Here is a 57,671-nt window from a genome sequence, read left to right on the forward strand (position 1 = left end):
CCGGGTGGCGGCTGCGCCTGACCCGGCCTACATAACCATTAAATTTCAGAAGGTTAACCATCACCGTAGGCCCGCGCAAGCGCAGCGCCGCCGGGCAAAAGGTATCGCACCGGGCCAAACAAAAAAAAAGCCGGAGGTTTCCCTCCGGCTTTTCTCATTTACATCACGCTATGCCTTAGGCCACATCTTCATACTGCGGCACCGGGTTGCGGAAGCTTTTGGTCACGCAGGCCAGATAGACCAGACCGATACCGGCCCAGATCAGGCCCAGAATCATCGAGCTCTCTTCCAGGTTGACCCACAGCGCGCCAACGGTCAGGGCGCCGCACATCGGCAGGAACAGATACTGGAAGTGGTCTTTCAGCGTCTTGTTGCGTTTCTCACGGATCCAGAACTGCGAAATCACCGACAGGTTAACGAAGGTAAACGCCACCAGCGCACCAAAGTTAATCAGCGCCGTCGCCATCACCAGGTCGAAGTTAATCGCCAGCAGCGCAATAGCGCCGACCAGGATGATGTTCATCGCCGGGGTGCGCCAGGTCGGGTGAACGTAGCCGAAGAAGCTTTTCGGGAACACGCCGTCGCGGCCCATCACGTACATCAGACGCGCCACGCCAGCGTGCGCCGCCATACCGGAAGCCAGCACGGTGATGGTGGAGAAGATCAGCGCGCCAACCTGGAAGGCTTTACCTGCTACGTAGAGCATAATTTCCGGCTGTGACGCATCCGGATCTTTAAAGCGCGAGATGTCCGGGAAGTACAGCTGCAGGAAGTAGGTGGCAAAGATGAAGATCAGGCCGCCAATCAGCGCGGTCAGGAAGATCGCCCGCGGGATGACGCGCTCTGCATCTTTGGTCTCTTCAGACAGGTTGCTGATGCCGTCGAAGCCGGTAAACGAGAAGCACAGGATCGTCGCCCCGGTAATCATCGGGATCACGTGCGCGTCACCGGACCAGAACGGACGGCTGCTGGCCAGCGTACCGGCGCCTTCGCCTTCAAACACGCCATAAATCACCATGCCGAGAATAACGGCAATCAGCACCACCTGCAGCACCACGATCACGGTGTTGAAGTTGGCGACGGATTTAATACTGCGCAGGTTAAAGGCGGTCATAAAGGCGACCAGCGCGATAACAAACACCCACGACGGAATCGAAGGCACCAGCGCTTCAAAATAGATTTTCGCCAGCAGAATGTTGATCATCGGCGCGAACAGGTAGTCGAGCAGCGAGGACCAACCCACCATAAAGCCAACGGTCGGGCTGATGGATTTCTGCGCATAGGTATACGCCGAGCCGGCAGAAGGGTAACGACGTACCAGCTTGCCATAGCTCAGGGCAGTAAACAGAATGGCGATTAACGCAAAGGCGTAGGCCGTCGGCACGTGACCGTCGGTCATACCAGAGACGATACCAAACGTATCGAACAGCGTCATCGGCTGCATATAGGCCAGGCCCATCATTACAACCGGAACTAACGTAAGCGTTTTACGTAATTCCACGCGAGAGGTATTTGGAGTAGCGTTATGCGACATAGTTATCCCCTTTTACGGTGAACGCCAGCGCGTAAGCAAAAAATTGCCCCATTTCTTTCTATTCCTCAGCGACAACGACTGTCGGTTTTTAGTAAATATCTATCCGGTACGAAGCCCGGCCTCTTGGTATTGAATGATGTGTCTTTCGACCAAAAAAATAACCGACACTTTTAAAAAAAGCGTCGGCTAGTCTCTGGTTTTCAGGCCGCATATTTTGCAACAAATTCAACGGCGTTGACAAGATGTTATGAAGTTCATTGCGTAAGCGTATTTTTTAACGTGCTAATATCTATACGATTTCCGTATGATAAATTGTAAAAATAGCACTATTTGCTAATAGCGTTTCCCGCCACCATTTGCTGGCCAAACCGCAGGTGGCGTCATTCCAGGCGATCCAGGCATGCTGGCGGGGCGACAGCCCGCGAACCGCCATGCTGATGAGCTCGCCGCTCTCCAGCAGCCCCTGCACCTGGTAACGCGGCAGACAGCCCCAGCCCAGCCCCATGCGCAGCAGCGCCAGCTGCCCCGCGGCGTCACACACCGTCAGGGTCTCCTGATCGCTGAGCAGCGCCCCGCCCTCGCCGGTGGCCACCGCCCGGTAACGGCGCAGGGTCCGCCAGCTCAGCGGAGCGCGGTGTCGCGCCAGCGGATGCTGCGGGGAAACCACCAGCAGCAGCTCCAGCTCGCCGAGGGGGAGATAGTCATAGCCGCTCAGCGGCGGCGGCTCGCCAAGGGCGCCCAGCAGCAGATCGGCCTGCCCGTCAGTCAGCGGCCGCCAGTCCAGCAGCGAGGGGTTTTGCGTGAAGTGCAGCCGGGTCAGCGGCTGTTGTTGATAAAATGCGGCAATCAGCGGCGAAAGCTGCGCCACGGGAAAAGTGCAGTCCACCGCCAGGCGGAGGGTGTGTTCCCACCCCTGCTGCAGCTTGACCGCCCGGATCTCCAGTTCGCGGGCGATATGCAGCACTTCCCGCCCTTTCTCCAGCAGCATTTGTCCGGTGGGGGTAAAGCGCGCGCGGTGGCCGCTGCGGTCGAGCAGCTGGATATTGAGATCGCTTTCCAGCCGATGAATGGTGTAGCTCAGCGCCGAGGGCGTTTTAAAGAGCTTTGCCGACGCGGCGGCAAAGCTCCCCTCTTTTTCCAGCGCGTCGAGGATCACGAGGACATCCAGCAGTGGTTTCATCGCTACCCCCTTACGGTATGCGAATCACCGCTGGCAGATCACTCCATCGGCATCACCAGCGGATCGGGGTACTGGTACTCAAACCCCAGCTCATTGCAGATACGATTGCCATCCACAATCTTGCCCTGACCGCCGTCCGGGCTGTCGCTGAACACCGGCGGCGGCAGCCCCAGTTCACGGGCCATTTGCGGATAAAAGAGGCCACGCGCCGGATGGCGGGGCGCACATAGATTATAGATGTGCCCGCCCTTCGGGGCCTGCAACAGCAGTTCGATAGCGGCCACCACATCCTGCAAATGCACCAGATTGACCACGTGCTGGCCATCCGGCGCCGACTTGCCGGCAAAAAAACGTCCCGGATGACGGGAAGGCCCCACCAGCCCGGCCAGACGCAGAATATCCACCGAGGTTCCCGGCAGGTTGTGCAGCCAGTCCTCCAGCTCCTTGAGCACCTGCCCGCTGGCGGTTTGCGGCAGACGCGGGGAGTTCTCTTTCACCGTGCCATTGACGTTGCCATACACCGAGGTGGAACTGGTGAAGACGATCCGCGGAATATGGTGCGCCAGCGCGGTATCGACAATCTCCTGCACCGCCTGCAGATAAAACCCTTCTCCCGCCCCGGTACGCCGGGCCGGCAGCGTGATCACCAGCGCATCGACGTTCATCAGCGCGTCGAGGTCCTCGGTATCACAGACCAGCTGCGGCTCCAGGCGCAGCGGATAGCTGTCAATCCCGCACATCCGCGCCGCCTCCACGCCATCCTGCGTGGTTTTACTGCCGGTGACCTGCCAGCCTCGCGCCATCAATGACAGCGCCAGCGGCATCCCCAGCCATCCCAAACCGACTATCGCGACCTTTTTCATCCCAGGCTCCTGACTCTTTCGCTGTGCTGATTACAGGCTACGCCAGCCTGCGGCAACTGACAATTTCTTCGCTCAATGTGAAATGAATTAATGATAGAAAAAAGCCCTTGCTTTCTGCGGCGGAAGTGGTTTAGGTTAAAGGACATCAAATGCATAGTCATTCACAGAGAATTTTTATGAACCGCGTTCAATTTAAACACCACCATCATCACCATCATCCTGACTAGTCTTTCAGGCGATGTGTGCTGGAAGACATTTGGATCTTCCAGTGGTGCATGAACGCGCAGAGAGCCCCCGGAAGATTCACTTCCGGGGGCTTTTTTTTGGACCAAATTCGGACAGATTCAGACAGGTATTCAGAGGAAAAGAACAATGTTAGACAACACCCGTTTACGCATAGCTATTCAGAAATCAGGCCGTTTAAGCGAAGATTCACGCGAATTACTCAGCCGCTGCGGCATTAAAGTCAATTTGCACACCCAGCGTCTGATTGCGCTGGCGGAAAATATGCCAATCGACATTCTGCGCGTGCGTGATGACGATATCCCGGGCCTGGTGATGGACGGTGTTGTCGACCTCGGCATTATCGGCGAAAACGTGCTGGAAGAAGAGCTGCTCAGCCGCCGCGCTCAGGGCGAAGACCCGCGCTACTTCACCCTGCGTCGTCTCGACTTCGGCGGCTGCCGCCTGTCGCTGGCGACCCCGGTGGATGAAGCCTGGAACGGCCCGGCGGCGCTGGACGGCAAACGCATCGCCACCTCTTACCCGCACCTGCTGAAGCGCTACCTCGATCAAAAAGGTATCTCTTTTAAATCCTGTCTGCTGAACGGCTCCGTGGAAGTGGCGCCGCGCGCCGGCCTCGCCGACGCCATCTGCGACCTCGTCTCCACCGGCGCCACCCTGGAAGCCAACGGTCTGCGCGAAGTGGAAGTGATCTACCGCTCCAAAGCCTGCCTGATCCAGCGCGACGGCGAGATGGCCGACGCCAAACAGCAGCTGATTGACCGCCTGCTGACCCGTATTCAGGGCGTGATCCAGGCCCGCGAGTCGAAATACATCATGATGCACGCTCCGACCGAACGCCTGGAAGAAGTGGTTGCCCTGCTGCCGGGCGCCGAGCGTCCGACTATTCTGCCGCTGGCAGGCGACAAGCAGCGCGTGGCGATGCACATGGTCAGCAGCGAAACCCTGTTCTGGGAGACCATGGAAAAACTGAAAGCGCTGGGCGCCAGCTCCATTCTGGTGCTGCCGATTGAGAAGATGATGGAGTAATCGGCCAGCCGGTCACGGGACACACAGGGGAAAACAATCATGAGCTTCAACACAATCATCGACTGGAACGGCTGTAGCGCAGACCAACAGCAACAACTCTTAACGCGCCCGGCGATTTCCGCCTCCGACAGCATCAGTAAAACGGTAGCGGAGATCCTCGATAACGTCAAAGCCAACGGCGACGCGGCGCTGCGCGAATACAGCGCGAAGTTTGATAAAACCACCGTCGCCGCGCTGCAGGTGAGCGAGGCGGAGATCGCCGCCGCCGGCGAACGCCTCAGCGACGAGCTGAAGCAGGCGATGGCGGTGGCGGTGAAAAACATCGAGACCTTCCACAACGCGCAACAGCTGCAGGCGGTGGATGTCGAAACGCTGCCGGGGGTGCGCTGCCAGCAGGTCACCCGCCCTATCGCCTCCGTCGGGCTGTATATTCCGGGCGGCTCGGCGCCGCTGTTCTCCACGGTGCTGATGCTGGCGACGCCGGCGCGCATCGCCGGCTGTCAGCAGGTGGTGCTCTGCTCGCCGCCGCCGATCGCCGATGAGATCCTCTATGCCGCGCAGCTGTGCGGCGTGAAAACCATCTTTAACGTCGGCGGCGCCCAGGCCATCGCCGCCCTGGCTCTCGGGACCGAGTCGGTGCCGAAGGTGGATAAAATCTTTGGCCCGGGTAACGCTTACGTCACGGAAGCCAAACGTCAGGTCAGCCAGCGTCTGGACGGCGCAGCCATCGACATGCCGGCCGGCCCGTCGGAAGTGCTGGTGATCGCCGACAGCGGCGCCACCCCGGACTTTGTCGCCTCCGACCTGCTGTCGCAGGCGGAACACGGCCCGGACTCGCAGGTGATCCTCCTGACCCCGGACGCCGACCTCGGCAGCCGCGTCGCTGAGGCCGTCGAACGCCAGCTGGCCGCCCTGCCGCGCGCGGAAACCGCCCGCGTGGCCCTCTCCGCCAGCCGGATCATCGTGGCCCGCGACCTGGCGCAGTGCGTGGCTATCTCCAACCAGTATGGTCCGGAGCACCTGATCATTCAGACCCGTCAGGCCCGCGAGCTGGTGGACAGCATCACCAGCGCCGGTTCGGTTTTCCTCGGCGACTGGTCACCGGAATCCGCGGGCGATTACGCCTCGGGCACCAACCATGTCCTGCCGACCTATGGGTATACCGCCACCTGTTCGAGCCTCGGCCTGGCCGACTTCCAGAAGCGGATGACCGTGCAGGAGCTGTCGCGCGACGGCTTTGCCGCCCTCGCCTCAACGATTGAGATCCTGGCCGCCGCCGAGCGCCTTGACGCCCACAAAAACGCCGTAACGCTGCGCGTTGCCGCCCTGAAGGAGCAAGCATGAGCATTGAAGATTTAGCCCGCGCCAACGTCCGTGCGCTGACCCCGTATCAATCCGCTCGCCGTCTGGGCGGCAAAGGCGACGTCTGGCTGAACGCCAACGAATTCCCGACCGCCGTGGCTTTCCAGCTTACCGCGCAAACGATGAACCGCTATCCGGAGCCGCAGCCGAAGGCAGTCATCGAGAGCTACGCCCGCTACGCCGACGTCAAACCGGAGCAGGTGCTGGTCAGCCGCGGCGCCGACGAAGGGATTGAGCTGCTGATCCGCGCTTTCTGTGAGCCCGGCAAAGACGCGCTACTCTACTGCCCGCCCACCTACGGCATGTACAGCGTCAGCGCCGAGACCATCGGCGTCGAATGCCGCACCGTGCCGACCCTCGCCGACTGGCAGCTCGACCTGCCGGGTATCGAGGCGCAGCTGGACGGCGTGAGGGTGGTCTTTGTCTGCAGCCCGAACAACCCGACCGGTCAGATCATCGATCCGCAGTCGATACGCGACCTGCTGGAGATGACTCGCGATAAAGCCATCGTGGTCGCTGACGAAGCCTATATTGAATTCTGCCCGCAGGCGACGCTCGCCGGCTGGCTCAGCGACTATCCGCACCTGGTGGTGCTGCGCACGCTGTCCAAAGCCTTCGCCCTCGCCGGCCTGCGCTGCGGTTTCACCCTCGCCAACGCCGAGGTGATTAACGTGCTGCTGAAAGTGATCGCTCCGTATCCGCTCTCTACGCCAGTGGCCGATATCGCTGCCCAGGCGCTGAGCGCGGAAGGCATCGCCGCGATGCGCCAGCGCGTGGCGCAGATCCTCGACGAGCGCCGCTACCTGGTGGAACAGCTGCGCGGCATCGCCTGCGTGGAGCAGGTCTTCGATTCCGAGGCGAACTACGTTCTGGCGCGGATAACCGCCTCCAGCGCAGTGTTTAAATCTTTGTGGGATCAGGGCATTATCTTACGTGACCAGAATAAACAACCTTCATTAAGCGGCTGTTTGCGTATCACTATCGGTACCCGTGCCGAGAGCCAGCGCGTGATTGACGCCTTGACTGCGGAGAATGTATGACCCAGAAGTATCTCTTTATTGACCGTGACGGCACCCTGATTTCCGAACCGCCGGTGGATTTCCAGGTGGACCGTTTCGACAAGCTGGCGTTTGAGCCGCAGGTGATCCCGGCGCTGCTGAAGCTGCAGCAGGAAGGCTATAAGCTGGTGATGATCACCAACCAGGATGGCCTGGGAACCGACAGTCTGCCGCAGGAAGCATTTGATGGCCCGCACAACCTGATGATGCAGATCTTCGCCTCGCAGGGCGTCAATTTCGAAGAGGTGCTGATTTGTCCGCACTTCCCGGGCGACAACTGTGCCTGCCGCAAACCGAAAACGCAGCTGGTGCTGCCGTGGCTGGAAGACGGCGTACTGGATAAAAGCCACAGCTATGTGATTGGCGACCGGGCCACCGACCTTGAGCTGGCGGATAACATGGGAATTACCGGCCTGCGCTATGACCGTGAGACCCTGGACTGGCCGACCATCAGCGAGCAGCTGACCCGCCGCGACCGCTATGCCCACGTCGAGCGCATCACCAAAGAGACCCAGGTGGACGTGAAGGTGTGGCTGGACCGCGAAGGCGGCAGCAAGATCCACACCGGCGTCGGCTTTTTTGACCATATGCTCGACCAAATCGCCACCCATGGCGGCTTCCGCATGGAGATCAACGTCGGCGGCGATCTGTACATCGACGATCACCACACCGTGGAAGATACCGGCCTGGCCCTCGGCGAAGCCCTGAAGCTGGCGCTTGGCGACAAGCGCGGCATCAACCGCTTCGGCTTTGTGCTGCCAATGGACGAGTGTCTCGCCCGCTGCGCGCTGGATATCTCCGGCCGTCCGCACCTGGAGTATAAGGCGGACTTCACCTATCAGCGCGTCGGCGATCTGAGCACCGAGATGGTGGAACACTTCTTCCGCTCGCTCTCTTACACCATGGCGGTGACCCTGCACCTGAAAACCAAGGGCAAGAACGATCACCACCGCGTGGAGAGCCTGTTCAAAGCCTTTGGCCGTACGCTGCGCCAGGCGATCCGCGTCCAGGGCGATGCCCTGCCGTCTTCCAAAGGGGTGCTGTGATGAATGTGGTGATCCTTGATACCGGGTGCGCCAACCTCAATTCGGTGAAATCGGCGATTGGCCGCCACGGCTATGAGCCGGTGGTCAGCCGCGATCCGGAGGTGGTATTGCGTGCCGATAAACTGTTTCTTCCCGGCGTCGGCACCGCCCAGGCGGCGATGGACCAGCTGCGCGACCGCGATCTGATCGACCTGATCAAAGCCTGTACCCAGCCGGTGCTGGGGATTTGCCTGGGCATGCAGCTGCTCGGCAAGCGCAGCGAGGAGAACAACGGCGTCGATCTGCTGGGCATTATCGAAGAAGAGGTGCCGAAGATGACCGACCACGGTCTGCCATTGCCGCACATGGGCTGGAACCGGGTGTATGCCAAAGCAGGCGATCGTCTGTTCCGCGGCATTGAAGAAGGCGCGTATTTCTACTTCGTGCACAGCTACGCCATGCCGGTCAACCCGTACACCATCGCCCAGTGCAATTACGGTGAGGCGTTCACCGCCGCGGTGCAGAAAGATAACTTCTTTGGCGTGCAGTTCCACCCGGAGCGCTCCGGGAGCGCCGGGGCGCAGCTGCTGAAAAACTTCCTGGAGATGTGATGATTATTCCTGCTTTAGATTTAATCGACGGCACCGTCGTTCGTCTCCACCAGGGCGATTACGGCCAGCAGCGCGACTATGGCAGCGATCCGCTGCCGCGCCTGCAGTCCTATGTCGCTCAGGGGGCGGAAGTCCTGCACCTGGTCGACCTGACCGGGGCGAAGGATCCGGCGAAACGCCAGATCCCCTTGCTGAAATCGCTGGTCGCCGGCGTTGACGTCCCGGTACAGGTTGGCGGCGGCGTGCGGACCGAAGCGGATGTCGCGGCCCTGCTTGAGGCCGGCGTCGCCCGCGTGGTGGTCGGCTCCACCGCGGTGAAATCCCCGGAGGAAGTGAAAGGCTGGTTTAAACGCTTTGGCCCTGAGCGTTTGGTGCTGGCGCTCGACGTGCGCATTGACGCCGACGGCAACAAGCAGGTGGCGGTCAGCGGCTGGCAGGAAAACTCCGGCGTGACGCTGGAGGAGCTGGTGGAGAGTTATCTGCCGGTCGGCCTGCAGCACGTGCTGTGCACCGATATTTCCCGCGACGGCACGCTGGCAGGTTCTAACGTCTCGCTGTACGAGGAAGTCTGCGCCCGCTACCCGCAGGTGGCGTTTCAGTCATCCGGCGGCATCGGCGATCTTAATGATATTGCCGCGCTGCGCGGCACTGGAGTGCGCGGCGTGATTGTTGGTCGCGCGCTGCTGGAAGGTAAATTCAACGTAACGGAGGCCATTCAATGCTGGCAAAACGGATAATCCCCTGCCTCGACGTCCGCGACGGCCAGGTAGTGAAAGGCGTGCAGTTCCGTAATCACGAGATCATTGGCGACATCGTCCCGCTGGCCAAGCGCTATGCCGACGAAGGGGCTGACGAACTGGTGTTCTATGATATCACCGCCTCCAGCGACGGCCGGGTGGTCGACAAGAGCTGGGTGTCGCGCGTGGCGGAAGTGATCGACATTCCTTTCTGCGTGGCCGGCGGGATCAAATCGCTGGAAGACGCGGCGCAGATCCTCTCCTTCGGCGCCGATAAGATTTCGATTAACTCCCCTGCTCTCGCCGACCCGACGCTGATCACCCGCCTTGCCGACCGCTTTGGCGTGCAGTGCATTGTGGTGGGGATTGATACCTGGTTTGATGCAGAGACCGGCAAATATCACGTCAACCAGTATACCGGCGACGAGACCCGCACCCGGGTGACACAGTGGGAAACCCTCGACTGGGTGGGGGAAGTGCAGAAGCGCGGCGCGGGCGAGATCGTCCTCAATATGATGAACCAGGACGGGGTGCGCAACGGTTACGACCTGCAGCAGCTGGCGAAGGTTCGCGCAGTGTGCCATGTCCCGCTGATCGCCTCCGGCGGCGCGGGCACCATGGAACACTTCCTCGAAGCCTTCCGCGACGCCAACGTTGACGGCGCGCTGGCGGCCTCGGTATTCCACAAACAGATTATTAATATTGGCGAACTGAAAGCGTACCTGGCGGCACAGGGCGTGGAGATAAGGGTATGTTGACTGAACAGCTGGACTGGGAAAAAACGGACGGCATGATGCCGGCCATCGTGCAGCACGCCGTATCCGGCGAAGTGCTGATGCTGGGCTACATGAACAAGGAGGCGCTGGAGAAAACCGAAGCCACCGGCAAGGTCACCTTTTACTCACGCACCAAACAGCGGCTGTGGACCAAGGGTGAAACCTCGGGCAATGTCCTCAATGTGGTGAGCATCACGCCGGACTGTGACAACGATACGCTGCTGGTGCTGGTGAACCCGATCGGGCCGACCTGCCATAAAGGCACCACCAGCTGCTTCGGCGAAACCGGCCACCAGTGGCTGTTCCTCTATCAGCTGGAGCAGCTGCTGGCCGAGCGTAAGCACGCCGACCCGGAGAGCTCCTACACGGCGAAGCTGTACGCCAGCGGCACCAAGCGTATTGCGCAGAAAGTGGGGGAAGAAGGCGTGGAGACCGCGCTGGCCGCCACGGTGAACGACCGCTTCGAGCTGAAGAATGAGGCGTCGGATTTGATGTACCACCTGCTGGTGCTGCTGCAGGACCAGGGGCTGGATCTCGGGGAAGTGATTGATAATCTGAAGAGTCGTCACTAACGCGTTACCCCCCGCCGCAACGGCGGGGGTAGCAGGCCTCAGGATTTGCTTTCCAGCAGCGTAGTGTAGAGATTGACGTAAGCGTCAATCATATGGTCGGCAGTAAACATCTCTTCAAAACGACGACGCGAGTTTTCGCCATAGCGGCTGGCGGTTTCATCGTTATGCCAGAGCTCATTCATCGCCTCCACCAGCGCCTGACTGTCATTCGGCGGGATCACGCAGCCATTCACTTTGTCCTGGTTAATGAACGAGGTCCCGGTGCCGATCTCGCAGGAGATCAGCGGCCTGGCGAAGCGCGCGCCTTCCAGTAACGTAATGCCAAATGCCTCGGAGCGCAGATGCGAGGGGAAGACCACGCCCCGGCAGAGCTGGAAGAGAATGTATTTATCTTCGTCGTTGAGCATGCCGGTAAACACCACATTGCTCAGCCCGCGCTGCTGCGCTTCACGACGCACTTCCGCCTCCAGCGGCCCGCCCCCGACGATCACCACCGGCAGCCGGCTACGCTCGGCGGCATCCAGCAGAATGTGCAGCCCTTTGTAGTAGCGGAAAGCGCCAACGAAGAGGAAGAAGTTATCGCCGACGGTTTCCCGCCAGTGCGCCACCCGCTGCGGATCGTGCTGCACGTCATGCTGCTCCAGACCAAACGGGATCACCACGGTTTTATCCTGATATTTTTTCAGGGTCTGGCTGGAGGCCACGTAGTTGGGCGACGAGGCGACGATGCAGTCTACGCTGGCGAGGAATCGCTCCTGCAGCGGCTGGTACAACTTCATTAACCGTTTTTGTTTCACAATATCCGAGTGATAGGTCACCACCGTTCTGGCGTCAGGCCGCGCCGAGAGATGCAACATATCCATGAATGGAAACGGAAAATGGTAGTTGATGATGTCGTAATCATCTTTAATCTGCTTAAAACGCTTTAACGCTTTCAACGAAAACGGCGTGGAGGCAATTTCAAAAAGCTGCTTATTATAAATGACCCGATGGTCTTCGTAGGCGACAGGACCTGTCTCTTTGTCCGGGCTAAAAGTAAAAACATCGGCTGCGATTCCCCGGCGGGCGCAGCCCTGACTTAGCTGATAAATGACCTGCTCAATACCGCCGTAGGTATCGGGATAGTAGGTCTTATAGACGTGTAGAACTCTCAACTGACACCCTTAGAGTAATTTATAGGCGTTAATGGTCTGGGTCGTACAGTTCTCCCACGAAAACTGTTTCGCCTGGGCAAGACCGCGCGCGGTGGCGATTTCCCGCCAGCTATCATCCTGCAGGCTCTGCAAAATATGCGCGCTAATCGCGTCTACATCATTAGGATCGGCAACGAGGCCGGCATCGCCAACCACCTCAGGCAAAGAAGTGACATTGGAACATACTACCGGCACACCGCAAGACATCGCTTCAAGAATAGGTAAACCGAATCCCTCATAGAAAGAGGGATAAACAAAGGTTCTGGCCGCCGCGTACAGATAAGGCAGGTCTTCATCCGGGACATAGCCCAGGTAACGGATCCACCCTTCACGCGTACCGCGCTCGACTAACTGCCACAGCACATCGTCTTCCCATCCGCGATAACCGCTGAGGATCAGCGGGTAGCGCATGCGGGTCTCCATCGGCAGCAGCTGATAGGCCTGCAGCAGACCGCGGATATTTTTACGCGGCTCCATGGTGCCGATATATAACGCATACCCCTGCCACGCCAGCTGATATTTCTGCAGGACCGGCAGGCACTCCGCCGGGCTGCGCGGAATATAGTCGCTGCTGCAGGCCAGCTTGGTGGTGACGATCCGATCCGCCGGATAGTTGAACAGGCGGATGATTTCACTGCGCGAGAAGTCGGAGACGGTCAGGATCAGCTTCGCCGAATCCAGGCTCTCGTGCAGGGACTTCTCCATATAGCGAACCCGATCTTTTGGATGATATTCCGGGCAGGTAAAAATGGAGATGTCATGAAACGTGGTCACGGCGCGTTCCAGGCGATGCGGCAGATAGAAATTGGGACCATGGTAAATGTAGTCTTTGTAATCGCGCAATGCCCACGCCTGGCGCCGCGGATGCAGCAGGCGATACGCCTCAATCAGCAGCGGCTGGCGACGCAGAAACGCCGACAGACGACCATGATTGCTGGCTTTGGTATCGCTTTTATTCTCCACCTGGGGGATCTGATCGATAAACGACGCGCCGTGAAACAGCTTCAGCTCTTCGATTTCACGGGCAACCGCCAGCCGCTTAACCAGCTCCAGGGAATACCGACCGATGCCCGTTAATGGGTATTTAATTGGCTCAGTAGCAAAAATAATTTTCATAATAAATGACACATCATCATCTAGCTCCCCTTGTATTCAAAGGCAAAAAATACCAGGGGGAATATTTTTATTTAAAATATTTAGCTTTAGCTAAGCCTTGACACATATTAACCAGGCGGCGTGAAACAGCATAATAATCATGTTGTTCACGCCATGCATCGGCACGTTGTTGAGTCCTGGTAGCCCAGGCGTCCTGTTCACGGATGGAATGAAGGATCCGGTCAATCCCCTGACTGATATCGTCGACGCTGCATCCATCAAATTTAAAGACCGCATCGTCCAGATCATCAAATATCGCCAGGGGTGTTACCGCAACAGGTTTTTGGGTTGCCATGCCATAACGTACCGCTCCGCTAGCTGACTCACCCGTATTCTGGTAAGCAAAAATCAGTAGATCAGCTTCTGAGAGCAGCCGCAAACTTTCCGCATCAGGCAGGAAATCATTATGCATCTCAATGAGATCGTTAACACCTAGCCGCTGAGCTGCCGCTTTAAGTTCTGCCACCAGATCGCGTGATTCTCCAACCGGATACTCCGCGTTAACCAGACGCAAACGAACCGGTTTCCCCGCCTGCTTGAGGCGATGGACGGATTCTACCAGCTCCATCAGGCCCTTATGCGGTAAGCAGAAGCCATAGCTCGCAATTAACGGTAAAGCCTGCTGTTGACGCGCGGCGCTCCCAGCAGCGTAGTTGATAACACCATGCGGAAATAAAGCAACATTATCGGTTAAGCCTAAATCTTTAAGGCGGTTCATATCGGCAATTGAATGCACCAACAATCGGTCACAAAGCGCCAGCGCATCCGCCATTTCGGCAAGGCGGAAATTCCAGGTCGGCTCTTTTTCCAGCGGATCCACAGTTGAATGCATCGTCATGACAACCGCTCGACCGGCGTCATGCTGGCGACGAATAAACGCCGACAGTTCGCGATGATTAAAGAATCCATAGTTAAACTGGATCACGATGACATCAAGTCGCAGAGCATCAATTTGTGGCTGGAGATTTTCAAGATAGTTATTTTCTTTACCCACAATCCAGTTGCGCAGTACAAACTCTTCGTCTGCACACACAAGATCTCCAGCGCTGACCTGGGGAGCAAAAACAACATCCGCGCCATGCGGTGCGCTCTCCAGCAAATGCTGAGAATAGGTTGCGATCCCACATTTCGTGTTCCAGGTCGTCAACCAGCCAATTCGCGCCCGATGCTGAGCAATATCAATATGCGCACGCAGCGTCTTAACTGCCTGACGAGAACGATCAGCCACCGCTTTCCAGGTAAACTGCTGCAGAATAAGCTCGCGACCAGCATCAGCCATGTCACGCAGCACTGATTTATCCGTTGAGGCTGCAGCTTTTAACGCATCCGTTAAGTTGTCAATGTCCACACTGGCCCATGTCGAGGCAAACAGACCAAAGTGTGTTTTTACCCGGGTAAACTGATAGTTAACCAGCCATGAATTTTGTGAATTAACAAAATCTAGTTGACCGCTCCAGTTAGTGACGATGGCTGGAAGCCCACTCAGCATTGCTTCAGCGATAGGTAAACCAAAGCCTTCGGCGCAACCTGGAGCAACCAGAACATCGCAGCTTTCATAAAGCCCTTTAAGCTGGCTGGCTGACATATCCTCTTTGATTATTTCAACTTTGGGGTAGTCCGCGAATTGAGCCTGGGCGTGTGCCAGCCACGCGTCAATTTCATTGTGTGGATTGTTAAAAGTCTTAATGATCAAGATAACATTGTCACGACGAGTGAACGCCCTGCCCCAAGCCTGAAGCATTGCCTGCACCCCTTTTCGTGGGAAGCAGGAAGAGACATGCAGGAAACGGAAGGTTCCCTCATCCACATCTTTTGCCGTTTCAGCTGCTGTGGTGAGCCAATGATCGCAGCCGTTGCCTACAACAAATGCAGGCACATTCAAGCCGTTGTCAATCAATACCTTACGGACATGTTCTGAAGTACACAGCACGCCGTCAAGTTCCCGGTTAAATTCATTAATCCACGGCTGTGGAAAACCCGTTTCTTCCCAGGCATAGCAATGAAGGAGTTTTACTTTGGCATCCATATCGGCAACCCGCGGTGGATAGATATTTCTGCTAAGAATATCTATCTTTTCGTTACTCTTGCGGGTACGACATTGATTATAAAATGCCAGAAGATCGCTATTTTCCGGCTGTGCCATAAACGAGGCATCCGGCGCAAAATCGCCCGGCCCTTCAGTGGAGTGCAATAGTACTTCTACACCATCGGCTGAGAGTGCCCGGGCAAACTCCCGATTCACCAGCGCCAGACTATATGAGCTATCGAAGGGACCTTCCACACGCCAGGTCAGCGCCTTATCATCAATTTGATACAGCTCAGCCGTCTTCAGATTGTAATCGATGGCCGTTGCGCACAAACGCAGATCGCGCTCTTCTGGCTGACAGTGAGAAATAGCAAGGATCCGCTGAATTAGTGCCTCAGGCAAGACCTGCACGGTGCCGGCGTCTTCTGTCGCAATCTTCTCGAAAGCTTCCAGAGCCGTCACGGCAGCGTTGTCCCAGGAGAAATTACGTGCTTGCTGCTGAGCCATTTCCTTCAGGCGCGCCAGGAATGGAGCATCATTCAGACATTGCGCGATCTTTTCCCGAATGGAAGAGACAGAATACGGGTCGAATAATGCCTCAGGATTACCGATGACTTCAGGAATACTGGTGACATTTGAGCCAATGGCCGGTGCGCCGCACGACATTGCTTCCAGAACAGGCAGCCCAAAGCCTTCATGCAGCGAAGCAAAGATGAAAAGCTTACACAGACGATAGAGTTGAATCAGCTCATTTTCCGGCACGTAGCCAGTCAGAACCAGTTCACCCTGCTGCAACCCATTACCTGACGCCAGGGATTCCAGATACTGACGATCCCCAATGGACAGCTTACTAACGATAACCAATTGATGGCTGCGACGTAGAGCATCACTGAGTCCTGCATAGGCCTCAATCAATCGCTTAAAGTTTTTCCTGGAGTCAAATCCACCTGGTGCATACAGCACAAACTCGCGCTGAATACCGTAATGGCCAAGGACGGACTCTTTCTCGCTCGCTGTCACTTCCGCCATACAAAACTGAGGATCGGCTGCAGCTGCAATATTCTGCACATGGTCGCCCTGCAAATGCAGATGCTCAATCGCTTCCTGTGCCGTATAAGCGGAGTTAGTTAGCAGAAGGTCAGCGTTTTTTAACCATTCCACTTTCTGTAAATAATAGGATTTGAATACATCATCCAGCAGATAGGTCTCAGCCTGCACCAGGGGAATAAGATCGTGATGCAGTACGGCTACTTTGTACTGACGACTAAATTTGTGTACCGAAGTGGCCGCATCGTCGACATGACCTTCAAACAAGCTTGTAATGAAAACGACATCCGGACGCAATGATTCAAGAAACGCTTCCCGAATCAGTTCTGCGCTCTCCCGACGCCATTCATTACCTTTATCCATTGCACGTACTGGTCCTGCAGCATGCCAGACGACTATGTTGTCTGCTGGCAGGAGATCAGCAAATTGCGCCTTAACATCAGTAATCGACTCACCCAGCATAGCGGATAGCGCGATGAAAACCTCATGTCGATTGTTATTTCTAATAATCGCTCTGGCGATAGCAATACTATAACGACCAATGCCACGAAAGCGGCTTTCCGTCTGCGCGCCTTGTAAATCAATGACAATACGCATCGTTATTTCTCCGTATTTTTATTTTTTAATTCGTTATAAATACTCAACGCGCGACTTGTCATTTCTTCAGTACCCACATCATATCTTCTGGACTGCATCATCATCGTGTCAGATTGCACCAGCATTACGCGCTGGAACAAACGCTGTAGCAATGTGTAGCAGCCGGTTTTTCTTAGAAATTTAAACAGATAAACCTTTGACTTAGGATAACGATGGAAAAAGACCAGCGAGAGCGCCATCCCTTTGCGCAATATTTTTTTCGCCGCCCGACGGGCTCGTACTTTAGCCCCTTCCTGACGCAGTAATTGGCGTTGCAAAGACAGCCAGCGTAGAGGTTGAGTGATACGCCATGAACGGCTGTTATGCAAATCTGCCACTTGCTGATGAAGCTGATTGTTCTGACCAATGACATGATTTAGTTCGTCAACCTGGCCTTGCAACGTCTGAATATTCTCTGCCATTTTGCTTAGCTGGCGCGTATATGTCTGGTTTAACGTCTCCAGCTGTGAGGCAAAGGATGAGAACTGTTGGCGTAAAATTGCATCGTAACGGTTGCTCAGGACATCCAGCGTCAGACCATACTGTTGGGTAAACAGGGTTTCAAAGCGTTCAAGAACATCTGCAGGCGCTGCTTTCTGAGCAATGATGCTGTAATCGGGGCTAACACCTTTAAGCACATCGACCAGATTAACCGCTGCGTCCGGGGATTTGAGAGCCTCTTTTTCCTGTAGACGAACGGTAATTGCCCGGTTAAAACCATAATGAATAGGTAAAAACTCAAGCAATGGCGGCGGCAAAGGGTGATTATGCGTTGGATCCATATAAAATGAACAGGTCCCGACGCTTACATTCTCCGGGTTCGGCGTTTCGAGGATTAGCAAACCGCCAGGTTTCAGCACCCGTAAGGTATGCATGACGAGCTGCTGCAATACCTCAAAGGGCAAATGCTCAGCAATATGGAAACCAGTCAACGCTATCAGACTCTGGTCTGCTTGATTTTGCAGAAACTGCAGACAATCCATTTTCTGCACGTTCAGCCCGGCTTCCTTGGCACGTGCCAGCATGCCATCATCGAGATCGACGCCGATGTTCGCAATACCATTTTCAGTCAGGATTTCCAGCCATTCACCACGTCCACAGCCAATATCCGCAATCACGCCTTCGGGATAAAGATCCTTCAGACGAGACAAGAAAGGTAAATAAAAACTCAGGCGGTTCTTGATATCTTCAACCGAACCTCTGTGTCGTTCTTCAAATGAACGATAAAACGACGAACCCATTAAGAAATCTCCAGTTCAGGTGGCAACCAGGACACGCCGACAAACTCTTGTTGTTCCGTGTTAACGACGTTGAATACCACGGCCAGATCGCGCCATTCATAGTTTTTGCCGAGGTGCGTACTGGAAGTATGCAACGCGACAGCGACAGAATAGGAGCCAACCCCCAACCTCGCATCAAAAGAGAATAAAAACGAACGCTTTTCGCCTTTTTTCAGGCTGGTGAGTGTTTGTTTGAGATGATGCGTATTGGTCCCGAAAATCGGTTGCCCAAGTCGATCCTTGATCATATAACCGACGACGAGCTCAGGGATATCAGCCTTAACCTCAACATTAACCTGCAAGCTGATCCGATGCCCTACCGAGGCAAATTCAGTCACATTGCCCTGTTCATCGAGAAGATGAACCTCAGAGATTGTCACTTCACCAGTGCCTGAAACAGTTTGCGTTTTACCGTTGTGCTCAACTTGTTTAATGGACTGATTTTGCTTATCGGCAAGAAGCGCATTGTAATAATCCATCACCGCTTCAGGCTCGCCTTCCATCTCAATGTGGCCTTTGTTCAACAAAATAGCCCGGTCGCAAATGCTCTGGATCGCCTGTTTATCATGAGATACCAGCAGCAACGTGGTTCCTTCCAGACGGAATTTACGGATACGTTCGAAACTTTTATGCTGGAAATAGGCATCCCCAACGGATAACGCTTCATCAATAATCAGCACATCAGGACGGATAGCGGTCGCTACGCTAAAAGCTAATCGAACCTGCATACCACTGGAATAGACGCGCACCGGCTGGTCGATATAATCCCCGATCTCCGCAAACTCTTCGATTTGCGGCATCAACTCAGTAATTTTCTCAGAGGATAACCCCAGCAGTTGCCCTGACATATAAACGTTCTGTCGGCCAGTGAAATCAGAATGAAACCCCATACCCAGTTCGAGTAAGGCAGCGACACGGCCTGAGATTTCAATCTCTCCGGTCGTTGGCCTGGACGTACCGGTAATAAGTTTAAGTAGGGTACTCTTGCCCGCACCGTTGATACCGATAATACCAACCGCCTCTCCCGGAGCAACTTCGAAATTAATGTCGCTGAGGATCCATTTAAGATTATGGCGTTTTGTATTCAGAGGGGATAACCATTCGATCAGTCGCCCAGTTTTTGAGTGATACTGGCGATATGCCTTACCGACATTTTTTACTCTGATATAACTCATTATAATTCATCCACCATATCCGCCGCATGCTTGCGGAACATCCTGAAACCGATGACGCAGAAAATAATGGCGAGAGCCAATACTGGCCATAGCGAATACCAGTTGGGCGCCTGATGGTAGGCGAAGATGGACTGATAAGATTGCATGACCCGAGTCATCGGATTATAAAGCAGCAGATTTTTCGCCCATGCTGGTAATGAATTCAGTACGTAAACAATGGGAGTGAACCAAAACCAAAATTGCAGTGCAACCCCAACCAGTTGCCCCACATCCCGGAAAAAGACGTTCATCACACCGAGGATCATACCCAGCCCACCGGCAAAAAGGATCTGCAAAAGCAGAACCGGTATCACCGAGAAAAACAGCCAGCCAGGGAAGTTACCAGTGACAATGATAAAAATCAGAAACAGGCTGAAGATAATCGCGAAATTAAGCACTGCTGATAACGTCACGATGATCGGCAGACAAATTTTCGGAAAACTTAGTTTCTTGATCAGATTAGCATTATTGATGAATACGCTCTGACCTTTATCCAGCATCTCTGTAAACAATCCCCAGGTCAGTACCCCAGAACAGAGATAAATACTGTAGGCAAACGGCCCGGTGTTGTCGGGCATTCTGGCCTTCATCACCTCGGAAAAGACCAGGGTATAGACCAAGATCATAGAGAGCGGTTGTAAAACGAGCCATAACGCGCCCAGCATACTGGTTTGATAGCGTGCCTGAAAATCACGCTTAACACTGCTCCAGATAAATCCCCGATAACGATAAATCGTCGTTAGTAAATCTCTCACCTTATTCCCCGCTTAACAGGTGTAACAGCTCGGTCGTTTTCTCATTCATTAACGCAGTATCCGCTCTGGACTCCACGTTCAGACGCACCACCGGCTCGGTATTGGACGTGCGCAGGTTAAAGCGCCACTCAGGGTATTCAATACTGATACCGTCCGTTGTGTCGATGTGTGCGGCCGCCGGCTCATACTGCGCCCGGATGCGCGCTATCGCCTCCGCCGCATTTCCCAGCTTGCGGTTGATCTCCCCCGACGCCGGGAACGCCGCCTGGCGGTCCGCCACCAGCGATTTCAGCGAACTGTTCTTCAGGCACAGCAGCTCCGCCACCAGCAGCCACGGGATCATCCCGCTGTCGCAGTAGGCGAAGTCGCGGAAGTAATGGTGCGCGCTCATCTCCCCGCCGTAGATGGCGTCTTCCTGGCGCATCCGCTCCTTGATGAACGCATGCCCCGTCTTCGACATCACCGGCTGGCCGCCGCTGCGGGTCACGATGTCCACCGTGTTCCACGTCAGACGCGGGTCGTGAATGATTTTCGCCCCCGGCTGCTTCTGCAGGAACGCTTCCGCCAGCAGGCCGACAATGTAGTACCCCTCGATAAACGACGCCTCGTCATCGAACAGGAAGCAGCGGTCGAAATCGCCGTCAAAGGCGATACCCATGTCCGCCTGATGCGCACGCACCGCGTCGGCGGTGTCCTGGCGGCACTCCGGCAGCAGCGGGTTCGGGATACCGTTCGGGAAATGGCCGTCCGGCTGGTGATGCACCTTGATAAAGGTCACCGGCGCCCCGGCCGCCGCGAAGCGTTTCTCCACCTCATCAATCACGTGCCCCGCCGCCCCGTTGCCGGAGTTCACCACCAGCTTCAGCGGACGGGTGAAGTTCGCCAGGTCCACGTAGCCCATCAGGTGGTCGACGTACTCTTTCAGCACCGATATCTGGCGCAGGGTCCCGCGACGCGCCGGGTCCACCGGCGGGAACTGGTTCTCCTCCGCCAGGCGCTGGATATCCCGCAGGCCGGTGTCGCCGCTGATGGGCTTCGCGTTCTCGCGCACCAGCTTCATGCCGTTGTAGTTCATCGGGTTATGGCTCGCCGTCACCTCGATACCGCCGTCCACCCCGAGGTGGAAAGTGGCGAAGTAAATCTCTTCCGTGCCGCTCAGGCCGATATCCAGCACGTCGGTGCCGGCGTCCATCAGCCCGCGGGCCAGCGCCAGCTTCAGCGACTCGCTGGTGAGGCGCACATCGCCCCCCACCACTATCTTCCCGGGTTTCAGAAATTCGCCGTAGGCGCGGCCGATACGGTAGGCGATGTCCTCGTTCAGCTCCTCGCCCAGTTCACCACGGATGTCATAAGCCTTAAAGCATGTTAACTGTGTCATTCTGCGTTTTGTCCCGAAAAAAATTAGCAACGACCATACTGGTCTTTAATACGAATAATGTCGTCCTCACCGAGGTACGACCCCGACTGGATCTCCAGCACTTCCAGCGGAATACGGCCCGGGTTTTCCAGGCTGTGCTCGGCGCCAATCGGAATAAAGGTGGACTGGTTCTCGGTCAGCAGGAACTGCTTGCCGTTCACCGTCACCTGGCCGGTGCCGGCGAGAATGACCCAGTGCTCGGCACGGTGGTGGTGCATCTGCATCGAGAAGGCGCCGCCCGGTTTCACGGTGATGCGGTTGACGTTGAAGCGCGGGGTCTGGACCACCACGTCGCAGCGGCCCCAGGGACGGTAAATCTCGCGGTGGCGCTTGTACTCGCTGCGCTGGTTCTGCTTGAGGAACTCGACCGCCTTCTTCACGTCCTGGGAACGCTCGCGGTTCATCACCAGCACGGCGTCCTTGGTGCTGACAATCACCAGGTTCTCCACGCCGATGGCCGCCACCAGCTTCTCGTCGCTGTTGATGTAGCAGTTTTCGCTGTTGTGCACCCAGGCGTCACCGCTGAGGACGTTACCCTGCTCGTCTTTCGGGCTGACCTCCCACAGGGCGGACCAGGAGCCGACGTCGCTCCAGTCGGCATCGAGACCGACCACCACCGCGTCGGCAGTTTTCTCCATCACCGCGTAGTCCACGGACTCGTCCGGGCACTCGCAGAAAATGTCATGCGGAATGCTGATGAAGTCGCTGCCGTTGTCGGCGGCATTCACCGCGGCCTGGCAGGCTTCGAGGATATCCGGGCGGAATTTGGCCAGCTCGGAGAGGTATTTTTTGGCGCGGAACATAAACATGCCGCTGTTCCAGTAGTACTCCCCGGAGGCGAGGTAGGCCTCGGCGCGCTCGCGGTCCGGCTTCTCCACGAAGCGGGCCACCTGGTACGGGGTGTGGGCGCTGTCGGTGAGCGCCACGCCGCGCTGGATGTAGCCGTAGCCGGTTTCCGGGGCGTTCGGCACGATACCGAAGGTGACCAGATGGCCTTCATCGGCATACTGCTCGGCGACGCGGATGGCGTCGTGGAAGACCGGCTGGTTATTGATGATATGGTCGGCGGCGAGGACCAGCATCAGCGGGTCGTCGCCGTGACGGGTGGCCTGGAGGGCCGCCAGGGCGATGGCCGGGGCGGTGTTGCGCCCGACCGGCTCAAGAATAATATTGTTGGACAGCTTGTTGAGCTGGCGCAGCTGTTCGGCCACCAGGAAGCGGTGCTCTTCGTTACAGATGACCATCGGTTCATGGATTTCAAGGCCCGAGAGTCGGGTGATGGTTTCCTGCAGCATGGAGTTCTGCCCGTACAGCCGGAGGAACTGTTTCGGGTAAAGCTCGCGAGACATCGGCCAGAGACGACTGCCGGTACCACCAGCCATAATTACAGGAAGTAACATAATGAAATCCTTAAATAAATAATTGCTTTATTTTACTATCAATCAATCGACCGTCAGGTGGCGTGGCCTTTTTGAGGCACGCTACCGCCATTGGCTGTCGCAACCAAAATGCGTACTACTCCCGTGCTCCAGGCTAAGCGCCACCCTCTTTCGCTTCAGGCTGTCGGCAGATCGTTCAGTCAGCGGCTACAATGACAGCCTGGCGGAACGCGTGTCCTGAAAACCTAAAAGCAGAGATATACCTTCAGGCATATCTCTGCTTTTAACATGCATCTTCCCTCACCTGGCCGCCAAACGCACCACACTTTCCGCATTTGCCGCCGGGTTAACCATCAGGACTTTCTCATTTACGCAGGGCAAAACACATGCCCTTACCGCCACCGAAAAAAGCGCAACGGGCGCCCAGCCGATGCTGGCAACCGTCAGAAAGGAGCGTTTACGACGTGGGGAAAGATAAGAAGAGACATCGTCTTCGCCGCCATGGAGACCACGCGCATTCAGGCTTGATGGCCCTGCGCACACAACAACGGCGCTATGTTCCGATAGGTGGGATAAACGACTCATGCCTCTACACTGCACATTCCACAAAGAAAATCGTGCGCAGATTATAGCGCTGGTCGGCGGGAATAAAAATAAAAAAGCCTACTGATTAATGGATTACTCAAATGACACACATCATAAACATTCATTAAACAAACAAAACAACAATAACCCAATGATATAAAAGACAAAACGGAGGAAAGCATGGCGCGATTTTTGCCCATTTACTAAATGTTCCGCTGACGAAAAATATAACTTTAAGCAAAATTATGCCGTCCCGGAGGGTATTGGCTGCCTTTAGGGTATCGCCACGAATCGCTAAACCACCGACCGGTCACAAGGTTATTATTCGGAGGCTAACAGTCAAATGAGAAATGTTGTTATTTATCAGCCTTTGCCACGGTTATTTTGCCAGAAAAAACGTCCTTCACCTCACGTCTGGCGGAGATGACGCGGCAAAGCAAGTGATCCCAACCGCAAGCCAGTGTAAAATCGGCACTTATGTAGAACGGGATATCCACACCCCGGAGGAAAAATATGAAGTTTTTGGTCACTGGTGCCGCAGGTTTTATCGGCTTCCATATCGCGCAGCGCCTGCTGAATGAAGGGCATGATGTTGTCGGAATCGACAACATGAACGACTATTATGACGTCAGCCTGAAGCAGGCCCGTCTGGATCGCCTGGCATCTCCGGCATTCCATTTCCAGCAGCTGGATCTGGCCGACCGCGAAGGTATGGCGAAGCTGTTCGCCACAGAGCAATTTGATCGTGTGATCCACCTGGCCGCCCAGGCCGGTGTGCGCTACTCGCTGGAAAACCCGTATGCCTACGCAGACGCTAACCTGATGGGGTACCTGAACATTCTGGAAGGCTGCCGTCATACCAAGGTGAAACACCTGGTGTACGCCTCCTCCAGCTCGGTTTACGGCCTTAACCGTAAAATGCCGTTCTCCACCGAAGATTCCGTCGATCATCCGGTCTCCCTGTATGCCGCCACCAAGAAAGCCAATGAGCTGATGGCGCATACCTATTCCCATCTGTACGGCATCCCGACCACTGGGCTGCGCTTCTTTACGGTTTATGGTCCGTGGGGTCGCCCGGATATGGCGCTGTTCAAGTTCACGAAAGCGATGCTGGAAGGAAAAAGTATCGACGTTTACAACTACGGCAAAATGAAGCGCGACTTCACCTATATCGACGACATCGTCGAGGCGGTGGTTCGGGTGCAGGATGTGATCCCGCAGGCCAATGCCGACTGGACCGTTGAGAGCGGTTCCCCCGCCACCAGTTCCGCGCCATATCGGGTCTATAACATTGGCAACAGCTCGCCAGTGGAACTGATGGACTACATCACCGCTCTGGAAGAAGCGCTGGGAATGGAAGCGCAGAAGAATATGATGCCGATCCAGCCGGGAGATGTGCTGGACACAAGCGCAGACACCCAACCGCTGTATGACCTGGTGGGCTTTAAGCCGCAAACGTCAGTGAAGGACGGCGTGAAGAACTTCGTGGACTGGTACAAGGATTACTATCAGATCTAATCCCCCTGCCCTGCCGCAATCGTCTGATTGCGGCAACCCCTTCTATGTAACCTCCGTTATCCTGACTATATGTCGACGGAATGCACATTCATTATTTTTTATATAATATTTTGTGCTATAGACGCTATTTTTGCCTTTTTACTCGCCCGCCTGAAACCAGTTTCATCCAGCCTTTTTCAGAAAAGCAAATATCCGCGCGCCAGGCACTGAAACTTTTCTGGTATCCAGACCAATTTGGTTAGCGGAAACAGCATTATATACTGATTGATAAAAAACATTACTATCTGTAGGAATTTTCCTAAATCCAGGATATGTTAGAGCAAGCCATGCAACAGCGCAAAACTGGTGCATTGCTTATCAAACTAATAATTCAATCAACATACGCTCTGTGGTAGATATTATGGAAAACCTATTTTTCTTAGTGGTGGCTGCCATACTACTTGCTGTTTCCGTTTATTTCTTGATTTCTTATTTAAAAGACAGAAAGAAAACGAAACTGACGTTTAATAAACGCAAGTGGTAAGGACCGCTCTGTATTGCAATCAGATTAAGATAACATTAAGAGATAAAAAAATGATATTACAGAATGAGCGTTCATTCTGCTTTTTGGCGTGGCATTAAGGCAAGAAAAAATAGTGTTAATCGCGCCCTGTTCATCATATTTCCATAGGGCATAAATAACAAAAGCCTGCGTTGCAGGCTTTGTTTTACCTCCCGGCGCTTATCTCCGGCATCTACATCACAGTGACGGTAGCTCTTCACAAGGTAAGTTTAACTTATCGGACCTGTTTTCAACCCGCAACGGCTTTTGAGCAGGATCGTAATGTCCATCACAATTTATTGAGGCTAATCTGAATGTGCGAGAAATACGCGGAGTGAGGGATATAACGGGGAGATAAAGAAGAACACTGGCGGCAGGGAACCGCCAGTCTCAGACAGGCAGAATTAATCGTTGCCAAACAGATCGCGGGTGTATACCTTGTCCGCCACATCCGCCAGCTCTTCCGCCATACGGTTAGAGATGATCACATCCGCTTCTTGTTTGAAGGCATCCAGATCGCGCACGACGCGGGAGTTGAAGAACTCATCTTCCTGCATCACCGGTTCATAGATAATAACCGGAATACCTTTCGCCTTGATGCGCTTCATAATGCCCTGAATAGAAGAGGCACGGAAGTTGTCCGAACCACTCTTCATGATCAGGCGATACACACCCACCACTTTCGGCTTACGGGCGAGAATAGAATCCGCGATAAAGTCTTTACGGGTACGGTTAGCATCGACGATAGCCGCGATGATATTGTTCGGGACCGATTCGTAGTTCGCCAGCAGCTGCTTGGTATCTTTCGGCAGGCAGTAGCCGCCATAGCCAAAGGACGGGTTGTTATAGTGGTTGCCGATACGCGGATCCAGACATACCCCTTCGATAATCTGCTTGCTGTTCAGCCCCTGGCTTTCAGCATAGCTGTCGAGCTCGTTGAAATAGGCAACGCGCAGCGCCAGATAGGTGTTCGCGAACAGTTTGATCGCTTCCGCTTCAGTGGAGTCGGTAAACAGGGTCGGGATATCCTGCTTGATCGCGCCTTCTTTCAGCAGGTCTGCGAAACGTTCGGCACGCGCAGAGCGCTCACCAATGACAATGCGCGACGGGTGCAGGTTGTCGTACAGCGCACGGCCTTCACGCAGGAACTCAGGAGAGAAAATAACATTATCAATCCCTAAACGTTCTTTGATGTCACGGGTGAACCCCACCGGGATGGTCGATTTAATGATCATCACCGCGTTCGGGTTGATCTCTGTGACATCGCGAATAACCGCTTCCACTGTAGAGGTGTTGAAGTAGTTGGTTTTGGGATCGTAATCGGTCGGCGTCGCAATAATCACGTAGTCGGCATTACGATAGGCGTCGTGCTTGTCCGTGGTAGCACGGAAATTTAACGGTTTTTCTGCCAGATATTCCTGAATCTCTTTATCGACAATCGGAGAGATCTTCTGGTTCAGCATATCCACTTTGGCCTGTACGATATCCAGGGCCACCACTTCGTGGTTTTGCGCAATCAGGACACCGTTCGATAAACCAACATAACCTGTACCGGAAATAGTAATTTTCATGAGATTACACTTTAATCAGTTAACTGGAGAACGATAAGTAGTCATGGAATGAATTAATTAGTAATATCCGTACTAAATATAATAATCCATAAATACACAAAAAAGCTAATTAACAAAACAGGAAGTGTATGAAGCACTCAAATTATAAGGCCCTGTCAAAATCAGGGCCTTAAATTTAATCAAACATATAAATTAATCCAACCATTCGGTATGGAATACACCTTCTTTATCGGTACGTTTATAGGTATGCGCACCAAAGTAATCACGCTGAGCCTGGATCAGGTTAGCCGGCAGAACTGCAGAACGGTAGCTGTCGTAGTAGGCAATTGCGGCGGAAAACGTCGGTACCGGGATACCATTCTGCACGGCATAGGCCACCACATCACGCAGCGCCTGCTGATAGTCATCAGCGATCTGCTTGAAGTATGGCGCCAGCAGGAGGTTAGCAATGCCAGCGTTTTGCGCATAAGCATCGGTGATCTTTTGCAGGAACTGCGCACGAATGATGCAGCCAGCGCGGAAAATCTTAGCGATCTCACCGTAGTTCAGATCCCAGTTGTATTCATCAGAAGCAGCACGCAGCTGGGAGAAGCCCTGGGCATAGGAAACGATTTTACCGAGGTACAACGCGCGACGCACTTTTTCGATAAATTCAGCTTTATCACCGGCCGGCTGAGCCTGCGGACCACTCAGCACTTTCGACGCGGCTACACGCTGGTCTTTTAGCGAAGAGATATAACGAGCAAATACGGACTCGGTGATCAGAGACAGAGGCTCGCCGAGATCCAGTGAGCTCTGGCTGGTCCACTTACCGGTACCTTTGTTTGCGGCTTCATCAAGGATGACATCGACGAGGTATTTACCCTCTTCATCCTTCTTGGTGAAGATATCTTTGGTAATGTCGATCAGGTAGCTGCTTAACTCGCCTTCGTTCCATTCGGTGAAAGTTTGCGCGAGCTCTTCGTTAGAGAGCGCCAGACCGCCTTTCAGCAGCGCATAGGCTTCCGCAATCAGCTGCATGTCACCATACTCAATGCCGTTATGCACCATCTTCACATAATGGCCCGCACCGTCAGCACCGATATAGGTCACACACGGCTCGCCGTCTTCAGCCACCGCCGCGATCTGCTTCAGAATCGGAGCTACCAGTTCATAGGCTTCTTTCTGGCCACCTGGCATGATGGAAGGCCCTTTCAGAGCGCCCTCTTCGCCGCCGGAAACCCCAGTACCGATAAAGTTAAAACCTTCGGCAGACAGTTCACGGTTACGACGGATGGTGTCCTGGAAGAAGGTGTTGCCGCCATCAATGATGATGTCGCCTTTATCGAGGTAAGGCTTCAGGGAATCGATGGCGCTGTCGGTGCCAGCCCCCGCCTTCACCATCAACAGGATACGACGTGGTGTTTCGAGGGATTCAACAAACTCTTGTACTGTGTAGTAAGGAACAAGCTTCTTGCCTGGGTTTTCGGCAATAACTTCTTCGGTCTTTTCACGGGAGCGGTTGAAAACGGAGACGGTATAACCACGGCTTTCGATGTTCAGCGCAAGGTTGCGCCCCATCACAGCCATACCGACAACTCCAATCTGTTGCTTTGACATTACATACTCCTGTCTGGTGTGGTCACTGCGATTATTACGCAGCACATAACTGGTATATATTAACCTAATTATATAAAACTGCATAGCCAAATTAAAAGAATCACTGTTAATAATAACAAAATTCTATACAATAAAATTAATCACACAGAAATATCAACATCGAAATATGCCATTCCGATAAACATAAAAAAATTATCTAGCTTCGTTAACATTGAGCACTCAAAGCAATTCAGAAAGTCTTTTCAATTGACGACGTTGATATAACAACTCCATAGCATTACATTCATCTAATATTACTCGCCATTCTGATGTTTCTTTCAATTTATTCTGGAGTGTGTACTCAGGAGAAGTTAATAAAGGAGTATTAATTGAACTTGATTCATTATAGACAACCAGCGCCCATTCACTAGCATTTTCCCCAGCTTTTGCAAATGCATCAACTATATCTTGCGCAATCCATCCCACATGCCACCGGGCCATATCATCTCCTTTTTGACGAATAGCCCAATCATATTTATAAGCTTTAGCGGATATTGTCCCCCAAATATCGAGGATATTGTCGGGGACATTTCGAATAATAGGTATATTATTTTTATCAGCAACAGTTGAAATTGCATTCCTTACAAATATATTCTCTATCGGAGAATCTGCTGAGGCGAAGTCACAATGCTTATCTGGGCTAAAACAAATATTATTGTTGAACCAAAAACTGCCAGCACTAAACAGAATACTATCCTCGGTGGCCGTCATAGAAGCTGACGGTGTCAGCCGATTGTCAGTCATATAGAAGTTTAGCCCCTGCTTTGAGCCTCTATCTTTAGATTTCACTATATCTATTTGTCCTTCATTGATCTCAATACTACCGAATGCATAACCTCCTACATATTTTCGAGCCGCCAGCATTCTTTGATTGACAACTAATAATGTACCGATTTCCCCTACAATACCAGTCAAAATGTACCGATTTGTTAATATTCCGTCCTCGATAATGCGTGATAAAATTGACACTTCACATGTTGATGTTGATGTTGATGTTGATGAAATACACAATGGAACACCAACATAAATATAGGGTAAATCTTTAGCAGAAACAGTAATTTCTGTTAGGTTCAGTTCTTCATTTACATTGTTAACAACAACAGTAAACACCTTACAAAAAAACATTCCTATACAACTACCACTCTCAACTATTCGTGGCATGTTTGTAGAAACAGCATCCTTCTGCCAAGATATGTTAGGCGAATAAAAGTCATGCCGGCTTGTAACGCCAATCCACGGATTAATTATATCGCCAATAAAAAAAATTCCACCACCAATATTTTGCATTAACCCAAGTTTTTTACCGGAGCTAGGATGAATATTACCCCAGATACAATTATCAGCAGACTCTGGAATATAATTCAAATTCATAGGAAATATTGGAACACCACCGGAGTATGCTTGTATTGCCTTTAATATAATTGGAGTCTCTTCTGGAACAATGATTTTAAGTGATGAGTAAAGATTTTCTAAATTAAATTCATCATTATTATTCCATTTTAGATTTTGAAGAATGGCCATCTTATAACCATTACCATAATCTATAACACATTCACCAATCGAAACGAACAATTCAGCATTGCCTTTAGTTTTTTTTTGTTCAAGATTACCATGTCGCCACAATGATATATTATTGAGGTCAAAGTTATTAGATAAGTCTTTAAACCATATACAAATGTTACTGTGTAATACTGGGAATTGAATAGGAAAATTGAGAATACCATTACTGACAATCAAGCCATAAGGGGAAAACATCTCTTTTGATACGATATTACCTCTAATCGTATCAACATCAGGAGGGTTTGAAAATTGATCATTAAGTTCGTATGAAATGCCATAGGTACCATATTTAAAATCAAACCCACCATGTTTAAAGGCACCAATATCATGACAAGGGCTACCAAAACGAAAAAAATCAATACCATTTGTTGAGGGATAAGAAGCATAACCCGTTGGGGGGGTCCATGAGTTATTTTTACCATAGTACCCAAAAGCATTCTTCTCGAAGGTTAGAAATTTATAATTCCTCTCTGGCCGATATTGTGAAGCGATGCAATCTATATTTAGACCAAATCCCTTTTCGTTTCCATTTGTCCACCATTTATTAAGAACCGTAATAAATGATGGCGTATTCTCCATGTAGCAAGCAGTATACACCGAACCACGTGCTGCTGTAGCAATAACAGATTTATTTGGAGCTCTCTCCAGTGGGTTGTATGCAGGAATACTGAGATAAGCTGCAGAACAATGAAAGCCATGGCCAGTTTCAATTAAATAGAAATCGCATTGCTGGCCTGATTTAGAGCTTCCCCAGAGGCCATTATTAGAAATAGTTCCGCCTATCCATTGGCACCAATCAATATGGAGTCTAGCACAACAATATCGTGCAGTACTTACATATAGGTTTTTAAACACACAACCATAAAAATTACCAATTTTTTCAGGAAGTATATTTGAAATATAAGGTATTATTTCATTTGGAAAAACGCCATCATTTTCTGTGCGTACTTGCATTCCAACCAGATTAACTCTAAAATTCTCGATCCTAATATCTTCAAAAGAACAATACCATGGATTTAAAGCCAAAATTCCAATTCCAGAAGAACATTCTTCATCATAAGTACCTGGCACATGGTCCCCAATAAAATGCCCGCCTCTGACAAGAGTGAACCCTAAACTAACAGATTCCCAGTTCAGTCTTTCCCCGCATTTTTTGTAGATATCATCAATATCCTCAACAGAATGCTCCAATTCGTTTATATAGACACCAGCATCTCTTCCTTTTACATATATCGTTGATTTACCGAAGTCATACTGTATGTTACTTCTTAGTTTTATTGACTCTTTTCCAATACGGTAAAGCCCATCAGATAAAACGATTTTTAATGCCTTAAAGGTTGTAGATGATTCAATATTATTGTTTGGTTGATATAATACTGGTAATGTACTATAAATGCCGTTAATAACCTCTCCTAGACAAACGAATCCATCAGAGGACATAGCACTAATTTCTATGCCAGAGATCTCTTTGGCGCCATTTATTTTCGGATTGACAATAGTACGGTCTTTCAGACGTAATCGATATTCTACACCAAAGGCATTATATGCTGTCGCATTTTTTGGGAAATGCATACCAGCTTTTTCTTTATCTATATTACCAGTAAGAATCCATTCCCCTTGGCCGCCATCATTTGAGCTATAAAAACCGTCAACTGTGACTATATGTTGAGAATTTTTTGCATTTAATAGAAAAAAAATATTCGAATAGTTTATCCTAGAAATCAACTCATTGCCATCCTCAGTGATTGAGAAAAACTTTTTCGAATCAGAATGCCAAGATGCAAGGTCAGAGCCAGTTGTAACAAATGGCAATACAACATCATTTTTCACACCATAAAAACCACCATCAAAATAAATCACTTGCCTATAATTTAATATATGAATGGGACCAACTTCGTATGATGATGCTAAAGGACTGTTATTGTCTTCTTGATGGCTATTGTCTGGAATATTAAACTCATTAATATGATTTGGTTTTGCTTTAAAAATTGCAAAATACAGAGAGGCTGGTAAAATTCTACTAAAAAAATGTCGCCGTGAAAATATAAACATTGCCAACTCCATATTACGCTTTGGTTAATTTATAACAAACCATTCAGCTTTGAGCTAAAAGAAGTTATACCTTTTTCAAGTAAACCTTCTGATTTTCGCATTGAAACGCCCAAAATTCTTTGAATACATCTAGCCAACAAACTTATACTTTCTAATTTCCGGTCAGGCGGCAAATAATCATGCTGTCTTCCTGAGTCTTTTTTATGAATAACAACAATTTCCTTTGTTTTGTTTACACCTATAATACACAACCCAACATCTTCAATTTCAATTATATAGTCACCTATTTCAACGGGTAAAAGTTGCTCCTCAGCATCCCACAAACCAATATTATGTCCACTAAAAAAGGCAATATTGAGCGCACGTAGTGACCACAAACTACTGCCAGGACCGCTGTAATCATCAAGTAACCTTTCATCCGTTGCAAAAATCCCTTGAGTCGGAATGCCATTTTGTAAAGCACCATTTTTTATATAGTATGACAAACTGCAACTCAATGATCTCTTAATTTGACCAATTGAGCAGGGTCTATTTCCAATAGAGGCCCCCGCTATTAAAGGTGCCGTAACCGCTAGTCTATAACATAAACTACGCCCGAATAATGGAACACCGGAGGGACCTATAAAATATTGAAATCCTGCATTAAATTTATCAATAGCAGCAGAAATAAACTCTTTATCAAAATCAGGTTCGATAACACTTAACCAGTATAATGAGTAATAAAATCCCCATGCATTGTAATAATCATATCCTCCATCAATACCATCTTTAAACCATCCATCATCGTTGTAAAATTCTTTAATCCTTTGATAATATTTAATATTGATTTGATCATTACCTGTCAATGATTTCAAAACAAACTGAATCGTTAGTGGAAAAAAAAGCCAATTATTATCTATAACTTTATAACGTAAGCATTGGTTAAACCAGTCTGAAATTTGTTTTTTTTCCGTAATTGTATAACGCACCCAGACGTAATCTTTAGAAATCCATAAAGCAAGTGCAAGATCAGCGGCTTCACAAATCCTGTGATCAGAATCACCATCTATATCTCCCCAATAACTTGGCGAAGTTTTATTGGTACCTTTGATAAAGGATTGGTGCAAAACCTCCGAAATATCTATCATATTTCCATCTAATGACTTGAAGGAGTTTGTATTAGAGAAGTGCCGCCACGCTGCTATTGTAGGGAGGAAGCGACTTACTCCCTCCATTGCATTTTTCTTTGCCCCTTGACTCCCGGGATAGCCGGGATAATATACATGAGTGTAATCTCCCCCTGAATAATATAAAAATGCTGACATTATATATTGAAAAAGAGAGTCACATTTTCTATCTAGCGGGATTTCATCGTTATCGAATGTTTCTTTGATAAAACCATCATACATATCATATTTATTTTTTATTTTAATTTCTCTAATTAAATTTTGTTTAAGCAACCCTGCCGCTTTAAATAGTTTCTTTTTCATATCACTGATTACTCGACATTAAATGAGAGAAAGCCAAAGCTTAGCGATTTTTTCTTCAGAAAAATCAACAGCTGTTTGCTCAGTATTCCTACTCATTCTGAAATAAGTCTCATCATTTGTATAGCTTCTCAGCGCATTTAAAAATGTAGCTGAATCACTTGCCAGAAAGCCATCGACATCATTAGAAATAATTTCGCGAGGGCCAGTTGGACAATCAAAAGCTATCACCGGCATTGACCACGATTTCGCTTCCAACAAAACCATAGGCAAACCTTCATAACGTGACGTCATTAATAATATATCGCACTCTTTATAAAGTGAAGGCATGTCTGACACCTTACCAAGAAACTTGACCTTTGATTCGAGATTTAGTGACTTTGCCTGAGACTCGAGTTGAGCGCGTTTAGAACCATCTCCAGCAATGTATAATAACCAACCATCAGTATCTTTTAGTTGTAGGAAATCATGCCATATAGGTAATAGCCTATCGAATCCTTTTTGTTCTTCTAGGCGACCGACAGCTAATGCGATTTTCGTACGAACCTTTCGAACATAATATCTATATTTAAGTGGATTTGATATTTTTATATTCTTAATATGATATTTACTCAACTTTTTCGAATCACGCTCTGTAAGAACAACAACATTATGATAGAGGCGTAGTAATGTATACTTTAAAAATTTTACCATAAAAGGAAATGAATCAAGCGAAACATGTTCACATGTAATCAATTTCATTTTATTTTTATTCAAAAAAAATGTCGCTAAAACAATAAAAAAAACGCTCAATTTCCCCATACTAATAACAAAGACAGTATCAGGCTTTTCCTCATTTATATCTTTAATAATATTAAAAATTTTGTTTTTACGTCCTGAATAACTTTTAAGATTTGCAATCTTATTATAAGGATAAAATGTCTCGCCTTTTCCCGATAATGAATAAATAGTTATGTCAGCATGATCTCCAAGGCATTCACTCATATAATTACATACATTTTCGGTACCAGCATATGAATAGGCATTCTCGATAACAAATGCGATCTTTCTCATTTTCTTTTCACCTGCAGAGTAAATCTAATGCCATTTAACACGTAATAAATATAATAAATAGATACTTTCAATTTTTCTCCATTGAAAATTTTAGTTAATATCTTATAATGCCATCCCGCTGCTTTCTGCTTATTTCTTGAAAGCGATCCAGATACTTCATAGTAATTGACAACAGATTGTCTTAGTACTGATAACAGGTTGTACTCTTTAAGCAATAAATAAATAAAATAAAAATCCTCATGCCCCATGTTATTAAATAAGATATTCTCTTTAGGTCGTTTAAAAATTAAAGAAGAAAAGCAAACTCTAAACTTTTTCTTCAAAAAATCATCCATGCTCAAATATCTTAATTTTGTTGAGATTGTTACGCAAGTTTCGCCCTTTATATAATTATAAAACGAACAGACCACATTAACATTATCATTTACAATGCTATCCATTTGCATGCTTAATTTATTGTCATGCCACTCATCATCTGCATCTAAAAAAGCAATATATTTCTCCTCGCTTAATTTTATTGCTTCATTTCTTGCATTTGCTGCTCCGGCATTTCGTTTTAGGTTAATTATCGTTACTTTTGGCTCTTTATCATATTTCTTTAATATATTTAAAGTATTATCAGTTGATGCATCGTTTATTACATATAAATGCCACTTTGTATAAGTTTGTTTTTGTACAGAGGCTATAGCCCGCTCTATTGTATACATACCATTGTAAACGGGTACTATAACCGCCACTGTCATTTCATTATTCATACTTACTCACTATTTTATAAGTTGACGGTTTTAAGGATGATATTTGTATTTTTAGCACAACCGCCGATTTAAAGAAGTAATTGAAGATTGTTAACGATAGAAATTCTGTCACTACAGTGCTAAAAGCAGCCCCTTCCACACCATGCAACTTCGTTAAGAAGATTGCAATTGGAATAGTAACAACAGCTACAGCAACTGTTTTCTTTGATAGATAAGCATACCCGCTGTCATAAACAATGTATTTGTTTACAATAGGCACCATCGCGGAAAATAAAGAGTTAACACAAAGAATAAGCATTATAGGATAAGCAGTTTCATATGCTTCTCCATATAGAATGTGAACAACCCATTTACCAAATAAAACTATATTAAAAATTACAAATACAGAGATCATAAAAATCAGACCATGCAAGCGAGCAACCATGAGTGCTGCTTTATCTTTATTGCTCTCGGCATAAATTTTTGAATAATAAGATGTTATTATCGAAGTTGTTATAAACATCCATGCAGTTGCCAATTGACTGGCAACCGAAAAAATCCCAAGTTCAGCGTCACCGCCAAAATGCATAATAACAAATTGGGTTATTCTAGCATAGATAATTACGGATACAGATGATATAGCTAATGGTATACCCGCCATAAACATATATCTGCTATATCTTAATTTATTTCTAAACTTTGCTTTATGGAATCCATGAGTTCTAGAGTGTTCTTTCCTATAAAGATAGCGTCTTAACAGATAAGGCACCAATGTCACTAATATAATAGGTAACGATAAAAAGAGTATATCAAGTTTATATAATACAATGACATACCTAATAAGCAAACTTGTAACCAATCCTATGACATTGCAAATGGTATTTATCTTCGAATTTAACGTAGCATTATTATATACAGCGACAACATCAATTGTTGCAAAATAATATGCGACAGCGGTTGCAATTCCGAAAATAAAAGTAACATGGTCTGAATTTATTTGTAAGTAGAATAACACCCCTAGTGAAAGTATGAAAAATAATAAATGCCTCATGACTGCCGTTGAATGAATAAGCCTTCGTCCTGAGATCGGATTTTGACTAACCCTTCTAAACAGCAAATATTCTGAGCCAAAGTTACATATAGCTTGAATTATGATAAAAATTGAAGCCACATATGATATTTTACCAAAATTTGCAGGGCCAATATATTTGGCAACATATGATGTAACAAAGATCAAACCAAAAATTGATATCACCTTTTCCAGGATCATCCATATTGAGTTTGATAACACCTTGTTTCGTAAATTAATACGCATACTTTTCTCGTATTCTTTTATTTAATATATTTATTATAAAAATAATAAAGTCTTGGGTAATAGTATGGCATCCTATATTTAAGTAGTCTTTTTTGTAGACTAAACTCGCCGATAAGTTCCTTGCAAAATATTGAAAATTCCACCTTCCTATTTATCAGATCCATATACTTTAAGCTTAACAAGTTATGTTCACTCAAAATTCCTGCATGTTTCCTTATGAATGTTTCATATCCGTTATAAGCCTTACTTGTAGTGCTTATTCTATTTCTGGATGTATCCGTATCCAAATACATTGTACAAGCATTTAGTTTATATGCTGCACCATGCTTATTAATAATTCTTAGCCACGTATCATAATCTTGCCATGCAGGCATATCCGTATCAAAACCACCGACACTCTCAATGATATGTTTTTTAACAAATATTTGATTACCCACAGCATTAAAATTTTTCATCTCATCTAAGGATATTACCATTCCGCCTTCTCGAGTCTTAATTCGCTCCGTAGACGCTATGGTTACATTAGCACAAATAAATGAGTATTTATTTAACTCACCAAATGAAATAAAAAGTTCAAGTCTTTCCGGAAAAAAATAATCGTCATCATCTAAACCCGTAACAAATTCTCCTTTTGCTTGATGAATCAAAATATTCCGACTATAGCAAGCACCCATAGTATTTTCGTTTACAATATAAACCAATCCGTTGAAGGAATTATTATACTTCTCGATAACATTCGTGTAATAAGATAAATATTTAGCTTCCGAGTTATCATTACAAATTAAAACTTCAAAATTCCTAAACGTTTGTTTTGTTAATGATGCTAACGCTCTGTCCAACATATCAGGACGGTTACGGGTAGTAATATAAACCGATACAAGACTCGTTTCGCTCATTGAAGAACCCCATTCATTATTTTTAGCGAATTAATTCAGCTGACGGTGTCAGAAAGCGTCTAATTTTTTTAACTTTACAAATGTGTATTATCAATGAAAAAACAACTTTTAATATTTTATTTCGCCTTTTCATTTCAGGAAGTTTTGCATCATCATATATATACTGTCCAGTATCATAATTCAATTCTGATTCATCCCAAATTTTATTTTTCCGTAGTTCGTGTGAAAAAAGTTTCTTGTTTTCTTCTGGCTTTCTTAATAAAAGTCGAGACCTCATCTGCCTTGCGCTACGATATTGATAATGTTTTAGTCTTATACGCTTTTGATAGGGTTCATTCAAAAACAAAGGATTAGCAAAGTTTAGCGGCCAAAGTGTTTGAGGGGTTATTCTTACAAACCTTATTTCTGACCAATCACATAAGTAATATTTCAGTCGTTCTTCAATTGGCAAGGAGATATACGATTCGTCCTTTTCTTCCATGTCAATCATCTTCTTCGTATAGTAATACTGGAAGCTTGCTGAATAGACATGATCAACTTTCCGTGGACATTCAGACAAAAAGTCGCGTGGATCATCGATATATATTTCATCAGAATCAAGTCGACACCACCATGCTTCATTATTGCACAAATATGAATAATCATTAAATACTATGGCACGGATTGAGTCTCTAAAACCACCGCTATATACGCCCCAAAGAGTTACTTTATCATATTTATTAGTTAACTCCTTAATAATAGCAAGCGTACTATCAGTGCTCCCATTATCCATTATGATTATCTTTGTCGCCCAATGTAATGCACTTAATATGGTCTTCTCAACAATATCTTCTTCGTTCTTAACTACCATACAAGCTATAATATTCATATATATCCATTTACGTAAGTTAATTCAAAAAGACTTTATTTACCACCCAGTTTGTTTTTAACCCAGTTTCCATCAGAGTCTAATTCTGAAAGATAATTATTAAACTGGTCCATATTATAGTATAGTAAAACTGCAGGAGGTAAATATAGTCCAGTCCATAATCTTGCCATTTGTATTTGACGTCTTTCCAAATAAATATTGATAAAAGTAATGTTGAAAAGCAATATAACAACAATCATTGGTTTAATAATACTCCTTAGCCAATAACTACCATTAATAACAAACGCACCAAACATTACAAACTGTATAGATATACCGATTAAATATCGATTCAACGCAGTTATTGATATAGCCATAACGAATGAAATAGCGATAAGATGCCGAACGAAATTATCATATTTAGTATTGACACCATCATTTTTAAAGTAAATAACTGTCAAAACAACGAATAAACCATATTTATACAATTGTAATAACAATGTATGACTATCATCAGTAACATTAGCAAAATCACTATCTACATAACCATTTATGAAGTAATCATTGACAACTCCAAGATTAACATGTGATAGGATAACTGGTACCAGTGTACTGCTCATTACAAAAAAAATAATAGAAAATATAATGCATTGCTTTTTGGACATCTTATAAAAACAAGAAGCTATAAATGCAACAACTACTAAGTACATTGATGCATGACACAGGCAGGATAGTATTATATATACTGCTCCCTTTCCTTTTTTTTGGGTTGAGTAAAGCACTACACCTCTTAACATTAATGCCACCGCGAAACCAAAGCGAAGGGTGGATGCGATCATTACAACATCGATGAAAGAAAAAACCGCAAAAAAAAGTATCAAGAATCGTTGTTTACTTATGCCCTCATCTTTTAACCATATGCTTGAAGCTGATATCATTACAAAATATACGGAAAGCGCACTGTAGATAGCTGGAATAAAATAAAATGGAATTCCTAGATTAAAAAAAGCCCAAGCGTTAAAATAAAACAAAACATCAATGTGACCGTATAAAGCATCACTCAATGTTGTATTACTTGTATATTGTAGGTAAGTTACTAAATACCGCCGATAAAGATCTTGATATGGTGGTATTTTTATAGTAATAAAGAAAACAAATATCGATAAAATTAAAATACAATACTTTGCATTTTTTTTATTCAATTGAAATATAGATATCAGAACTCCAAGAATCGGAGCTATCATCAATCCAGAAAATGAAACGATAAATGATTTATTTAACTTCATATTAACCTTATTTTTTCAAAATAATAGAAATGATTAATATGCCCCATCTTTTTTCAAGACAACCCCTATGGTCTTAAATAAAATTGCAATATCATTCCACATTGACCAATTTTTTACATACCAAGCATCAAGATATACTCGTGTCTCGTAATCGACATCACTTCGACCACTTACCTGCCATAAACCAGTCATTCCTGGCTTACTCAGCAGATAATAATCTACTTCATCATTGTATCGTTCTAATTCTGCTCTAATTATTGGACGAGGACCAACCAAACTCATTTCCCCACGCAATACATTGAATAGCTGCGGTAACTCATCTAGACTTGTGCGTCTCAATATAGCGCCAATCTTTGTTATTCTTGGATCTTTTTTTAACTTAAACGTTAAATCCCATTCTTTTTTTGCTTCGGGGTCAGTTTCCAAGACTCTTGAAAGTACCTCATTCGAGTTAACAATCATAGAACGAAACTTCAAACATTTGAAAGGCTTACCTCCTTTACCTATTCGTTCATGACCATAAATAGATGGCCCACCGTCTTTTTTAACTTTATTACTAATGTATATGAGTAACGGTGATAAAATAATTATAATCCCTAAAGATCCGATTATATCGAACGTTCTTTTAATTATTCTGGATGAGAGTTTTGCTAAATTATGTTGCACTCTGAATATCATGACCTCATGACTGAAAATGAATGACATATCTGTGCTATCCAAAGGCATCCCTCTCAATGTTGGAATAACAGAAACATATCGATATCCTTTAATCATCAATTTCCTCAACCACGCATTTCGAACATCACTTTGTGTTGATTCGACTGCAACGATAAATTGCGTTCTTCTATCCTTTGTCAATAACCACTCTTGGTTATCATTTACTACAGGTATATTTGTGAATATATTGTCAACCTTGTTCTCTGTACCACACCGCAGAAAACCCACAATTGCCAAACCCAAGTTTTTTTCACTACTTATGGCCTTATATGCTTCAACAGCATTTTGCCCGCTTCCAATAATCCATGTATCTCTGCTCCACATCCCAAAATAATCTATAATCCATTTTGTACACATCCGTGCTATAGGGACCAGAAAGAGTACAATAAGCCAAGTAATAAGCCATTGTATGCGGGGAAATGACCAAGATGTAAATGCTACAACAGCAATCTCAATAGTTGCAAAAATAATTAATGTCCGCAATATTTCTTTCAATTCAAACCAAAAGGTTTTTCTGTAAAAATAATGTCTTAATCTAATAGAAAACCATGCAACGCAGCATCCACCAAGCAACCAATGTAGCAAAATCCAAGCGGCTATGTCATCTTTTGATATTACTATATAATATTCACTTGAAATAAACCTCATAATTCCTAAAGCAATGTAAGCTGAAAATATGAAGCTTAAAAGGTCAGATAATGCTAGTGCCACACTAACTATAATATTCTTCCCGGTAAGAGTCATTATAATCTCTCTTTATATAAAAAATCATGTATTTGGGAATATTCCAAATCCAAGGAAAACATTGGCCTTGATTTTTATTTCAGGCCAATGCCTCAGTACATTATGTATTATCTTTATATGAATAACCATAATGATTGTAGCCATATCCATAATAACTACTTGCCTTTTTCAGTATACCGTTAAGTATACATCCTTTTGCGACTATGCCACTTTGTTCAAATCGTTTGAACGCCACATCCATTTCTTTAACTGTATTTAGCTCAAAACGTGCAACTAGCAGTGTAGTTCCTGCATAATGCCCTATAATTGCCGCATCGGTAACGGCAAGTATTGGTGGAGTATCTAATATAACTAAATCATAATTTTGGCTGGCCCACTTCAGCATTTCTTCCATTCTACGATGCATTAATAATTCGGTAGGATTTGGAGGAACAACACCACGCGAAATAAAGTCAAAGCCCGCTTCTGGAATTTTTTTTAGGGTAGCTTCTAAACCAAGTTTTCCTGACAAATAGTTAGATAGACCATTATCATTTTCAACATCAAACACCTTATGCACATATCCTTTTCGCATATCGGTATCAATAAACAATACTTTCTTTCCCGTTTGAGCTACAACAGCTGCTAAGTTCGAACTAATGAATGTTTTACCCGCATTTGGGCTTGCACCTGATATCATCAAGATATTATTTCGAGCTTCAATCATTGCAAAATGCAAACTAGTTCGAAGCCCACGAATTGCTTCTATAGCTAAATCAGCAGGATTCGTTGTGGCTAATAACCCCGTATATTCCTTATGAGTAATTTTTTTCCTTATATTTTTTATTGATCGATCATTGCTCACCAAACTTTCAGCAACGGGCACACTTGCATACACATTTATGCCGATTTCTTCCAACTGCTCTGGTGTTTCAATTCCCCGACGTAACATGATTCGCAAGAACACAACACCTATAGCAATACTAAGCCCTAGAATAAAACCTATAATAACAACCAATATTTTTTTAGGCTTAACTGGTTTTAGTTGCGTTACAGCGTCATCGATGATCCGTACATTTCCTATTGCACTGGATTTTGCTATATTTAACTCTTGCTGTCTATTGAGTAACTGCATATAAACAGCTCGACCAGATTCAACATCACGACTCAACCTTAGGATCTCTTGTTGCGTCTCGGGCATTGACGATACTTTCTTATTTAATCTAAGCTTTTCTTCTTGCAGAGTTTTTCTTTTCTCCATTAAAGCTTTATATGTTGGATGCTCTTTAGTATATAATTGAGATATCTCTGATTCTCTAAATGTCAGTTCATTTAATTGATTATCCACATTGACTATCTGATCCAGAACTGCTTTAGCCTCTAAAGATAAATCAACCGAATCACTTTGTCGCCGATATGCATTGAGCTTGTTTTCAGCTATATCAAGATCATTTCTTACCTTCGGCAACTGTATATTTAAGAAGTCTAAACTCTTAGCATCCTGAGCCGCTTGCCTAGATATATTTTGAGCCAAATAGTTTTCACTTATGCTATTTACGATGTTTTTGATCAGTTGCGGATTCTCTCCCGTATAGGAGATTGATAATATACCCGTATCTTTCCCTTGATCAGATACATTCAGATTATCAAGTAAATCAGCTATAGCTTTCAGACGATTGAAATAATAAATAGTAAATGTATCGCCTGGCTTAGCTGATATATCATTGACTTTTATTGCCAATTGTTTGTTTTCAAGTAATTCTCCAACGCGCCCATTAAATACCGCACCATCATATTTTATTTGATAATGTTCCCCGTCTTTAATTTTTAATTCTAACTGCGTTACATCATCATTTGCATTTGTAACATATAATCGAGTTACCTCAATATTGCTTGGCTTTTCACCTAATAACCGAGCAAAACCCTGACCAAAAATAGGAAAGTAATTCTGCTTGATCATAATTTGTAAATTTAAATCATCAACAGTTTTACCCAAAATCATTCTTGATTGAATCAATGATATTTCAGGGGCTGACTGCGGCTGACTATCTGGTAGCATTTGACTAAGGTTACTTAAAATTGCGTTCCCTTGTTTTTGTTCAACCTGAATCAAGGAATTTGCCTGATAAATGGGCGTTGCAAATATTGCGTAGACCAGAGAAATTAAGGTACAGAAGGATGTAATGGCTATGATTAATTTTCGATGATCTATTAGCTCACCGATTAATTTACCTAAATCCATTTCATCATCATCTTTCAAAATATTCTTACTTGTAGCAGAAGACATATTAATTGTTCCTGAATTATGAAGCTAACTTCGAAGCCCACAGGCTACCCGCCTGTTCAATTAATTTATAAACGAGTTCAAATGCTTCCTCGCTTTTTTTATAGGGATCTGGAATGTTTTTTCTATCAAGCCAATGACCAAACAACATTATTTTCCCTCGAACTTCAGGCGCAATGCTTCCAATTTGTTCGACATGTGAACGTTCCATTACAAGAATCAGATCGTATTGTCTTGCTATTGATGATGTTAATTGCCGTGCTTTATGTCCTTCCAAGCATAGATCATGTGCTTCTGCTACCTTTATTGCCGTTAAATCCGCACCGTGACCAATTAGTGCACCCGTTCCTGCAGAATCCACTATTTTATTTGGCATCATCTTACGGAGATAACGTTCACCAATCGGAGAACGACAGATGTTTCCCGTACAGACGACAAGAATAGATTCAAACATTATTTCATATCCTTGACAAACTTAACGGTTTCAGTTATGTCATGCACGCCGGAAATTGTTGGAACCAGTTGAGAAATCACGCGATTCCAACGAACCAATGGTGCTGTAGTGACATAAACAATATCATACGGTTGTAACTGGAATTCTGTACCTAACACCATTGCCGAGGCATCCTGAGCGTTAAGCTGATAGATATTAGCAATTTTACCCTGACTATCACCTTTAATCTGACGAATGACAAACACACCAGTGGCGTCACTGAAAGCTTGTGACATACCTTCCGCATTACCCAGAGCTTCCGCCAATGTCATCCCACTCCTGTCCATCTTCATTGTGCTTTGCTTACCTACTTCGCCCATGACAAATACTTTTAGATCGTCATTACGCGGCACAAAAAGAATATCGCCTGGATATAGCAGATGATTTTGGGTCAAATCCCCTTTCTGCATTAATGCATATAGTGAGACTTTTGTGTCTTTACCGTTATGGGTTAATACAACATTACGCCAGTCAGCGTCTGCTGATAATCCGCCAGCAGCATTTATTGCATCCATCACCGTTAAGGGAATATTGGTAATTGGCTGTTGGCCTGATTTTGCAACTTCACCAGTCACATATACTTTTTGAGATCTGAAGGCCGCAACGCTTACATCTACCTGAGGACTTTCAATGTATGTAGTTAATCGACTGGCTATATCCTGTCGTACCTGAGCGAGAGTTTTTCCCGCTACCTGCACCTTACCAATATAAGGATAGAAAATGGTACCATCGGAATTAACCCAGTTACCGGTGTCACTGGCGCTACGGTATTGACCTGCAGGTGTCGTCAGTTCCGGGTGATCCCAAACGGTGACCATCAGTACATCGCCCACCCCAATGCGATACTCATAACTCCCCAGTAAATTATCAAGCTGCGGGTTTGGACGAGCCAGAACAGTTTCCGGACGAAGCTGATCGATCAGGCCTGGTGTCATCGGATACACGTTCACCAGTTTATCCAGATCGTAGTCGCTATCCGGAAGCTCAACCACATTCTTGCGCAGACTGTTTAATCCCTGACCAGGGATAATAGTACAACCCGATAAAAACCCAATTGCCAATGCTAACGCCGAAAATCTAACAATTTTTTTCTTCATAATGTCACATCATCAGTAAATCAAAATTTGCCAATTCCTGAGCAGCTGTCATCGCCGTTGCTTACCTGCCGGCTTGTGGAGAGATAAAACTGACTGCATCCTGCAGCGCTACCACCCTCTCTCCTCTATTTTCAGCATTCAGCCTTATAAACTAAACGGTATCTCTATCCCTGCGCTGACCCCAACGTCATCGCTGTCGCTGTTGTTAGCGTTGGTGTACCACAGTGAAGTATTCAAGCGGACCGACTGATAAACATCTCCGCTCCAGCCAAGCTGTAAACCTTTGAGGGTATCAGCATGAGGGAACGCTTTATTAATAGACTGGTTCTCCGGGTTAACTTTGGCGTACACCAGGCGCGTGCTCCAGCGTTGGTTATCTTCGGTAATAAGCTCAACCTTACCGGCAATGAGTTGGCCATCTCCGCCCATCGCATCGCCCAGTGGATACCCTTGTTGGTAATAACCATCTTTATAGATGTGGTGGGTATAGCTGTAATTCGTCCGGCTCATATTGGTACGCGTATCATGCGCTTCCACGTACCAGTTAACCGCATCCTTCCCCCAGCCGTGGTGCCCTTCAATCCCGCCGAGGAACATATTTGCTGAAGGCAGGAAACCAGACTCATCCTCGCCGATCATCTGCCCGTAGAAGCTCACCGGCCAGCCCAAAGTCGGCTCGAGTTTGAACTTAAAATCGAATCCAGCAAGTTGGTTGCCCGGTTCATTGGGATCGTTTGCGGAGGTATTGTCTTTACCGGTTAACCCATCCCAGAAGTTGCTGAATGATTCAGGACGCCCTTCCCCGCCCCACTGCATAATACGCGATGCGCCTAATTCTAATGACTGAAACGGTGTAAAGGTGAAGCGTCCGCCGATAATTTTGGCATGGGGCACCGCAGTATATTGATTCATCTGGCTGGCGGAGATCTGGTACTGCCATGGACCCACCCAGCGCAACCACCAGGTTTCTGGTGCCGCCTGCTCTGCCCGCTGCATCAGGAAGCCGGTCATCGGCCGAATCGCATCCCCGCGGATCAGGCTACCTTCATAGCCCGGTCCCCACCACTGCGGAACCTGACCAAAGGAGAGCCACTGGTTCCAGAATTTTACCGCGCCGTAGGCACCGTTGGCGTTGAAGCGCGATCCGTTGCTGATCCGCTCTCCCCCTTCAACGTTGCCCTGGAGGTGTACATCCCACCACTCGCCACTGTTGTTGAATGCCAGGCCTAACGAGTTATCTGCCGGCTGCGTCTGGCCAAACCCCTGCGGAGTGCCCGGCTGGTCGGTTGAAGTATAACCGGTAACCCGGAAATCGGCTTTTAAGGCAGACAGTCGCTGGTTAATACGAGCCAGGACCACTTGCTCAGAAGAATAGGAAGGTTTGGCCTTTTTCAGCGCCCGGGCGATCTCTTCCTGGCTCAGCGGCCACGTCGACAGGCTCAGATGAATGACCCCACGGTCGGAAAGCCAGGCAAGGTCATTTCGCAAATCGTTGTCATTTACCACTAACCCAGCCGCGTAAGCCTGGGCTCCCAGAGAGGAAAGCAACCCCAGCGTCACGGCAATGCGCGCAATTTTTATCATTGTACAAGATCCATTTTCAGCCCCGCTGTCGTATCTCAATGAGAATGAGGGGAATACCAAGATAGAAAGCGCTCGCGGCACCAGCAGACTTCACTGGGCAACACCGACGAGGCGAGTACATTTACCCTAAGCTGCTTATCACCCTTATAACATCTGCCCAGCTCACAATGTAGGCGAATTTTATCGTCCAGGCTATGGACGAGGCGGGAAAGTTAATGCACAGGCAATATCAGCAGCCTATCCTGACCACCTTCAATAGACACCAGATGCTTATGTTAGACACCTGATGATGATGCTCACCTCAGGTCAGTCGATACAAGCAGCCGTTTCACCATCGTCTCTTTCGCGCTACAGATAGCGGTTTCAGCGACGCTACCGCCCCTGGCTTAACAGCTACCAGCGCACTGACTTCATGATTGGCATATTTTATCGACCTGCAGATGAATAATTGGTCAGGCCTTATTTTAGCGGCGTTAAGTTTACGGGATTTCGGTCCCAATTGGGAGTCTTGAGACCGAATATCTGCCAATTAACGCCGCCCGGTGTTTTACTGGCAAAAAATAAGCGTGTTATCAATTAAGATTATTTACTGCTTTCGACTGGTGGACAGTCGTACGATGTTGTAATGTCAGCACATAAACACCTAACCATCTGTAAAAACACATTTTTTACAAGAGCAAGGCCATTGAAAAATCAGATGCTAGCGTAATAGTCAACTACAATTTCTAATAGTTTCCTGTTTTCTGGATATACAGTGAATCAGCTCCAGGTATTTTCTCAGCGCATTTAAGAAACGTCTTAGCACCGCTATATCCAGGCAAATATTCAATAACAATGTAGTAGCACTTCATTATTTCATAAATATGAATTATCAATTGACCGGTATATAGTAGATTATTTTCTTATTTGTCTAATTAACCGGCGAAAACGTAATTTCCCCGGTAAAACAAATGGCGATTACCATACTTGCTTATGCAAATCGTTCCGGGTAAAGGGTTTATCCAGCGGTCCCACCGCAGTGGCGATTTGTCCCAGCAGGGATTGAGTCGGTGCTTTGCTGCCACTATGCAAAAGGATAAGCGGAACCATCACCAGGCATGCAACTCCGCCCCATGAGATATTCACGCTTTCCGGATGAGTGGTACGTTTTTGCAGTTGCAGAAACAAAGCGCTGCCAGCGGCGCCGAGCAACAGGCCAGCAATCACTTCCGAAACAGAATGCGCATGAATGACCAGGCGTGAATAACCTACCAGAGCAGCCAAAGCATAGCCGGCAATTACGGCCGTTTTACGCAGACCGGCGGAGAAACGCGCGCTGAGCAGCCAAAGGAAAATAGGCCAGAAGGCCGCGGAGAGCGCGGAGTGACCGCTGAAGCCCGTGTAGTCCAGCTCGCGTATCCCCAAGCCCCAGCCCATAAAGGCCAGTTTAGAGGCGCAGACGATGGCGCCGGTGATGCCGAACAGCAAACTCCACTGCCACGCCAGCAACCGCGACGTTTTACGCAGCATCAGGACAATAAACAGCGCCGCTGCGCTGGGCAGCAAAACGGTGCTATCGCCAAAAAATGAGATGAGTTGCCAGTTCATATACCTGTGATCCTTCGATGATGTCCACTGCCGTGCTCAGGGATTATCCGTAATGTCTGTACCAGCTCGCATGCCAATTCATTTCACATTTTTATGCATGCAAGTGAGATGTTTAAAGCGGAAACATGATCGCAGTCAAGTTTTATTTTTGGCTGACGTTGACCGCTTTCCCTGCGCTTTAAGAATTGTCGCACTAAGTGACTATTCACAAAGCATTATTGCCGCTACTCCGACCATTGCACCACAGAGGCCAGAGACAAACTACCAGAAGTCTCCGAAGCCATACGTTTCTTTACAATCGTTATAACATTCACGTTATGAATAATTTCTGCATAACGTTATGAGCGGCCTGGCAAAATACCCCTGCCCTGCCGCTCACCCTTACGCCGGCGCTCAGGCCAGCAGTTTTTTAATGCTTTCGCGGAATTTGGTACCTTCTTTCAGGTTACGCATCCCGTAGGTGACGAAGGCCTGCATGTAGCCCATTTTTTTACCGCAGTCATAGCTTTCGCCGGTCATCAGCATCGCGTCAACGGACTGCTTCTTCGCCAGTTCGGCAATGGCGTCGGTTAGCTGGATACGGCCCCAGGCGCCCGGCTGGGTTCGTTCAAGTTCAGCCCAGATATCTGCCGACAGCACGTAGCGGCCCACCGCCATCAGGTCGGAGTCCAGGGTCTGAGGTTCGTCCGGTTTTTCAATAAACTCGACGATACGCGCCACCTGCCCTTCCGCCACCATGGGCTCTTTGGTCTGGATAACGGAGTATTCGGAGAGATCCCCCGGCATGCGTTTCGCCAGCACCTGGCTGCGGCCGGTCTCGTTAAAACGGGCGACCATGGCAGCGAGGTTATAGCGCAGCGGGTCCGCGGTGCCGCCGTCGAGAATGATATCCGGCAGCACCACCACAAACGGGTTGTCCCCGACTACCGGGCGGGCGCAGAGGATGGAGTGGCCCAGACCCAGCGGCTGTGCCTGGCGCACGTTCATGATGGTTACGCCCGGCGGGCAAATGGCCTGGACTTCCGCCAGCAGCTGGCGCTTCACGCGCTGTTCAAGCAGGGCTTCCAGCTCGTAGGAGGTATCAAAGTGGTTTTCTACTGCATTCTTCGAGGAGTGCGTCACCAGGACAATCTCTTTGATCCCGGCGGCGACGATTTCGTCAACAATGTACTGAATCATTGGCTTATCAACGATCGGCAGCATCTCCTTTGGAATTGCCTTTGTGGCCGGCAGCATATGCATGCCTAGTCCTGCGACCGGAATAACCGCTTTCAAATTCGCCATATTCATCTTCACCTGTTTGGTTGCAAAACACGCAGTTTTGCAAAATTGTACATGTCACAAATCCATTGGAACTGATAATACACGGATACTGCCCGGGCATCTGCCCGCCAAATTCTTAAATTCACTGTCACCTAAAAGAATACACACAACTTCCTTTTACCAACAGTTTGAAGTGAGAATAATCTTATTCTCCATCAGGATATTCAGCGGCCCGCTTCCCTGCACAGCGCGATGTCGCCGCAAGGCCCCTACACCGCGGCCTTTGGTACGCAGACCCTGCCAGCTGCAGACTGCGGCGCCCATGTGTCCGGAAAGAATAGATATAGATAATTAATTTCACCAGGCAATATATTTCAGCACAAACAGCCAGATATGGCAGGATAATAACCGTAAACCACGGCAGAGAACTGCGATCGGCACTATTCTGCGCTCACTTCATGATGTGAATTATGCCGATTTTGTGAGCGGGCTTCGCACTTCACCCGGGGATGAGGAAGGGTGCCTACCGTGGAGAACGACGGGACTGCCCGCGCTTTTGCGCCGGGCAGAACGCAGCGGGTTATGGTTCTGATATCAGCAAGCTTATTCCAGCGCGTTCCGCCATATTGTTATTTTTCCGCTGATCTTTTCTGGAACATAATTCTTTTCTGTTCTCTTAATTTGCTGGAAATATATCCACCCCTGGCGGAGTGATATCCGCGTCGTTATTGCATTTTAGACTCATCTTATCCATGATCGTGGTAACACATACCGCAGTCGTACAGGTTTTAATACATATGGAATGGATTGCCGATCCGTCAATCTGGGCAGGTCTCGTCACGCTGGTGGTTATCGAACTGGTGTTGGGTATCGATAACCTGGTTTTCATCGCTATCCTCGCCGAAAAGCTGCCGCCCGCCCAGCGCGACCGCGCTCGTATCACCGGTCTGCTGCTGGCGATGGTCATGCGTCTGCTGCTGCTGGCCTCTATCTCCTGGCTGGTGACCCTGACCAAACCGCTGATTGTTTTTCACGACTTCAGCTTCAGCGCCCGCGATTTAATTATGCTGTTCGGCGGCTTATTCCTGCTGTTTAAAGCTACAGTCGAACTCAACGAACGGCTGGAGGGGAAGGACAGCGATAATCCCACCCAGCGCAGAGGGGCGAAATTCTGGGCCGTGGTGGCGCAGATCGTGGTGCTCGACGCTATCTTCTCGCTCGACTCGGTGATCACCGCCGTCGGCATGGTCGACCACCTGGCGGTGATGATGGCCGCGGTGATCATCGCCATCAGCCTGATGCTGATGGCCAGCAAGGCGCTGACGCGCTTCGTTAACAGCCACCCGACCATTGTCATCCTCTGTCTGAGCTTCCTGCTGATGATCGGCTTCAGCCTGATTGCTGAAGGCTTCAGCTTTATTATCCCGAAAGGCTATCTGTACGCGGCAATTGGCTTCTCGGTCATGATTGAAGCCCTTAACCAGCTGGCGCTGTTTAACCGCCGTCGCTTCCTGTCGGCCAATATGACGCTGCGTCAGCGCACCACCGAGGCGGTGATGAACCTGCTGAGCGGTCAGAAGGAAAAAGCTGAACTGGATGCTGACACGGCGTCGCTGGTGGCCGATCAGGACCATCATCCTTTGTTTAATCCGCAGGAACGGTTGATGATTGAGCGGGTGCTGAACCTTAATCAGCGCAGCGTCAGCAGTATTATGACGTCGCGCCATGATATCGAGCGCATCAACCTCAGCGCGCCGGAGGAAGAGATCCGCAGCCTGGTGGAGAAAAATCAGCACACCCGGCTGGTGGTGACCGGCGGGAAAGATAATGAAGACCTGCTGGGGGTGGTTCACGTTATTGACCTGCTCCAGCAGTCCCTGCGCCAGGAGCCGCTGGATCTACAGGTGCTGGTCCGCCAGCCGTTGGTCTTTCCGGAGGGGTTACCGCTCCTCTCCGCGCTTGAGCAGTTCCGTCAGGCCCGCACCCACTTCGCCTTTGTGGTCGATGAGTTTGGTTCCGTCGAGGGGATTGTGACCCTGAGCGACGTGATGGAGACTATCGCCGGTAATCTGCCTAACGAGGTGGAGGAGATCGATGCCCGGCATGATATTCAGCATCATCAGGACGGTTCGTGGACGGTTAACGGCCATATGCCGCTGGAGGATCTGGTGCAGTACGTTCCGCTGCCGCTGGATGATAAACGGGAGTACCACACCGTCGCCGGGCTGCTGATGGAGTATCTGCAGCATGTGCCGCAGGTGGGGGAGACCATTGAGATTGACGGCTATACCCTGCGCACGCTGCAGGTCGACAGCCATCGGGTGCAGAAGGTGCAGATCGTCCCGCCGGTAAAGCAGGATGAGCTGGATTATGAGGTATAATCGTCAGGCATAAAACTGGCCCGGGGTATCCCGGGCGGTGGGACAGATAATCAAACCCATGCCTGATGGCGCTTCGCTTATCAGGCCTACGGGATGGCGACATAAACCGGGGAATAACCCCAGCGCACAACCCAGGCCGGGTCAGGCACAGCCGCCACCCGGCATCATCGTGACATCACACTTTGACGACATTCTCACATCGCGGGGAATTGATGCTCTACAGCAGCCACACTGCCTGATGGCGCTGCGCTTATCAGGCCTACGGGATAGCGACGCAAACCGGGGATTACCCCCAGCGCACAACCCAGGCCGGGTCAGGCGCATGCGCCACACGGCATCATCGTGACATTACACGTTGACGACATTCTCACATCACGGGGAATTGATGCTCTACAGCTGCCACATTACCTGATGGCGCTTCGCTTATCAGGCCTACGGGATGGCAATGCAGACCGGGGTATTACCCCCACCGCACAACCCAGGCCGAGTCAGGCGTAGCCGCCACCCGGCATCAACGGGGCTCCACACTTTGACGACATTCTCTCATCACGGGGAATTGATGCTCTACAGCTGCCACATTACCTGATGGCGCTTCGCTTATCAGGCCTACGGGATGGCGACATAAACCGGGGAATAACCCCACCGCACAACCCAGGCCGGGTCAGGCGCAGCCGCCACCCGGCATCAACATGACATCACCCTCTGACGACAATCTCACAGCCCGGAAGGCCCGGGCCGCGGTGGTGGAGATTACAGCTTATCGAGCAGCTTTTTGGCGTCTTTGCTCTCTTTGCTGCCTTTATTACGCTCAACCCAGTCGTTGAGACGCTGCTTCGCTTCATCCTGTAGCTGTTTGCGCAGGATCTGATCAACCTGCAGGCTGTAGCTCAGCGACTGCCAGTCGCCGTAGATGCGCAGCGGGATGGCGGTCTGTTTCAGGCGGTCGATAAGTTTGCCCTCCCCTTTCCAGCCGCCGAGCACGCGCACGTTAAAGCGCATATCGCAGTTCTCTTTCTGCAGATCAAGCTGACCTTCGCCGGTCATCGCCATCACGTCGGACTGCCCCTGCAGGCGGTTCAGCGTCACCACCCCGTTATCCAGCGTCAACTGGCTGCTCACGGAATCCAGGCGGGTGGCATTGTCGTAATTCTCCTGCGCCCGCACGTTGGTGCTGCGCTCCACGGCCTGCTGCACCAGCTGCTGGAAATTCAGCCCCTCGGTACGGGTATCGGCCATCTGCAGCTGGGCCTGCCCCTGCCAGTGACGGCGGAAATCATCCGCGTCAATGCGCGTTCCGGAAAACTCGCCGGTCAGCGACAGCTTGCCGGTCAGGTTTAATGAATAGTTAAAGGCTTTGATCAGCGAACCGATCTCCACATTCTGCAGCGCCGGCTGGAACGCCGCCTGCGGCGTGTCGCCACGGGCATCCAGAGTGCCGGGGAGAGAGAGCTGCCCGCCGTCGAGGTTGCCCTGCATTTTGCTGACCGTCAGCAGCCCCTGCTGGTTGCTGATTTCGCTCTGCACCTGGGTGAAGTTCAGGCCGCGCCACTGCAACTGGTCGGCGCTCAGGGCCATCCGGCCGTTAAAGCCGCGCAGGCTCTGGTAATCTTCGCGCTCATCGCTGTCGGCGATCACCGGACGCAGCGGTCGCGTCTGGCTCTGGCCCTGCTGGCTGGCGCTGCTGTCGGTCGCTGGCGAGGAGGGTGCCAGCAGGCTGTCGAGATTCAGGGTGGTCGCGTGGAGATCCAGCGACCAGTCCGGGCGATCCCCCAGCACCACGCTGCCGTTACCGGTAAGGGTGCTGCCGCTGGCCATCAGATTCAGGTTGTCAAAGCGCAGAGTTTTGCCATCTTCCTGCCAGCTGGCCTGCAGACTGCCCTGGCCATTAATGCCATCAGGGGGCAGCTCGGCGCCGCGCAGCTGCCAGCTTAGCTGGCTAAAATCGGCTTTTAAGGAGTGGGGATAGTCGCCGCCCTGCACGGTAGCGGAGAAGCTCAGCGCCAGGTCGCGCTGGTCGCGGTTGATCCGGCCGGAGAAGTCGACGGTGGCCCGGTGATTCTCATCCTGCTCCATTTGCAGGCGGATATCACGCACAGTGATCTGCTCGCCGTTCTCATGCTGGAAGAAGAGCACGCTGTCGGCCACCTGCAGCTGGCGCACGTCGTAGGACCACCCACGGTCCTCCGGGGCCTGCGGCAGGGTGTTGTCATGCGGCACCACCGGCGCAGCGCTATCGCGAACCGCTTCGGTTTTCGGGGTCAGCTGGATCACCGCCCCCTTGAGCATCACCTGCTTCACCTGCAGCTGGTGCGACAGCAACGGCAGCAGCGCCACGTCGAGGCGCATGTTGTCGGCGCGGATCACCGGCTCTTCGGCGCCCCGGGCTGTCAGCGTCATGCGTCCGCTGAGAATGCTGAGCTGCGGCCAGACGTGCCAGCGCAGCGGGCCATCGAGTTCAAGCTGATAACCGCTGCGCTCTGCCACCTCATGCACCATATAGGCGCGAAAATCGTTGGGATTGACCAGCAATACCAACGAGGTAAGCCCGGCGACAATGACCGCCAGCAGGATCATCAGCGTTGTCAGTATTCGTCTCATGGCACCCTCAGCAACACCCCGTTGACGTTATCAATCCTTGTCGATTCGGCTCGCCACCGCGCCCTGCTGGTCGCGATATTTGGCGTCTTCACGGCGGTTATACGGCCGGGCCGCCGGGCCCGATAATGGCTCAAAGCTCAGCGCGCCGATAGGCATTCCCGGGCGCAGCGCCAGCGGCAGTTTGCCGGAGTTGTAGAACTCAAGCACGATGCAGCCGGACCAGCCCGGGTCGATGCGGTGCGCGGTAACGTGCACCATCAGCCCCAGGCGCGCCAGCGAGGAGCGTCCGTCCAGCCAGCCCACCAGATCGGCAGGCAGGGTGACTGACTCATAGGTCACCGCCAGCGCCAGTTCGCCCGGATGCAGGAAAAAGGCCTCCCCTTCCGGCAGGACAATCTCTTCGCTCATCACGCGGTCCAGCGCGGCGCTGACCTCGGCCTTCGGACCGCTTAAATCGATAAACGGCGCCGTGTGGCCGCGGAAGGTGCGGAATTTATTACCCAGCCGTACATCAACCGTCGCGCCATTAATACGCTCAACGGGTGGGCGCGGATTGATGGCGAGTCGCCCTTCATCCAACCAGGCTTCGATATCTCGGTCACACAGACGCATGGGCTTTCTCCTTATAAGGCTGCTTCCCGCACGCTTCGCGGCGGAGAGGGCAACAGGGCTACTCTTTGCACGTTACACAATTCGGCCAGGTTATTCAAAGAACTGACTGATTTTGGCCTTCAGAATATCAATCGCGATGCGGTTTTTGCCGCCGCGCGGCACGATGATGTCGGCATACTGCTTCGACGGTTCAATAAACTGCAGGAACATCGGGCGCACGGTCTTCTGGTACTGGGCCATCACCGAGTCCATGGAGCGGCCGCGCTCGTTAACGTCGCGCTTAATACGGCGCATCAGGCAAATATCGAGCGGGGTGTCGACGAAAATAGAGAAGTTAAGCTCGTTACGCAGGCGCGCGTCGGTCAGCAGCAGGATCCCTTCAAGAATGATCACCTTCTTCGGCTCGACGTGAATGGTGTTCGGCGTGCGGGTATGCTCGACGTAGCTATAGACCGGCAGTTCAATCGGCTGGCCGCTTTTCAGCATCTGCAGGTGCTGGAACAACAGACTGTGGTCCATTGAGCTCGGGTGGTCATAGTTGGTTTTGACGCGCTCTTCCATCGACAGATGACTTTGATCTTTGTAATAGCTGTCTTCCGGAATGACGCCAATATGTTCGTCGCCAACTTGTTCACGCAATTCGCGATAGAGAGTACTGGCGATAAGACTTTTGCCAGAAGCCGATGCGCCGGCGATGCCTACAATGACGCACTGATGGGACATATCAGTCATAAATTTTTGCGACCTGATTAACCTGGATAGAGATGGAGGGTGGCGGCGGACCGCCAAACGCGGCAATTATAGGGATTTCAGCGTCCCGATACCAGTGGTATGCGCCCCGGACGGCTATTCCGCCGCCGGGATCCAGTCATCGGTATACCAGATATGCAACAGCGCATACGATCGCATCGGCTGCCAGCGACGGGCATAGCGAGCGATGGCGGCCGGGGTCATTCCCGGAAAGCGCTGTTTAATCAGGTAATCATCCGGCAAAAAGATATCTTTCGCCTGCCAGCCGCGCAGAGCAAAGTAGTTTGCCGTCCAGCGGCCAATCCCGGGCATGCTCTGCAGTTGACGCAGCCCGGCGTCAATGTCCGCTGGCGCCTTCAGGGGCAGCTCGCCGCTGAGCGCCGCCCGGGCGAGGTGGATCAGCGCCTCCGCGCGCCGAAGCGGCATTCCCAGCGCCTTCAGCGCCTGCGGGTCGGCCCGGGACAGCGCCTCTGGCGTCGGGAACAACACATAGCCGGGCGCCTCCGTCAGCGGTTCGCCCCAGCCAGCCGCCACTTTGGCAGTGAGCCGGGCGGCCATCGCCACGCTCACCAGCTGGCCCAGCACCGCCCGCACCGCCTGTTCGAAGGCATCCAGCGCCCCCGGCAGGCGCAGCCCCGGCCGCGCCTGGGCCAGAAAGCCCAACGCCCCGGCGACCTGCCGCGGGTCGCAGGCTAAATCAAACAGCTGGCCAATTCGCGCATAGCAGATCTCCGCCACCGGTTGCAGCCCCGGGGAGAGGGTCACCCGCAGGCCCTGCGCCTCTTCGTCCGGCGCCAGATGAATCAGCCCGCGATGCCCTTCAACGCCAAAGCTGCGACTATAGCCTCCTTCATCAAAGCGCTCGACGCCGGCGACGGCACGCGCCTGCAAAAAACCAACCATCCACGCCCAGTCGTAAGGCGGGGTCCAGGGTAACAGCACCATAAGCTCTCCTTTATATAGCGTTTCAATGATAGTCGCCCTTGACCGTCAGCGCCTTGCTTTTAAATTCCAGTTGTCGCCATGGCGACGATCCGCTAAAGTCGCCCCCCTTCTTCAACGGCATGGGGATTTTGCAGACGATGTTTATTGGTTTTGACTACGGCACCGCCAACTGTTCGGTGGCCGTGATGCGGGAAAACACCCCTCAGCTGTTGACACTGGAAAACGGCAGCGCGCTGCTGCCCTCGATGCTCTGCGCGCCAACGCGCGAAGCGGTCAGCGAGTGGCTCTATCGCCATCATGACGTCCCCACCCACAGCGATGAAAACCAGGCGCTGCTGCGCCGGGCCATTGCCGCCAACCGCGACGAAGACATCGAGGTGCTGCGCAACAGCGTGCAGTTCGGTCTCGCCTCGCTGCATCAGTATGTTGAAGATCCGGAAGAGGTCTACTTCGTTAAATCGCCAAAATCCTTCCTCGGCGCCA

45 protein-coding genes, 2 pseudogenes and 1 other annotated feature (1 of these 48 running past the window's edge) are annotated in these 57,671 nt (G+C 49.5%); of the genes and pseudogenes, 14 read left to right on the forward strand and 33 right to left on the reverse strand.

Annotated elements, in window-relative coordinates; translation table 11 throughout:
- Window positions 1-175: 175 nt before the first annotated feature.
- The 4 genes from plaP to HMPREF3096_RS17355 all read right to left on the reverse strand — a co-directional run bounded on the left by plaP (window position 176) and on the right by HMPREF3096_RS17355 (window position 3,577).
- A complete protein-coding gene (gene plaP, locus HMPREF3096_RS17345) occupies window positions 176-1,534 on the reverse strand; it encodes a putrescine/proton symporter PlaP (protein WP_004148994.1) in 1,359 nt (452 codons plus the stop codon).
- Window positions 1,524-1,586, reverse strand: a complete 63-nt coding sequence (gene yoeI, locus HMPREF3096_RS31910; RefSeq protein WP_096335043.1) for a membrane protein YoeI — start codon at window positions 1,584-1,586, stop codon at window positions 1,524-1,526. Before yoeI ends, plaP begins: the two co-directional genes overlap by 11 nt.
- Window positions 1,587-1,823: 237 nt before the next feature.
- Entirely contained in the window at window positions 1,824-2,714 is an 891-nt protein-coding gene (locus HMPREF3096_RS17350) for a LysR family transcriptional regulator (protein WP_064144546.1), read from the reverse strand.
- A gap of 38 nt (window positions 2,715-2,752) precedes the next feature.
- Complete coding sequence (locus HMPREF3096_RS17355; RefSeq protein ID WP_008804116.1) at window positions 2,753-3,577, reverse strand: SDR family oxidoreductase; 825 nt, start codon at window positions 3,575-3,577, stop codon at window positions 2,753-2,755.
- Between the two features lie 176 nt (window positions 3,578-3,753).
- Here HMPREF3096_RS17355 and hisL point away from each other — a divergent pair, with 176 nt between their 5' ends.
- From hisL to hisIE, 9 genes are all read left to right on the forward strand, one after another.
- The gene (gene hisL, locus HMPREF3096_RS30515; RefSeq protein WP_004899375.1) at window positions 3,754-3,804 is read left to right on the forward strand and encodes a his operon leader peptide; all 51 of its coding nucleotides are present in this window, start codon (window positions 3,754-3,756) and stop codon (window positions 3,802-3,804) included.
- Window positions 3,780-3,902, forward strand: a sequence feature (His leader region). Its footprint overlaps the gene before it by 25 nt.
- 47 nt (window positions 3,903-3,949) lie before the next feature.
- On the forward strand, window positions 3,950-4,849 hold the full coding sequence (gene hisG, locus HMPREF3096_RS17360; protein WP_002912152.1) for an ATP phosphoribosyltransferase: 900 nt from the start codon (window positions 3,950-3,952) through the stop codon (window positions 4,847-4,849).
- A 39-nt stretch (window positions 4,850-4,888) separates the two neighbouring features.
- A complete protein-coding gene (gene hisD / locus HMPREF3096_RS17365) occupies window positions 4,889-6,193 on the forward strand; it encodes a histidinol dehydrogenase (protein ID WP_008804115.1) in 1,305 nt (434 codons plus the stop codon).
- Window positions 6,190-7,251: a histidinol-phosphate transaminase gene (gene hisC / locus HMPREF3096_RS17370; protein WP_070544533.1), complete on the forward strand. Its 1,062-nt coding sequence runs from the start codon at window positions 6,190-6,192 to the stop codon at window positions 7,249-7,251. The genes hisD and hisC overlap by 4 nt, the downstream gene beginning before the upstream one ends.
- The gene (gene hisB / locus HMPREF3096_RS17375; RefSeq protein WP_008804114.1) at window positions 7,248-8,315 is read left to right on the forward strand and encodes a bifunctional histidinol-phosphatase/imidazoleglycerol-phosphate dehydratase HisB; all 1,068 of its coding nucleotides are present in this window, start codon (window positions 7,248-7,250) and stop codon (window positions 8,313-8,315) included. The genes hisC and hisB overlap by 4 nt, the downstream gene beginning before the upstream one ends.
- Window positions 8,315-8,905: an imidazole glycerol phosphate synthase subunit HisH gene (gene hisH, locus HMPREF3096_RS17380; RefSeq protein WP_008804113.1), complete on the forward strand. Its 591-nt coding sequence runs from the start codon at window positions 8,315-8,317 to the stop codon at window positions 8,903-8,905. Before hisB ends, hisH begins: the two co-directional genes overlap by 1 nt.
- Entirely contained in the window at window positions 8,905-9,642 is a 738-nt protein-coding gene (gene hisA, locus HMPREF3096_RS17385) for a 1-(5-phosphoribosyl)-5-[(5-phosphoribosylamino)methylideneamino]imidazole-4-carboxamide isomerase (RefSeq protein ID WP_064144547.1), read from the forward strand. Before hisH ends, hisA begins: the two co-directional genes overlap by 1 nt.
- Window positions 9,624-10,400, forward strand: a complete 777-nt coding sequence (hisF, locus tag HMPREF3096_RS17390; RefSeq protein WP_064144548.1) for an imidazole glycerol phosphate synthase subunit HisF — start codon at window positions 9,624-9,626, stop codon at window positions 10,398-10,400. The genes hisA and hisF overlap by 19 nt, the downstream gene beginning before the upstream one ends.
- The gene (hisIE, locus tag HMPREF3096_RS17395) at window positions 10,394-10,990 is read left to right on the forward strand and encodes a bifunctional phosphoribosyl-AMP cyclohydrolase/phosphoribosyl-ATP diphosphatase HisIE (RefSeq protein WP_008804111.1); all 597 of its coding nucleotides are present in this window, start codon (window positions 10,394-10,396) and stop codon (window positions 10,988-10,990) included. Before hisF ends, hisIE begins: the two co-directional genes overlap by 7 nt.
- A gap of 38 nt (window positions 10,991-11,028) precedes the next feature.
- Here the strand turns inward: hisIE and wbdC are convergent, their stop codons facing one another.
- From wbdC to HMPREF3096_RS17435, 8 genes are all read right to left on the reverse strand, one after another.
- A complete protein-coding gene (gene wbdC, locus HMPREF3096_RS17400; protein WP_004184789.1) occupies window positions 11,029-12,144 on the reverse strand; it encodes an N-acetyl-alpha-D-glucosaminyl-diphospho-ditrans,octacis-undecaprenol 3-alpha-mannosyltransferase WbdC in 1,116 nt (371 codons plus the stop codon).
- A gap of 9 nt (window positions 12,145-12,153) precedes the next feature.
- Window positions 12,154-13,299 carry a glycosyltransferase family 4 protein gene (locus tag HMPREF3096_RS17405; protein WP_008804110.1) on the reverse strand — a complete coding sequence of 382 codons (1,146 nt, stop codon included), beginning with the start codon at window positions 13,297-13,299 and terminating at the stop codon, window positions 12,154-12,156.
- Between the two features lie 67 nt (window positions 13,300-13,366).
- Window positions 13,367-17,008, reverse strand: coding sequence for a glycosyltransferase (locus tag HMPREF3096_RS17410; protein ID WP_023322960.1), 3,642 nt, complete (start codon window positions 17,006-17,008; stop codon window positions 13,367-13,369).
- Window positions 17,009-17,010: 2 nt separating this feature from the next.
- Entirely contained in the window at window positions 17,011-18,288 is a 1,278-nt protein-coding gene (locus HMPREF3096_RS17415) for a class I SAM-dependent methyltransferase (protein ID WP_008804108.1), read from the reverse strand.
- Complete coding sequence (gene wzt / locus HMPREF3096_RS17420) at window positions 18,288-19,502, reverse strand: O8 family O-antigen export ABC transporter ATP-binding subunit (RefSeq protein ID WP_023322961.1); 1,215 nt, start codon at window positions 19,500-19,502, stop codon at window positions 18,288-18,290. The genes HMPREF3096_RS17415 and wzt overlap by 1 nt, the downstream gene beginning before the upstream one ends.
- Entirely contained in the window at window positions 19,502-20,296 is a 795-nt protein-coding gene (wzm, locus tag HMPREF3096_RS17425) for an O8 family O-antigen export ABC transporter permease subunit (RefSeq protein WP_008804106.1), read from the reverse strand. The genes wzt and wzm overlap by 1 nt, the downstream gene beginning before the upstream one ends.
- A gap of 1 nt (window position 20,297) precedes the next feature.
- A complete protein-coding gene (rfbK, locus tag HMPREF3096_RS17430; RefSeq protein ID WP_032731030.1) occupies window positions 20,298-21,674 on the reverse strand; it encodes an O9 family phosphomannomutase RfbK in 1,377 nt (458 codons plus the stop codon).
- A 23-nt stretch (window positions 21,675-21,697) separates the two neighbouring features.
- The gene (locus HMPREF3096_RS17435; RefSeq protein ID WP_012967599.1) at window positions 21,698-23,113 is read right to left on the reverse strand and encodes a mannose-1-phosphate guanylyltransferase/mannose-6-phosphate isomerase; all 1,416 of its coding nucleotides are present in this window, start codon (window positions 23,111-23,113) and stop codon (window positions 21,698-21,700) included.
- A gap of 1,077 nt (window positions 23,114-24,190) precedes the next feature.
- Between HMPREF3096_RS17435 and HMPREF3096_RS17440 the strand changes: the two genes are divergently transcribed.
- Window positions 24,191-25,195 carry an NAD-dependent epimerase gene (locus HMPREF3096_RS17440; RefSeq protein WP_021313308.1) on the forward strand — a complete coding sequence of 335 codons (1,005 nt, stop codon included), beginning with the start codon at window positions 24,191-24,193 and terminating at the stop codon, window positions 25,193-25,195.
- A gap of 400 nt (window positions 25,196-25,595) precedes the next feature.
- On the forward strand, window positions 25,596-25,718 hold the full coding sequence (locus tag HMPREF3096_RS30520; RefSeq protein WP_004144151.1) for a small membrane protein: 123 nt from the start codon (window positions 25,596-25,598) through the stop codon (window positions 25,716-25,718).
- A gap of 422 nt (window positions 25,719-26,140) precedes the next feature.
- On the opposite strand, the gene ugd is transcribed toward HMPREF3096_RS30520, so the two are convergent.
- The 15 genes from ugd to HMPREF3096_RS17510 all read right to left on the reverse strand — a co-directional run bounded on the left by ugd (window position 26,141) and on the right by HMPREF3096_RS17510 (window position 47,052).
- Window positions 26,141-27,307: a UDP-glucose 6-dehydrogenase gene (gene ugd / locus HMPREF3096_RS17445; RefSeq protein ID WP_000704907.1), complete on the reverse strand. Its 1,167-nt coding sequence runs from the start codon at window positions 27,305-27,307 to the stop codon at window positions 26,141-26,143.
- A 192-nt stretch (window positions 27,308-27,499) separates the two neighbouring features.
- A complete protein-coding gene (gene gndA, locus HMPREF3096_RS17450) occupies window positions 27,500-28,906 on the reverse strand; it encodes an NADP-dependent phosphogluconate dehydrogenase (protein WP_000043542.1) in 1,407 nt (468 codons plus the stop codon).
- A gap of 219 nt (window positions 28,907-29,125) precedes the next feature.
- The gene (locus HMPREF3096_RS30525) at window positions 29,126-32,557 is read right to left on the reverse strand and encodes a tail fiber domain-containing protein (RefSeq protein WP_176747752.1); all 3,432 of its coding nucleotides are present in this window, start codon (window positions 32,555-32,557) and stop codon (window positions 29,126-29,128) included.
- 29 nt (window positions 32,558-32,586) lie between these two features.
- Window positions 32,587-34,026: a DUF2264 domain-containing protein gene (locus HMPREF3096_RS29535; protein ID WP_074184595.1), complete on the reverse strand. Its 1,440-nt coding sequence runs from the start codon at window positions 34,024-34,026 to the stop codon at window positions 32,587-32,589.
- A gap of 18 nt (window positions 34,027-34,044) precedes the next feature.
- On the reverse strand, window positions 34,045-35,076 hold the full coding sequence (locus HMPREF3096_RS17460) for a glycosyltransferase (protein ID WP_023280330.1): 1,032 nt from the start codon (window positions 35,074-35,076) through the stop codon (window positions 34,045-34,047).
- On the reverse strand, window positions 35,073-35,831 hold the full coding sequence (locus HMPREF3096_RS17465) for a glycosyltransferase family 2 protein (protein WP_023280331.1): 759 nt from the start codon (window positions 35,829-35,831) through the stop codon (window positions 35,073-35,075). Before HMPREF3096_RS17465 ends, HMPREF3096_RS17460 begins: the two co-directional genes overlap by 4 nt.
- On the reverse strand, window positions 35,824-37,125 hold the full coding sequence (locus tag HMPREF3096_RS17470; protein ID WP_023307299.1) for a flippase: 1,302 nt from the start codon (window positions 37,123-37,125) through the stop codon (window positions 35,824-35,826). Before HMPREF3096_RS17470 ends, HMPREF3096_RS17465 begins: the two co-directional genes overlap by 8 nt.
- 17 nt (window positions 37,126-37,142) lie before the next feature.
- Window positions 37,143-38,021 carry a glycosyltransferase gene (locus HMPREF3096_RS17475; RefSeq protein WP_023280333.1) on the reverse strand — a complete coding sequence of 293 codons (879 nt, stop codon included), beginning with the start codon at window positions 38,019-38,021 and terminating at the stop codon, window positions 37,143-37,145.
- A gap of 22 nt (window positions 38,022-38,043) precedes the next feature.
- A complete protein-coding gene (locus HMPREF3096_RS17480; RefSeq protein WP_053075659.1) occupies window positions 38,044-38,889 on the reverse strand; it encodes a glycosyltransferase in 846 nt (281 codons plus the stop codon).
- Window positions 38,890-38,924: 35 nt separating this feature from the next.
- A complete protein-coding gene (locus tag HMPREF3096_RS17485) occupies window positions 38,925-40,154 on the reverse strand; it encodes an EpsG family protein (protein ID WP_023307298.1) in 1,230 nt (409 codons plus the stop codon).
- 33 nt (window positions 40,155-40,187) lie between these two features.
- Window positions 40,188-41,615, reverse strand: a complete 1,428-nt coding sequence (gene wbaP / locus HMPREF3096_RS17490; RefSeq protein WP_064144550.1) for an undecaprenyl-phosphate galactose phosphotransferase WbaP — start codon at window positions 41,613-41,615, stop codon at window positions 40,188-40,190.
- Between the two features lie 100 nt (window positions 41,616-41,715).
- Complete coding sequence (locus tag HMPREF3096_RS17495) at window positions 41,716-43,881, reverse strand: polysaccharide biosynthesis tyrosine autokinase (RefSeq protein WP_070544534.1); 2,166 nt, start codon at window positions 43,879-43,881, stop codon at window positions 41,716-41,718.
- Between the two features lie 16 nt (window positions 43,882-43,897).
- Entirely contained in the window at window positions 43,898-44,332 is a 435-nt protein-coding gene (locus HMPREF3096_RS17500; RefSeq protein ID WP_040185265.1) for an arsenate reductase/protein-tyrosine-phosphatase family protein, read from the reverse strand.
- A complete protein-coding gene (locus tag HMPREF3096_RS17505; protein WP_064144552.1) occupies window positions 44,332-45,468 on the reverse strand; it encodes a polysaccharide export protein in 1,137 nt (378 codons plus the stop codon). Before HMPREF3096_RS17505 ends, HMPREF3096_RS17500 begins: the two co-directional genes overlap by 1 nt.
- 144 nt (window positions 45,469-45,612) lie before the next feature.
- Entirely contained in the window at window positions 45,613-47,052 is a 1,440-nt protein-coding gene (locus HMPREF3096_RS17510) for a capsule assembly Wzi family protein (protein ID WP_064144553.1), read from the reverse strand.
- 347 nt (window positions 47,053-47,399) lie between these two features.
- Between HMPREF3096_RS17510 and HMPREF3096_RS31915 the strand changes: the two are divergent.
- Window positions 47,400-47,468, forward strand: a pseudogene (locus HMPREF3096_RS31915) (hypothetical protein); the annotation flags it as partial.
- 541 nt (window positions 47,469-48,009) lie between these two features.
- Here HMPREF3096_RS31915 and HMPREF3096_RS17515 read toward each other — a convergent pair.
- Both HMPREF3096_RS17515 and galF read right to left on the reverse strand, forming a co-directional pair.
- Window positions 48,010-48,639: a phosphatase PAP2 family protein gene (locus tag HMPREF3096_RS17515; protein WP_064144554.1), complete on the reverse strand. Its 630-nt coding sequence runs from the start codon at window positions 48,637-48,639 to the stop codon at window positions 48,010-48,012.
- Window positions 48,640-48,954: 315 nt separating this feature from the next.
- Window positions 48,955-49,929, reverse strand: a pseudogene (gene galF, locus HMPREF3096_RS17520) (GalU regulator GalF).
- Window positions 49,930-50,699: 770 nt separating this feature from the next.
- Between galF and HMPREF3096_RS17525 the strand changes: the two are divergent.
- Window positions 50,700-52,283 carry a TerC family protein gene (locus HMPREF3096_RS17525; protein WP_012967582.1) on the forward strand — a complete coding sequence of 528 codons (1,584 nt, stop codon included), beginning with the start codon at window positions 50,700-50,702 and terminating at the stop codon, window positions 52,281-52,283.
- Window positions 52,284-53,033: 750 nt separating this feature from the next.
- On the opposite strand, the gene asmA is transcribed toward HMPREF3096_RS17525, so the two are convergent.
- The 4 genes from asmA to alkA all read right to left on the reverse strand — a co-directional run bounded on the left by asmA (window position 53,034) and on the right by alkA (window position 57,188).
- The gene (asmA, locus tag HMPREF3096_RS17530) at window positions 53,034-54,881 is read right to left on the reverse strand and encodes an outer membrane assembly protein AsmA (protein WP_064144555.1); all 1,848 of its coding nucleotides are present in this window, start codon (window positions 54,879-54,881) and stop codon (window positions 53,034-53,036) included.
- A gap of 30 nt (window positions 54,882-54,911) precedes the next feature.
- Window positions 54,912-55,493 carry a dCTP deaminase gene (dcd, locus tag HMPREF3096_RS17535; protein WP_004151145.1) on the reverse strand — a complete coding sequence of 194 codons (582 nt, stop codon included), beginning with the start codon at window positions 55,491-55,493 and terminating at the stop codon, window positions 54,912-54,914.
- Window positions 55,494-55,583: 90 nt separating this feature from the next.
- Window positions 55,584-56,225, reverse strand: coding sequence for a uridine kinase (gene udk, locus HMPREF3096_RS17540; protein WP_002912442.1), 642 nt, complete (start codon window positions 56,223-56,225; stop codon window positions 55,584-55,586).
- Window positions 56,226-56,339: 114 nt separating this feature from the next.
- The gene (gene alkA / locus HMPREF3096_RS17545; RefSeq protein WP_064144556.1) at window positions 56,340-57,188 is read right to left on the reverse strand and encodes a DNA-3-methyladenine glycosylase 2; all 849 of its coding nucleotides are present in this window, start codon (window positions 57,186-57,188) and stop codon (window positions 56,340-56,342) included.
- A 137-nt stretch (window positions 57,189-57,325) separates the two neighbouring features.
- On the opposite strand from alkA, the gene yegD reads away from it, so the two are divergent.
- Window positions 57,326-57,671: the 5' end (the start) of a molecular chaperone gene (yegD, locus tag HMPREF3096_RS17550; RefSeq protein WP_016531337.1), read on the forward strand. 1,007 nt of this gene lie beyond the right edge of the window; 346 of the gene's 1,353 nt are visible here — the first part of the coding sequence; it begins with the start codon at window positions 57,326-57,328; the stop codon falls past the right edge of the window.

Origin of the sequence: Klebsiella sp. HMSC25G12 (assembly GCF_001807705.1) — a bacterium.
Classification (GTDB): domain Bacteria; phylum Pseudomonadota; class Gammaproteobacteria; order Enterobacterales; family Enterobacteriaceae; genus Klebsiella; species Klebsiella variicola.

Bases quoted from the DNA above. Each gene is read 5' to 3' on its own strand.
- plaP (WP_004148994.1), bottom strand. From the start codon at position 1,534: ATGTCGCATAACGCTACTCCAAATACCTCTCGCGTGGAATTACGTAAA.
- HMPREF3096_RS17350 (WP_064144546.1), bottom strand. From the start codon at position 2,714: ATGAAACCACTGCTGGATGTCCTCGTGATCCTCGACGCGCTGGAAAAA.
- HMPREF3096_RS17355 (WP_008804116.1), bottom strand. From the start codon at position 3,577: ATGAAAAAGGTCGCGATAGTCGGTTTGGGATGGCTGGGGATGCCGCTG.
- hisG (WP_002912152.1), top strand. From the start codon at position 3,950: ATGTTAGACAACACCCGTTTACGCATAGCTATTCAGAAATCAGGCCGT.
- hisD (WP_008804115.1), top strand. From the start codon at position 4,889: ATGAGCTTCAACACAATCATCGACTGGAACGGCTGTAGCGCAGACCAA.
- hisC (WP_070544533.1), top strand. From the start codon at position 6,190: ATGAGCATTGAAGATTTAGCCCGCGCCAACGTCCGTGCGCTGACCCCG.
- hisB (WP_008804114.1), top strand. From the start codon at position 7,248: ATGACCCAGAAGTATCTCTTTATTGACCGTGACGGCACCCTGATTTCC.
- hisH (WP_008804113.1), top strand. From the start codon at position 8,315: ATGAATGTGGTGATCCTTGATACCGGGTGCGCCAACCTCAATTCGGTG.
- hisA (WP_064144547.1), top strand. From the start codon at position 8,905: ATGATTATTCCTGCTTTAGATTTAATCGACGGCACCGTCGTTCGTCTC.
- hisF (WP_064144548.1), top strand. From the start codon at position 9,624: ATGCTGGCAAAACGGATAATCCCCTGCCTCGACGTCCGCGACGGCCAG.
- hisIE (WP_008804111.1), top strand. From the start codon at position 10,394: ATGTTGACTGAACAGCTGGACTGGGAAAAAACGGACGGCATGATGCCG.
- HMPREF3096_RS17405 (WP_008804110.1), bottom strand. From the start codon at position 13,299: ATGAAAATTATTTTTGCTACTGAGCCAATTAAATACCCATTAACGGGC.
- HMPREF3096_RS17410 (WP_023322960.1), bottom strand. From the start codon at position 17,008: ATGCGTATTGTCATTGATTTACAAGGCGCGCAGACGGAAAGCCGCTTT.
- HMPREF3096_RS17415 (WP_008804108.1), bottom strand. From the start codon at position 18,288: ATGGGTTCGTCGTTTTATCGTTCATTTGAAGAACGACACAGAGGTTCG.
- wzt (WP_023322961.1), bottom strand. From the start codon at position 19,502: ATGAGTTATATCAGAGTAAAAAATGTCGGTAAGGCATATCGCCAGTAT.
- rfbK (WP_032731030.1), bottom strand. From the start codon at position 21,674: ATGACACAGTTAACATGCTTTAAGGCTTATGACATCCGTGGTGAACTG.
- HMPREF3096_RS17435 (WP_012967599.1), bottom strand. From the start codon at position 23,113: ATGTTACTTCCTGTAATTATGGCTGGTGGTACCGGCAGTCGTCTCTGG.
- HMPREF3096_RS17440 (WP_021313308.1), top strand. From the start codon at position 24,191: ATGAAGTTTTTGGTCACTGGTGCCGCAGGTTTTATCGGCTTCCATATC.
- HMPREF3096_RS30520 (WP_004144151.1), top strand. From the start codon at position 25,596: ATGGAAAACCTATTTTTCTTAGTGGTGGCTGCCATACTACTTGCTGTT.
- ugd (WP_000704907.1), bottom strand. From the start codon at position 27,307: ATGAAAATTACTATTTCCGGTACAGGTTATGTTGGTTTATCGAACGGT.
- gndA (WP_000043542.1), bottom strand. From the start codon at position 28,906: ATGTCAAAGCAACAGATTGGAGTTGTCGGTATGGCTGTGATGGGGCGC.
- HMPREF3096_RS30525 (WP_176747752.1), bottom strand. From the start codon at position 32,557: ATGTTTATATTTTCACGGCGACATTTTTTTAGTAGAATTTTACCAGCC.
- HMPREF3096_RS29535 (WP_074184595.1), bottom strand. From the start codon at position 34,026: ATGAAAAAGAAACTATTTAAAGCGGCAGGGTTGCTTAAACAAAATTTA.
- HMPREF3096_RS17460 (WP_023280330.1), bottom strand. From the start codon at position 35,076: ATGAGAAAGATCGCATTTGTTATCGAGAATGCCTATTCATATGCTGGT.
- HMPREF3096_RS17465 (WP_023280331.1), bottom strand. From the start codon at position 35,831: ATGAATAATGAAATGACAGTGGCGGTTATAGTACCCGTTTACAATGGT.
- HMPREF3096_RS17470 (WP_023307299.1), bottom strand. From the start codon at position 37,125: ATGCGTATTAATTTACGAAACAAGGTGTTATCAAACTCAATATGGATG.
- HMPREF3096_RS17475 (WP_023280333.1), bottom strand. From the start codon at position 38,021: ATGAGCGAAACGAGTCTTGTATCGGTTTATATTACTACCCGTAACCGT.
- HMPREF3096_RS17480 (WP_053075659.1), bottom strand. From the start codon at position 38,889: ATGAATATTATAGCTTGTATGGTAGTTAAGAACGAAGAAGATATTGTT.
- HMPREF3096_RS17485 (WP_023307298.1), bottom strand. From the start codon at position 40,154: ATGAAGTTAAATAAATCATTTATCGTTTCATTTTCTGGATTGATGATA.
- wbaP (WP_064144550.1), bottom strand. From the start codon at position 41,615: ATGACTCTTACCGGGAAGAATATTATAGTTAGTGTGGCACTAGCATTA.
- HMPREF3096_RS17495 (WP_070544534.1), bottom strand. From the start codon at position 43,881: ATGTCTTCTGCTACAAGTAAGAATATTTTGAAAGATGATGATGAAATG.
- HMPREF3096_RS17500 (WP_040185265.1), bottom strand. From the start codon at position 44,332: ATGTTTGAATCTATTCTTGTCGTCTGTACGGGAAACATCTGTCGTTCT.
- HMPREF3096_RS17505 (WP_064144552.1), bottom strand. From the start codon at position 45,468: ATGAAGAAAAAAATTGTTAGATTTTCGGCGTTAGCATTGGCAATTGGG.
- HMPREF3096_RS17510 (WP_064144553.1), bottom strand. From the start codon at position 47,052: ATGATAAAAATTGCGCGCATTGCCGTGACGCTGGGGTTGCTTTCCTCT.
- HMPREF3096_RS17515 (WP_064144554.1), bottom strand. From the start codon at position 48,639: ATGAACTGGCAACTCATCTCATTTTTTGGCGATAGCACCGTTTTGCTG.
- HMPREF3096_RS17525 (WP_012967582.1), top strand. From the start codon at position 50,700: ATGGAATGGATTGCCGATCCGTCAATCTGGGCAGGTCTCGTCACGCTG.
- asmA (WP_064144555.1), bottom strand. From the start codon at position 54,881: ATGAGACGAATACTGACAACGCTGATGATCCTGCTGGCGGTCATTGTC.
- dcd (WP_004151145.1), bottom strand. From the start codon at position 55,493: ATGCGTCTGTGTGACCGAGATATCGAAGCCTGGTTGGATGAAGGGCGA.
- udk (WP_002912442.1), bottom strand. From the start codon at position 56,225: ATGACTGATATGTCCCATCAGTGCGTCATTGTAGGCATCGCCGGCGCA.
- alkA (WP_064144556.1), bottom strand. From the start codon at position 57,188: ATGGTGCTGTTACCCTGGACCCCGCCTTACGACTGGGCGTGGATGGTT.